The organism is Streptomyces sp. NPDC048566 (assembly GCF_043199735.1).
Classification (GTDB): Bacteria; Actinomycetota; Actinomycetes; order Streptomycetales; family Streptomycetaceae; genus Streptomyces.
In genome coordinates this window covers 307,510-349,631 of record NZ_JBICWL010000005.1, presented here as the reverse complement: position 1 = coordinate 349,631, position 42,122 = coordinate 307,510, and the positions used below count along the sequence as shown (strand labels likewise).

At 74.6% G+C, this 42,122-nt stretch carries 36 protein-coding genes and 2 tRNA genes; 16 read left to right on the top strand and 22 right to left on the bottom strand.

Annotated elements, in window-relative coordinates; translation table 11 throughout:
• Positions 1 to 168: 168 nt before the first annotated feature.
• On the top strand, positions 169 to 1,752 hold the full coding sequence (locus ACGFS9_RS12240) for an alpha-amylase family glycosyl hydrolase (protein WP_393252548.1): 1,584 nt from the start codon (positions 169 to 171) through the stop codon (positions 1,750 to 1,752).
• Positions 1,753 to 1,801: 49 nt separating this feature from the next.
• Positions 1,802 to 2,548 carry a cobalt-precorrin-6A reductase gene (locus ACGFS9_RS12235; protein WP_393252546.1) on the top strand — a complete coding sequence of 249 codons (747 nt, stop codon included), beginning with the start codon at positions 1,802 to 1,804 and terminating at the stop codon, positions 2,546 to 2,548.
• 92 nt (positions 2,549 to 2,640) lie between these two features.
• Here the strand turns inward: ACGFS9_RS12235 and cobF are convergent, their stop codons facing one another.
• Positions 2,641 to 3,411: a precorrin-6A synthase (deacetylating) gene (cobF, locus tag ACGFS9_RS12230; RefSeq protein WP_393252545.1), complete on the bottom strand. Its 771-nt coding sequence runs from the start codon at positions 3,409 to 3,411 to the stop codon at positions 2,641 to 2,643.
• Between the two features lie 113 nt (positions 3,412 to 3,524).
• Positions 3,525 to 4,043, bottom strand: a complete 519-nt coding sequence (locus ACGFS9_RS12225; RefSeq protein WP_393252544.1) for a DUF309 domain-containing protein — start codon at positions 4,041 to 4,043, stop codon at positions 3,525 to 3,527.
• Between the two features lie 100 nt (positions 4,044 to 4,143).
• Here ACGFS9_RS12225 and ACGFS9_RS12220 point away from each other — a divergent pair.
• A tRNA-Pro gene (locus ACGFS9_RS12220) sits at positions 4,144 to 4,220 on the top strand.
• A 98-nt stretch (positions 4,221 to 4,318) separates the two neighbouring features.
• Here ACGFS9_RS12220 and ACGFS9_RS12215 read toward each other — a convergent pair.
• Positions 4,319 to 4,855, bottom strand: a complete 537-nt coding sequence (locus ACGFS9_RS12215; protein ID WP_393252542.1) for an NUDIX hydrolase family protein — start codon at positions 4,853 to 4,855, stop codon at positions 4,319 to 4,321.
• A gap of 485 nt (positions 4,856 to 5,340) precedes the next feature.
• Between ACGFS9_RS12215 and ACGFS9_RS12210 the strand changes: the two genes are divergently transcribed.
• Complete coding sequence (locus ACGFS9_RS12210) at positions 5,341 to 6,108, top strand: NPP1 family protein (protein ID WP_393252541.1); 768 nt, start codon at positions 5,341 to 5,343, stop codon at positions 6,106 to 6,108.
• Positions 6,109 to 6,225: 117 nt separating this feature from the next.
• Positions 6,226 to 6,299, top strand: a tRNA-Pro gene (locus ACGFS9_RS12205).
• Positions 6,300 to 6,371: 72 nt separating this feature from the next.
• On the opposite strand, the gene ACGFS9_RS12200 is transcribed toward ACGFS9_RS12205, so the two are convergent.
• The 3 genes from ACGFS9_RS12200 to ACGFS9_RS12190 form a co-directional block, all read right to left on the bottom strand.
• Positions 6,372 to 7,244 carry an alpha/beta fold hydrolase gene (locus tag ACGFS9_RS12200; protein ID WP_393252540.1) on the bottom strand — a complete coding sequence of 291 codons (873 nt, stop codon included), beginning with the start codon at positions 7,242 to 7,244 and terminating at the stop codon, positions 6,372 to 6,374.
• 394 nt (positions 7,245 to 7,638) lie between these two features.
• Complete coding sequence (locus ACGFS9_RS12195) at positions 7,639 to 7,935, bottom strand: putative quinol monooxygenase (RefSeq protein ID WP_393252539.1); 297 nt, start codon at positions 7,933 to 7,935, stop codon at positions 7,639 to 7,641.
• 272 nt (positions 7,936 to 8,207) lie between these two features.
• Positions 8,208 to 10,013, bottom strand: a complete 1,806-nt coding sequence (locus ACGFS9_RS12190; protein WP_393252537.1) for an FAD-dependent oxidoreductase — start codon at positions 10,011 to 10,013, stop codon at positions 8,208 to 8,210.
• 236 nt (positions 10,014 to 10,249) lie between these two features.
• Here ACGFS9_RS12190 and ACGFS9_RS12185 point away from each other — a divergent pair, with 236 nt between their 5' ends.
• The 7 genes from ACGFS9_RS12185 to ACGFS9_RS12155 all read left to right on the top strand — a co-directional run bounded on the left by ACGFS9_RS12185 (position 10,250) and on the right by ACGFS9_RS12155 (position 15,551).
• Entirely contained in the window at positions 10,250 to 11,374 is a 1,125-nt protein-coding gene (locus ACGFS9_RS12185) for a SchA/CurD-like domain-containing protein (RefSeq protein ID WP_393252535.1), read from the top strand.
• A gap of 64 nt (positions 11,375 to 11,438) precedes the next feature.
• Positions 11,439 to 11,921 carry a cupin domain-containing protein gene (locus ACGFS9_RS12180; protein WP_393252534.1) on the top strand — a complete coding sequence of 161 codons (483 nt, stop codon included), beginning with the start codon at positions 11,439 to 11,441 and terminating at the stop codon, positions 11,919 to 11,921.
• The gene (locus ACGFS9_RS12175; RefSeq protein ID WP_393252533.1) at positions 11,918 to 13,186 is read left to right on the top strand and encodes a beta-ketoacyl-[acyl-carrier-protein] synthase family protein; all 1,269 of its coding nucleotides are present in this window, start codon (positions 11,918 to 11,920) and stop codon (positions 13,184 to 13,186) included. The genes ACGFS9_RS12180 and ACGFS9_RS12175 overlap by 4 nt, the downstream gene beginning before the upstream one ends.
• A complete protein-coding gene (locus tag ACGFS9_RS12170) occupies positions 13,183 to 14,427 on the top strand; it encodes a ketosynthase chain-length factor (RefSeq protein ID WP_393252531.1) in 1,245 nt (414 codons plus the stop codon). The genes ACGFS9_RS12175 and ACGFS9_RS12170 overlap by 4 nt, the downstream gene beginning before the upstream one ends.
• Positions 14,428 to 14,455: 28 nt before the next feature.
• Positions 14,456 to 14,716, top strand: a complete 261-nt coding sequence (locus tag ACGFS9_RS12165) for an acyl carrier protein (protein ID WP_393252530.1) — start codon at positions 14,456 to 14,458, stop codon at positions 14,714 to 14,716.
• A gap of 1 nt (position 14,717) precedes the next feature.
• Positions 14,718 to 15,191 (top strand): SRPBCC family protein, encoded by a 474-nt coding sequence (locus ACGFS9_RS12160; RefSeq protein WP_393252529.1) that lies wholly within the window; start codon positions 14,718 to 14,720, stop codon positions 15,189 to 15,191.
• A gap of 27 nt (positions 15,192 to 15,218) precedes the next feature.
• Positions 15,219 to 15,551, top strand: coding sequence for a TcmI family type II polyketide cyclase (locus ACGFS9_RS12155; RefSeq protein ID WP_393252528.1), 333 nt, complete (start codon positions 15,219 to 15,221; stop codon positions 15,549 to 15,551).
• Between the two features lie 88 nt (positions 15,552 to 15,639).
• On the opposite strand, the gene ACGFS9_RS12150 is transcribed toward ACGFS9_RS12155, so the two are convergent.
• On the bottom strand, positions 15,640 to 16,677 hold the full coding sequence (locus ACGFS9_RS12150) for a methyltransferase (protein ID WP_393252527.1): 1,038 nt from the start codon (positions 16,675 to 16,677) through the stop codon (positions 15,640 to 15,642).
• Positions 16,678 to 16,783: 106 nt separating this feature from the next.
• Positions 16,784 to 17,848, bottom strand: coding sequence for a nitrous oxide reductase family maturation protein NosD (locus ACGFS9_RS12145; protein WP_393252525.1), 1,065 nt, complete (start codon positions 17,846 to 17,848; stop codon positions 16,784 to 16,786).
• Positions 17,849 to 18,338: 490 nt separating this feature from the next.
• Between ACGFS9_RS12145 and ACGFS9_RS12140 the strand changes: the two genes are divergently transcribed.
• Positions 18,339 to 20,012: an FAD-dependent monooxygenase gene (locus ACGFS9_RS12140; RefSeq protein WP_393252523.1), complete on the top strand. Its 1,674-nt coding sequence runs from the start codon at positions 18,339 to 18,341 to the stop codon at positions 20,010 to 20,012.
• Positions 20,013 to 20,168: 156 nt separating this feature from the next.
• Here the strand turns inward: ACGFS9_RS12140 and ACGFS9_RS12135 are convergent, their stop codons facing one another.
• From ACGFS9_RS12135 to ACGFS9_RS12120, 4 genes are all read right to left on the bottom strand, one after another.
• On the bottom strand, positions 20,169 to 22,388 hold the full coding sequence (locus tag ACGFS9_RS12135) for an NADP-dependent isocitrate dehydrogenase (RefSeq protein ID WP_393252522.1): 2,220 nt from the start codon (positions 22,386 to 22,388) through the stop codon (positions 20,169 to 20,171).
• A 242-nt stretch (positions 22,389 to 22,630) separates the two neighbouring features.
• Positions 22,631 to 23,716 carry a mechanosensitive ion channel family protein gene (locus tag ACGFS9_RS12130; RefSeq protein ID WP_393252520.1) on the bottom strand — a complete coding sequence of 362 codons (1,086 nt, stop codon included), beginning with the start codon at positions 23,714 to 23,716 and terminating at the stop codon, positions 22,631 to 22,633.
• Between the two features lie 478 nt (positions 23,717 to 24,194).
• Complete coding sequence (locus tag ACGFS9_RS12125) at positions 24,195 to 24,959, bottom strand: crotonase/enoyl-CoA hydratase family protein (protein ID WP_393252518.1); 765 nt, start codon at positions 24,957 to 24,959, stop codon at positions 24,195 to 24,197.
• A gap of 179 nt (positions 24,960 to 25,138) precedes the next feature.
• Positions 25,139 to 26,122 (bottom strand): YbhN family protein, encoded by a 984-nt coding sequence (locus ACGFS9_RS12120; RefSeq protein ID WP_393252517.1) that lies wholly within the window; start codon positions 26,120 to 26,122, stop codon positions 25,139 to 25,141.
• A 195-nt stretch (positions 26,123 to 26,317) separates the two neighbouring features.
• Here ACGFS9_RS12120 and ACGFS9_RS12115 point away from each other — a divergent pair, with 195 nt between their 5' ends.
• Positions 26,318 to 28,210 carry an ABC transporter ATP-binding protein gene (locus tag ACGFS9_RS12115; protein WP_393252632.1) on the top strand — a complete coding sequence of 631 codons (1,893 nt, stop codon included), beginning with the start codon at positions 26,318 to 26,320 and terminating at the stop codon, positions 28,208 to 28,210.
• A 253-nt stretch (positions 28,211 to 28,463) separates the two neighbouring features.
• Here ACGFS9_RS12115 and ACGFS9_RS12110 read toward each other — a convergent pair whose 3' ends face one another.
• From ACGFS9_RS12110 to epsC, 10 genes are all read right to left on the bottom strand, one after another.
• Positions 28,464 to 28,991 (bottom strand): flavin reductase family protein, encoded by a 528-nt coding sequence (locus tag ACGFS9_RS12110; RefSeq protein WP_393252516.1) that lies wholly within the window; start codon positions 28,989 to 28,991, stop codon positions 28,464 to 28,466.
• Positions 28,988 to 30,391, bottom strand: a complete 1,404-nt coding sequence (locus ACGFS9_RS12105; RefSeq protein ID WP_393252515.1) for a dihydroorotase family protein — start codon at positions 30,389 to 30,391, stop codon at positions 28,988 to 28,990. The genes ACGFS9_RS12110 and ACGFS9_RS12105 overlap by 4 nt, the downstream gene beginning before the upstream one ends.
• A complete protein-coding gene (locus tag ACGFS9_RS12100) occupies positions 30,379 to 31,554 on the bottom strand; it encodes an acyl-CoA dehydrogenase family protein (RefSeq protein ID WP_393252514.1) in 1,176 nt (391 codons plus the stop codon). Before ACGFS9_RS12100 ends, ACGFS9_RS12105 begins: the two co-directional genes overlap by 13 nt.
• Positions 31,533 to 32,567: a PrpF domain-containing protein gene (locus tag ACGFS9_RS12095; RefSeq protein ID WP_393252512.1), complete on the bottom strand. Its 1,035-nt coding sequence runs from the start codon at positions 32,565 to 32,567 to the stop codon at positions 31,533 to 31,535. Before ACGFS9_RS12095 ends, ACGFS9_RS12100 begins: the two co-directional genes overlap by 22 nt.
• A complete protein-coding gene (gene asnB / locus ACGFS9_RS12090; RefSeq protein ID WP_393252510.1) occupies positions 32,564 to 34,441 on the bottom strand; it encodes an asparagine synthase (glutamine-hydrolyzing) in 1,878 nt (625 codons plus the stop codon). Before asnB ends, ACGFS9_RS12095 begins: the two co-directional genes overlap by 4 nt.
• 7 nt (positions 34,442 to 34,448) lie before the next feature.
• Complete coding sequence (locus ACGFS9_RS12085; RefSeq protein WP_393252508.1) at positions 34,449 to 35,279, bottom strand: cupin domain-containing protein; 831 nt, start codon at positions 35,277 to 35,279, stop codon at positions 34,449 to 34,451.
• A gap of 825 nt (positions 35,280 to 36,104) precedes the next feature.
• Positions 36,105 to 37,079: a DMT family transporter gene (locus ACGFS9_RS12080; protein ID WP_393252507.1), complete on the bottom strand. Its 975-nt coding sequence runs from the start codon at positions 37,077 to 37,079 to the stop codon at positions 36,105 to 36,107.
• Positions 37,080 to 37,314: 235 nt separating this feature from the next.
• On the bottom strand, positions 37,315 to 37,782 hold the full coding sequence (locus ACGFS9_RS12075; RefSeq protein ID WP_393252505.1) for a cupin domain-containing protein: 468 nt from the start codon (positions 37,780 to 37,782) through the stop codon (positions 37,315 to 37,317).
• Positions 37,779 to 38,756 (bottom strand): PLP-dependent cysteine synthase family protein, encoded by a 978-nt coding sequence (locus ACGFS9_RS12070; RefSeq protein ID WP_393252503.1) that lies wholly within the window; start codon positions 38,754 to 38,756, stop codon positions 37,779 to 37,781. Before ACGFS9_RS12070 ends, ACGFS9_RS12075 begins: the two co-directional genes overlap by 4 nt.
• Positions 38,757 to 38,862: 106 nt before the next feature.
• Positions 38,863 to 39,444, bottom strand: a complete 582-nt coding sequence (epsC, locus tag ACGFS9_RS12065; protein ID WP_393252631.1) for a serine O-acetyltransferase EpsC — start codon at positions 39,442 to 39,444, stop codon at positions 38,863 to 38,865.
• A 542-nt stretch (positions 39,445 to 39,986) separates the two neighbouring features.
• Between epsC and ACGFS9_RS12060 the strand changes: the two genes are divergently transcribed.
• Together ACGFS9_RS12060 and ACGFS9_RS12055 are read left to right on the top strand one after the other, a co-directional pair.
• Positions 39,987 to 41,174 (top strand): hypothetical protein, encoded by a 1,188-nt coding sequence (locus ACGFS9_RS12060; RefSeq protein ID WP_393252501.1) that lies wholly within the window; start codon positions 39,987 to 39,989, stop codon positions 41,172 to 41,174.
• A gap of 255 nt (positions 41,175 to 41,429) precedes the next feature.
• On the top strand, positions 41,430 to 42,002 hold the full coding sequence (locus tag ACGFS9_RS12055; protein ID WP_393252499.1) for a hypothetical protein: 573 nt from the start codon (positions 41,430 to 41,432) through the stop codon (positions 42,000 to 42,002).
• The last annotated feature ends 120 nt before the right edge of the window (positions 42,003 to 42,122 follow it).

Genomic DNA, 42,122 nt, shown 5'->3' with positions numbered 1-42,122 from the left:
GCGTGCCCGCTTCGCGTGCCCGCTTCGCGTGCCCGCTTCGCGTGCCCGCTTCGCGTGCCCGCTTCGCGTGCCCGCTTCGCGTGCCCGCTTCGCGTGCCCGCTTCGCGTGGCCGCCGCACCGCCCTCACGCACGCCGGACTCCCGCTGCCGAGAGAAGGGCCGCTCCCCATGGCGGAGATGGAACCGCCGCCCGCCTGGCTGGCGGACGCGGTGATGTACCAGATCTACTCGCAGAGCTACGCCGACTCCGACGGCGACGGCGTCGGGGACCTGCCCGGCCTCAGGAGCCGGCTGGAGTACCTGGAGTGGCTCGGCGTCGACACCGTCTGGCTCAGCCCGCTGTTCGCCTCGCCCTTCGCCGACGCCGGGTACGACGTCAGCGACTACCGCACCGTGGCGCCCCGCTACGGCACGAACCGCGATCTGGCCGCCCTGGTCGACGAAGCCCGCTCCCGCGGCATCCGGATCATGCTGGACCTGGTCGCCGGCCACACCTCCGACCAGCACCCCTGGTTCAGGGCCTCCGCCGACGACCCCGGCGACGACCGCTACATCTGGGCCGACGGCACCGCCTCGCCCGGCCCCGCCTGGGTGCCCTCCCCGGGCTCCCGCCCCGGCCACTACCTTCCGAACTTCTATCCCGCCCAGCCGGCTCTCAACTTCGGCTACGCGCGCCCGGACCCGGCCGAGCCGTGGCGGCTGCCGGTCGACGCTCCCGGCCCGCGCGCCAACCGCGCGGCGCTGCGCGACATCATGGCGTACTGGTTCGACCGCGGTGTCGCGGGCTTCCGCGTCGACATGGCGTTCTCCCTGGTCAAGGACGACCCCGACCGTTCCGCCACCGCCGCCCTGTGGCGCGAGACGCGGGCCTGGCTGGACGAGGCGTATCCCGGCCGGGTGCTGCTCTCGGAGTGGGGCGACCCCAAGACGTCCGTCCCCGCCGGGATGCACGCCGACTTCTTCCTGCACTTCGTGGGCCGCCCGCTGCGCTCGCTGTGGGGCAACGCCCAGGGCAGCCACAACCCCGCCTGGGGAGAGGACCCCTGCTTCTTCGGGCCCGACGGCGACGGCTCGATGCGGGAGTTCCTCGACGCCTGGCAGGAGGCCGACACGGCCATCGCGGGCGCGGGGTACGTCGCCCTGCCCACCGCCAACCACGACTTCTCCCGCCTGGTGTGCGGGACCCGCGAGCGGACGATGGTCGCGCCCGCCTTCGCGTTCCAGCTGACCTGGCCCTCCCTGCCCGTCGTCTACTACGGCGACGAGATCGGCATGCGCTACCTGCCCGGGCTGCCCGGCACGGAGGGCAGCCAGCTCGGCCACGAGGCACGCCAGGGCTCCCGTACGCCGATGCAGTGGGACGACGGTCCCAACGCGGGGTTCTCCTCGGCGCCCGCGGACGATCTCTACCTGCCCGTGGACCCGGCCGGGGACCGGCCCGACGTGGCGGCGCAGCGGGAGGACGCCGGCTCGCTGCTGCACCAGGTGCGCGCCCTCATCCGGCTCCGGCGCGAGCACCGCGAACTCGGCACGCACGGAACGGTCGAGGTGCTCCGCTCCGGATACCCCCTCGTCTACACGCGCGGCGACGCGTACCTCGTGGCCGTCAACCCCGGCGGACGTGCCCGGCGTTGCGACCTCGGCGAGGTGGGCGTCGGGCCGCCGCTGCTCACGCGCGGCGTCGAGGTGCGCCCCGACGGGACGCTCACCGCCGAGCCGTTCTCCTACGGCGTCTTCCGCCTCGCCCCCTGACACCGGCCCGGCCCGCCGGCCCGCCGGTACGCCCCCGTAGGCTCGGGCCATGTCCCGCCACGTCCTCGTCCTCGGCGGCACCACCGAGGCCCGCCGGCTCGCCGCCGCGCTGTCCGGCCGTCCCGGCCTGCGCGTGACGACGTCCCTGGCGGGGCGTGTGACCCGGCCGGAGGCAATCGAAGGGGACGTACGGACCGGCGGGTTCGGCGGGGCCGACGGGCTCGCCCGCTGGCTGCGCGAGCACGCGGTGCACGCCCTGGTGGACGCGACCCATCCGTTCGCGGCGGGCATCACCGCGAACGCGGCGCGGGCCGCGGCCGACACCGGCGTGCCCGCCGTGGTCCTGCGCCGCCCGGGGTGGCGGCCCGGCCCCGGCGACCGGTGGCAGCCGGCCGGCTCGCTCCCCGAGGCCGCCGCCCTGCTGCCCGGCCTCGGCCGCCGGGTCTTCCTCACCACCGGCCGGCTCGGGCTGGCCGCCTTCGCGGGTCTGCCCGGGCTGCGTCTGCTCGTCCGGTCGGTGGAGCCACCCGACCCGCCGCTGCCGCCCGGCACGGAGGTGCTGCTCGCACGCGGTCCGTTCACCGTCGACGGGGAGCGGGCCCTGCTCCTCCGGCACCGTATCGACGTCCTGGTGACCAAGGACAGCGGGGGAGCGGCCACCGCCGCCAAGCTGACCGCCGCCCGCGAACTGGGCCTGCCGGTGGTCGTCGTGCGCCGCCCGCCGCCACCCGACGGGGTGCGTGTGCTGCCCGACGTGCCGTCGGTCCTCGCGCTGCCTGAACTCGCCGGGGAATAGGGCGCGTCGCGGCCGTCCCGTCTGACGCGCGACGCCCTGCACACCCTCTCTGGCGCACGGACGGCGGCCCGGCTCGGCGGTTCGCGTGGGCGTCAGTCCCGCGGATTCCTGCGCAGCAGGTAGGTGTCCATGATCCAGCCCTTGCGCTCGCGGGCCTCGGCGCGCAGCTCCTCGATCCGGGGCGCGGTCTCGGCCAGCGGCCCCGACGCCAGGATCTCGTCCGGGGTGCCGATGTAGGCGCCCCAGTAGATGTCGATGTCCTGGTCCGTGTACTGCCGGAACGTGAGGTGCGCGTCCAGCATGACCACCACGTCGTCGACCCCGTCGGGGAAGCCCTCGGCCAGCCGGCGGCCGGTGGTGATCTGCACCGGCCGCGCGACCCGGTTCAGTCCCGTCCGGTGCCGGGCGACGAGCGCCGACACGCTGCTGACACCGGGCACCACGTCGTACGCGAAGGCGACCGAGCCCCGCTCCAGGATCTCCTCCAGGATGCCGAGCGTGCTGTCGTACAGCGCGGGATCGCCCCACACCAGGAACGCGCCGCTCTCGTCCTCGCCCAGCTCCTCGGCGATCAGCCGCTCGTAGATGGCGCCGCGCGCGCTGCGCCAGTCCCCGACGGCCGGCGAGTAGGCGGCGCCGCCCGCCGTCCTGTCCCGGTCCGGGTCGCGCGCCTCGACCAGGCGGTACGTCCCCTCCGGCACGTGCGTGGCGAGGATCTCCCGGCGCAGCCCGACCAGGTCGGACTTCGCCTCCCCCTTGTCCAGGATGAAGAACACGTCCGTGTTCCGCAGCGCCTTGACCGCCTGCAGCGTGAGCTGCTCGGGGTCGCCCGCTCCGATGCCGATCACATGAATCTTTCGCACACCGCGAGTGTGCCGCACGGCCCGCCGGCCGGTCGCACCGCCTCCGCCCCGGCGCCCCGCACCCGGGCCGCCCCGCGCTCGCCTGCCCGCGCCCGGGACCGTTTCGGCGCGGCCTACCCGCGCAGCCGCGGGGCCACCGCCGCGGCGTCCACCGGGCCCTGCGCCTGCTCCACCGTCCCCGCCAACTCCCGTGCCCAGGCGCGGACTCCGGGGAGATCGAGGTCGTGGGGCCGGGTCCGGCCGGTCCGCGCCGCCCACTCCTCGACGGCGTCCGCGCCGCGCCGCAGCAGGCGGGCGCCGCCGGTGGCGTTCCCGCGGGCCGCGTGGGTGAGCCCCACCGCGAGCTGCGCCAGACCGCGCCACAACTCCCGCTCCTCGTCCGGACCGGACTTCCAGGCGTCCTCGAACACCTCGTGCGCGTGGAAGGGCCGCCCGGCCGCGAGCAGCGCCTGGGCCTCGGAGACCGATCGGCCGGGCGTCCGCACCACGCCCTCCGGCTGCCGCTCCACTCCGGGCGAGCCGTACGGCAGCGGGCGCCCGAGGCCGTCCCGGGGCCGGGCGTTGCGCGCGCGGCCCCCGGCGTCCCGGTCGCGTCCGCCGTCGTCCCGGCCTGTCTGCGATGTCCCGTTCATGCTCCGATTGTCCCGCTCCTCGCGCCCCCTGCGGGCGCACCTCTGGCGTGGGGTAAAGTTCTGTTCGCACGAGCGCGCGGTCCGCCGCGCGGAACGGCACCGGGACGTGGCGCAGCTTGGTAGCGCACTTGACTGGGGGTCAAGGGGTCGCAGGTTCAAATCCTGTCGTCCCGACCAGCTCACGAGCAGGTCGCAGGCCGTCTTCTCCTCGCGGAGAGGACGGCCTTCCGCGTGTGAGCGTGCTCTCGTGGTGCTCGCCGCCCGGCGGACGTCCGTCAGGACAGGCATCCGACGTGGGCGAGCGCCTGGCGCAGCAGCACTCCGTGGCCGCCCGGCATCTCGTCCGCGACCATCGCCGAGGATGCCTCCTCGGGGCTGAACCAGACCAGGTCGAGCGCGTCCTGCCGGGGGCGGCAGTCGCCCGTCACGGGCACGATGTAGGCCAGCGACACGGCGTGCTGGCGGGGGTCGTGGAAAGGCGTGACACCGAGGGTGGGGAAGTACTCGGCGACGGTGAACGGCTGGAGCGAGGCGGGCACCCGGGGGAGTGCCACCGGGCCGAGGTCCTTCTCCAGGTGGCGCAGCAGCGCGTCGCGGACCCGCTCGTGGTGCAGCACCCGGCCGGAGACCAGGGTGCGGCTGACCGTCCCGTCCGGACCGATGCGCAGCAGGAGTCCGATGTGGGTGACTTCGCCGTTGTCGTCGACGCGCACCGGCACCGCCTCGACGTAGAGGATCGGCATGCGGGCGCGGGCCGATTCCAGATCGTCGCGGGACAGCCAGCCGGGCGTGGTCTCGGTCAAGTCAGACATTGCTTGATCATACTTTCCGTGCGTCCGGTGCGGGGGTGGTGCTCGGGTCAACCATGCCTTACGGAAGGGATGATCACGTATCGCCCGGTGCCCGCGCGAGGGTGTCGGCGCGGGCGGGGTGACGGAGGCCGCGGGGCGGGCGGGAGCGACCGCCCCCGGTGAGGGGCGGTGTCGCGGTGGGCGTGCGCCGGGGATCGCCGGTGCCGGCTCCCCGCTCGGGCCCGGCTGCCCCCGGGCCCGGGGGAGAGGCCCGACCGCCCCGGGGCGGAACCCGCCGTCGCGGCGGCCGTGCGGGCCGTGGAGCCGCTCGCCGCCGCGCCCGGACCCCAAGGTCCCGTCGCGGACGGTGCATTGGCCGATCCTTCATCGCTCGGACACCCGCGGGCCCTGGCGTTTTCGGGGGCCACCCGAGAGGGTGATCTGGGCATGCCAAACGGCCGCGTGGCGTGCCCCGCCCCCACGCCGCGGCCGATCTGGAGGACGCAGTGAAGACAGGCTCGCGTATCCGCAAGGCCTCGCTCATCCTCGGCAGCGCCGTCGCGCTGGTCGTCGCCTTTCCCGGCATGGCGCTCGCCGCCCCGCCCACGGCCCTGCCCGGCAACGCGGACGTGCTGGAGCGGACGTTCCAGCCGGCCTTCGACTACGACACCGACGGCTGCTACCCCACGCCCGCCATCGGCCCCGACGGCACGATCAACGGCGGGCTGAAGCCCTCCGGCGCCCTGAACGGCCAGTGCCGCGACTCCTGGGACCTCGACAACACCAACGGCTACTCCCGCGAGAAGTGCAACAACGGCTGGTGCGCCGTCATGTACGGCCTGTACTTCGAGAAGGACCAGGCCCTGCCCGGCACCGGTCTCGGCGGGCACCGCAACGACTGGGAGCACGTCGTGGTCTGGTTGCAGGACGGCGAGGCCAAGTACGTGTCGACGTCGGCGCACGGCGACTTCGACATCCACGCCCGCGACAGCGTCCGCTGGGACGGCACGCACCCCAAGGTCGTCTACCACAAGGACGGCATCGGGACGCACTGCTTCCGGCTCGCGAACGGCAACGACGAGCCGCCGGAGAACCACCGGCACACCTGGCAGTTCCCGACCCTGGTCGGCTGGAACGGCTACCCCGCCGGACTGCGGGACAAGCTGAGCGCCTACGACTTCGGCAGCGCCCACTTCGGTCTCAAGGACGGCAGCTTCGCCGCCCACCTGGCCAAGGCCCGGCCCGCCGGCGTCCCCTTCGACCCCAACGCCTGACCGGCGCCCGCGGGGACCCCCGCTGTGCTGGGGCGATGACGGTGCGTGCGGGGGCACCCACCGGGGTGCGGTAGGGTTTGGGTGCGCGATCACACGGGTCACCGGGTGACGGCGCACCGGGACGTGGCGCAGCTTGGTAGCGCACTTGACTGGGGGTCAAGGGGTCGCAGGTTCAAATCCTGTCGTCCCGACCGGAGACGGTCGCAGATCAGGGCCCGGCCTCGGAGATGTCCGAGGCCGGGCCCTGACGCGTGCCGCCGCGCTCACGCCCGGTCGGCCACCGCCGTTCCCCCGCCCAGCGCCGCCATCGCCGCGCCGATCGCGTCCACCGACGCACCGGGGATCGCGGTCGCCCCGTCCGGGAGGACGAGCAGCCGGGCCCCGGGGATCTCGCGGGCGAGGGCCTCGCCGTTGCCGACGGGGAAGAACCGGTCGTGCCGGCCGTGCACCACCAGGGTGGGGACGGCGATCTCGGGCAGCCGCTCGCGCCAGCGGGGTGCGCAGTCCAGCCGGGAGAACACGGCCCCCAGCTGGTTGGCCAGCTGCACCGCGGGCGCGGTGCCGGGGGTGCGGTCCCAGACGCGGGCGGCCCTGGCGCGGGCGGCGACGGGATCGTCGCCGAGTATCCGGGCGCCCTCGGCGGCGAAGTCCGCCACCGCCTCGCGCCGGGTCCAGTCGGGCAGCGGACGGGCGAACAGCCGGCTCGTCGTCGTCCGGTCGTGGTCGGGCAGGTCGGCGTCGGGCGGGCCGGGCGCCACCGGGCGGGTGCCCACCAGGGTGAGCGCCGAGAAGCTGCCCGGATGGTCGAGCGCGGCCACCTGGGCGACCATCCCGCCCACACCGATCCCCGCCAGGTGGGCCGGCCCCTCGCCGAGCGCCCCGGCGAGGGCCGCGGCGTCGGCGGCGAGGTCGCGCAGGGTGTAGGCGGGCGCCTGCGGGTCGGCGGTCGTCGAGCGGCCGCTGTCGCGCAGGTCGTAGCGCACCGCGCGGTGGCCGAGCGACGCGAGGCGCTCGCAGAGCCGGTCCGGCCACGACAGCATCGTCGTCCCGCCGGCGAGCAGGACCAGGGGCGCGTCGTCCGCGCCGAAGGACTCGACGCCCAGGGTGATCCCCCGGACGGTGACCGTCGTCGTCATCGCGGCACCGCGCGACCGCGCCGGCCGGACGGGGGGCGGCCGGCGCACGCGTCGGCGCGGTGCGGCGCCCCGGCGAGGCGTGCGGGACCGGTGGGCCGGCCGCCGGTGGCGGAGGGCGGGCGGGTGGTGGTTCGTGTCATGGGAGGGCGGACCGGAGCCGGGCCCGGAACTCATCGCTCGGGCGGGCTCCGGGGGCGTGCTCCGGGGTCGGCCGGGTCGGCCGGGCCGTCCGTTCGGAGGCCGTGGCGGCGTCCGGGTGGGTCCGGCGCCGTGCTCCGTTCGCGGGCGCGGCGGCGCCGGGAACCGCGGGGGCGGTGCGAGCCGGCCGTCCCGCGCGGGTGCGCGCGGGACGCTCCGTCGCCCGCCGGCCCCCGCGGGCCGCTACGGGGGACGCTCAGGGGAGTTTGGCGGCCAGGACGTCGACGGGAACGATGGACGGCGCCGAGCCGAGCATGGTTCCGGCCGCCTCCGCCAGAGCCGCCGCGATCCGGCCCTGGAGGTGCGCCGTGCGGCCCTCCTCGTCGTCGAAGGTGTCGAAGACGCCGAAGGTGGTGGCGTTCTCGCGGAAGGCGAACCAGGTGACGGTCCCGCTCTCCTCGTTGGCGAGCCCCACCGCTTCCCGCAGCATCGCCTCCACCCGGTCGGCGTACTCGGGCTTGGCTTCGATCCGGGCCAGCAGACCAAGGGTCATCGTGTTCGCTCCCGTTCTCCGTGCGGACGGTCCTGTGGGTCGGGACCCACAGGACCGTCCGCACGGACCTGTGGGTCGGGACCCACGTGAATCGCCATGTATGCCCGCATACGGCCGGATTTCATGCATCCGCGGACGTGCCCCCCTGCGACTGCGGCCGTCGCGGGCCCGGAACGACGGAGCCCGGGGGCGATGGCGCTCGACCGCCACCGCCCCCGGGCTCCTCCCGGCCTGGTCCGCACGCGTCCGGGCAGGGCCGGCGTCCGGACGGTTCAGCCGCAGTCCAGGACCGCCGTGAGGGCGTGCCGCAGGGCCGCGGCCGGGTCCTCGGACGCCCCCGTGGACCGCCAGGCGACGAACCCGTCGGGACGCACCAGCACCGCCCCGTCCGGGGTCACACCGTGGACCTCCGCCCAGTCCGCGTCGTCGGCGGGCGCGAGGTCGGCCTCGGGCCGGCCGCCCACCCGGTAGGAGTCCAGCGGGACGTCCAGCAGCCGCGCCACCTCGTGGGCGGCGTCGTGCCAGCCGCCGCGGCCGTCCGCCGAACTCAGCAGCACCATCGACCGCTCGTACAGGTCGAGCGTGGAGATCCGCTCGCCCGACCGGGTCAGCCACTGGTGCGGCGCCCGCGTCCCCGGCTCACCCGTCAGCCGTACGCCGTCGGGCACCACCGGTGCCGCGGTGTCGGCGCCCAGCACCGCGCCCCTCGGGTAGCGGTAGGCCAGCGCGACGTTGAGGATGCCGCCCTTCCTGCCGCCCGGCCCGCCTGACCCGCCGGGTCCCCCCGATCCGCCGGGTCCCCCCGATCCGCCGGGTCCGCCGGGTCCGCGGGGTCCGCCGGGTCCGCCGGGTCCGCCGGGTCCACCGGGTCCACCGGGTCCGCCCGGTCCGGCGGAGCCCGCGGCGCCGGCGGCTGCCTCGGGAGACGGCGTGTACCCCGGGTGGCTGTGCTCCACCGACCGCGAGGAGGCCCGCGCGCTCGTCGCCTCCGCGACCGGCCGGCGCTCCGCGTCGTACGACGCGAGCAGCCCCCGGCCGGCCCAGCCGCCGATCACCGCCGACAGCTTCCAGGCGAGGTTGTGGGCGTCCTGGATACCGGTGTTGGAACCGAACGCCCCCGTCGGCGACATCTCGTGCGCCGAGTCGCCGGCGAGGAACACCCGCCCCCGCGCGTACCGTTCGGCGACCCGCTCCGCCGCGTGCCAGGCGGCCCGGCCCGTGATCGTCACGTCCAGGTCGGGCACGCCCACCGCGCGCCGGATGTGCTCCACGCACCGCTCGTCGGTGAACTCCTCCAGGCTTTCGCCGTCTTCGGGGTGCCAGGGGGCGTGGAACACCCAGTGCTCGGCGTTGTCGACCGGCAGCAGCGCGCCGTCCGCCCCCGGCGCCGTGAGGTAGCAGACGATGAACCGCCGGTCGCCCACGACGTCCGCGAGGCCGGCCGAGGTGAAGGTGACGCTCACGTTGTGGAACAGGTCGCCCGGACCGGTCTGCCCGATGCCCAGCGCCTCGCGGACCGGGCTGCGCGGCCCGTCCGCGGCGACCAGGTAGTCGGCGCGGATCGTGGTGTGCTCGCCCGTCTCCCGGCTCTTGACCCGCGCGGTCACCCCGTCCTCGTCCTGCTCGAAGGACATCAGCTCCGTGGAGAACCGCAGGTCGCCGCCGAGTTCCCGGGCGCTCTCCAGCAGCACCGGCTCCAGGTCGTTCTGGCTGCACAGGCACCAGGACGCCGGGCTGAAGCGGGCCAGGCCGCCGCCCGGGTCGATCTCCTTGAACAGCCACTCGCCCGCGTCGCCGACCAGGGTCGGCGTCTGGAGGATGCCGTGGTTGCCGGCCAGCACCGACGCGGCCCGCTCGATGCGCTCCCGCACCCCGGCCCCCCGGAAGAGTTCCATCGTGCGCACGTTGTTGCCGCGCCCCCGGGGATGGATCGAGGTGCCCGCGTGCCGTTCCACCAGGATGTGCGGCACGCCGAGGCGGCCGAGGAACAACGAGGTGGAGAGCCCCACCAGCGAGCCGCCGACGATCAGGACGGGCGTGCGGTGACCGATCTCGCCGGTCCCCTCGAATCGGTTCATTGACTGCCTCCAGGCCTCGCCTGCGACGTGATGGGAGATGACGCTGCCGATTCCATGCCCGGTGGGGCGCGGTCCGCGCGCCGGGAGCACCCGGATGGCACGCGGTTCACTCGTCCGACGCGTGGGGGTCGCGCGGCCGGGAGGTCGCGTCAACGATCGGCACATGGCGGCCCCGGCCTTTTCGTACTCCGCGGTCGTTGCCCGCTTCCCGTGACGAAGAGGAGAGGTGCTCCGCAATGTCCACTCCCGGACGAATCTCGCAGTCGGCCTTCGACGGCGCCCGGCTGCGGGTGATCCTGCTGCTCGACCTGTACGAAGGAGCCCAGCAGCAGTTCCTCGACGCGTACGAGCTCATGCGCAACCAGGTCGCCTCGGTGCCCGGGCACATCAGCGACCAGCTGTGCCAGTCGATCGAGAATCCCTCGCAGTGGCTCATCACCAGCGAGTGGGAGAGCGCGCCGCCCTTCCTCGCCTGGGTCAACAGCGAGGAGCACGTCGAGACGGTCCGCCCGATGCACAACTGCGTCCGCGACACCCGGTCGATGCGCTACAGCATCCTGCGCGAGACGCACCCCGCGCAGTCCCTCACCGGGGAGCCCGCCTCGCCGGCCCCGCACGTCGAGGCCCGCGTCGGCGACGGCGTCGCCCGGCACGCCCTCACCTTCACCGTGAAGCCCGGCTCCGAGTCCAAGGTCGCGGAGATCCTGGCCGGCTACACCTCGCCGCAGGCCCAGGTCGACGACACCACCAGGCTGCGCCGCACCTCGCTGTTCATGCACGGCAAACGCGTCGTCCGCGCCGTGGAGGTGGAGGGCGACCTGCTCGCCGCGCTGCGGCACGTGGCCCGCCAGCCCGAGGTGCGCGCCGTCGAGGAGGCCATCAACCCCTACCTGGAGCAGGACCGCGACCTGAGCGACCCGGACTCCGCACGGGTGTTCTTCACCCGGGCCGCGCTGCCGGCCGTGCACCACGTGGTCGCCGGCCGCGAGGAGCCCGCGCACGTCAGCCGGCACGCCCTGTTCTACCCGGCGCGGCCGGGCCGCGGGACGGACCTGGCCAAGTTCCTCTCGCACCAGGACGAGGCGGCGGCCGACGACCAGGACAGCCCCGTGTACCGCTCCACCGTCTTCCAGCGCGACGACATCGTCGTCCGGCTGATCGACGTCGTGGGCGAACTCGACCTGGACCCCGTCGCCTCGCTCGGCCTCAAGGGCGCCGGCAAGGCCGCCGAGCTGGAGGCCCTGCTCGACGGCCCGGCGATCGGCGTCGAGGGCGCCCTGTCGACGGAACGCAACACCAACCGTCTGCTGTCGCACGCCGACATGCTGCCCGTCACCGATCGCACGGCGTCGGACTCCTGAGGCGTCCGCACCGCCAGCGTCCGCGGGCGCCCCGGCGCCCCGTACCACCCCGGAGGAACCAGGCATGATCAAGAACCATCCACGCATCGTGGACCTGAGCGAGACGGAGCCCAACCGCCGGCGCGGCGGGGACGTCCGGGCCATGCTCACGCCCGCCACCGCCGGCTCCACCAGCGGCTTCATGGGCCTCGCCGTCATGCAGCCCGGCGAGAGCATCAGCGAGCACTACCACCCGTACTCCGAGGAGTTCGTGTTCGTGGTGAGCGGCGACCTCGAAGTCGACCTGGACGGCGAGGCGTTCGCCCTCCGGCCCGACCAGGGGCTGCTCATCCCGATCGACATGCGGCACCGCTTCCGCAACGTGGGCGACACCGAGGCCCGCATGGTCTTCCACCTCGGCCCGCTCGCCCCCCGGCCGAGCCTCGGCCACGTCGACACCGAGGAGGCGGACGGCAGCCGCCCCGCCCCCCGGTTCGCCGCCACCGCACCGGACGCCGCCGCTCCCGACCACGGACGGCGGTCCGAGCGGAGCGGGGCCATACAGTGACCCGGCGAGTGGCCGTCACCGGCATCGGTGTGGTCGCTCCGGGAGGAACCGGGACGAAGGCCTTCTGGGACCTCCTCGCGGGCGGCCGCACCGCGACCCGTGGCATCACCCTGTTCGATCCGGCGGGACTCCGCTCCCGCATAGCCGCCGAGTGCGACTTCGACCCGCTCGACCACGGACTCGACCCGCACCTCGTGCGCGACGCCGACCGCTACATCCAGTTCGCGGTCGTCGCGGCCGGGGAAGCGGTGCAGGACGCGGGACTCGACACCGCCGAGCAGGACCCCTGGCGCGTCGCCGTCTCCCTCGGCAGCGCCGTCGGCGGCACCACCCGGCTGGAGCACGACTACGTCCGGGTCAGCGAGGGCGGCAGCCGGTGGGACGTCGACCACCGCGCGGCGGACCCGCGGCTGCACCTGGCGTTCTCGCCCAGCACGCTCGCCTCGGTCGTCGCCGAGCAGTTCGGCGCCCAGGGGCCGGTGCAGACCGTCTCCACCGGCTGCACCTCCGGACTCGACGCGGTCGGCTACGCCTTCCACACCATCGAGGAGGGCCGCGCCGACGTCTGCATCGCCGGCGCCTCCGACTCCCCGATCTCCCCGATCACCATGGCCTGCTTCGACGCCATCAAGGCCACCTCGCCCGACAACGACGACCCCGAGCACGCCTCCCGCCCCTTCGACGCCCACCGCAACGGCTTCGTCATGGGCGAGGGCGCCGCCGTCCTCGTCCTGGAGGAGTACGAGCACGCCAGGGCGCGCGGCGCGCACATCTACTGCGAGATCGGCGGCTACGCCACCTACGGCAACGCCTACCACATGACCGGTCTGACCAGTGAGGGCCTGGAGATGTCCCGGGCGATCGACACCACACTCGACCAGGCCCGGCTCGACCCGACGCTGATCGACTACGTCAACGCGCACGGCTCCGGCACCCGGCAGAACGACCGGCACGAGACGGCCGCCGTCAAGCGCTCCCTGGGCGACCACGCCTACGGCACCCCCATGAGCTCCATCAAGTCCATGGTGGGCCACTCGCTCGGCGCGATCGGCGCGATCGAGGTCGTCGCCTGCGTGCTGGCGCTCCGGCACCAGGTCGTGCCGCCCACGGCGAACTACGAGACGCCCGACCCCGAGTGCGACCTGGACTACGTGCCGCGCACCGCACGCCCCCGGAAGCTGCGCAACGTGCTCTCCGTCGGCAGCGGATTCGGCGGGTTCCAGTCCGCGGTGCTCCTGACCGGGCCGACTGGGAGGACACGATGAGCACGCAGCGACCCGGGCGCGCCGCCGTCACCGGCATCGGTGTCGTCGCCCCCAACGGACAGACGGCCGATGCCTACTGGAAGTCCGTCAGGGAGGGGCTCGGCGCTCTCGACCGGATCACCCGCGAGGGCTGCGGGCACCTGCCGCTGCGCGTCGCGGGCGAGGTGCGCTCCTTCGAGGCGGCCGACCTCATCGAGGAGCGCTTCCTCGTCCAGACCGACCGCTTCAGCCACTTCGCGATGGCCGCGACCGTCCTCGCCCTCGACGACGCCGGGCTCGGGGACGTCGAGGACGAGGACGCCTACGGCGTGGGCGTCGTCACCGCCGCGGGATCGGGCGGCGGCGAGTTCGGCCAGCGCGAACTGCAGAAGCTGTGGGGCCAGGGATCGCGCTACGTCGGCCCGTACCAGTCCATCGCCTGGTTCTACGCCGCCAGCACCGGCCAGATCTCGATCCGCGGCGGATTCAAGGGGCCCTGCGGGGTGGTCGCGAGCGACGAGGCGGGCGGCCTGGACGCCGTCGCGCACGCCGCCCGCGGTGTCCGGCGCGGCACCGGCGCGATGGTCGTCGGTGCGGCGGAGGCCCCCCTCGCCCCGTACTCGATGGTGTGCCAGCTCGCTTACCCCGAGCTGAGCACGGTCGAGGACCCCGACCGCGCCTACCGCCCCTTCACCGAGGGGGCCTGCGGATTCGTCCCCGCCGAGGGCGGCGCCATGCTCGTCGTCGAGGACGAGCGGCGGGCCCGCGAGCGCGGGGCGGCCGTCCGCGCCGTGGTGGCGGGGCACGCGGCGACCTTCACCGGCGCCTCCCGCTGGGAGCGTTCCCGGGAGGGACTCGCGCAGGCCGTCCGCGGCGCCCTCGCCGAGGCCGACTGCGCCCCGGAGGAGATCGACGTCGTCTTCGCGGACGCCCTCGGTGTCCCCGAGGCGGACCGGGCCGAAGCGCTCGCCCTCGTCGACGCCCTCGGCGCGCACGGGCGCCGCGTCCCCGTCACCGCTCCCAAGACCGGCATCGGGCGCGCCTACTGCGGCGCGCCGCTGCTGGACACGGCGGCGGCGGTGCTCGCGATGGAGCACGGCCAGGTGCCGCCCACCCCGAACGTGTTCGACGTCTGCCACGACCTCGACCTGGTGACGTCGGACGCCCGTCCCGCCGAGCTGCGGACCGCCCTGATCCTCAGCCGGGGACTCATGGGCTCCAACGCGGCGCTGGTCGTGCGCCGCGGCGACTCCGCCCGCTAGCGCGGGCACCACGTGAGGAGAACACCGCATGATCACCACCGAAGTGACCCTCGACGAACTGGCCGCGCTCATCAAGAAGGCGGCCGGGGTCAGCGTCGACCCGCAGGACCTCGCGCAGTCCGCGGACGCGCCCTTCGCCACCCTCGGCCTCGACTCGCTCGCGCTGCTCGGCATCGTCGGGGAGCTGGAGAACCACTACGGCCGGCCCCTCCCGCCGGACGCCGAGCGCTGCAAGACCCCCCGCGAGTTCCTCGACCTCGTCAACGACACCCTCAAGGCTGGAGCCTGACGTGCCCGGACACACCGACAACAGCATCACCATCGACGCGCCCCTCGACCTGGTGTGGGACATCACCAACGACATCGAGAACTGGCCGCGGCTGTTCAGCGAGTACGCCTCCCTCGACGTCCTCGCCCGGGAGGGCGACACGACGCGGTTCCGCCTCACCATGCACCCGGACGAGAACGGGAAGGTGTGGAGCTGGGTCTCGGAGCGGACCGTGGACCGCGCCGCGCGCACCGTCCGGGCCCGCCGGGTGGAGACCGGGCCCTTCGCGCACATGGACATCCGCTGGGAGTACGAGCAGACGCCGGCGGGCACCCACATGCGCTGGGTGCAGGACTTCGCGATGAAGCCCGACGCCCCGGTGGACGACGCGTGGATGACGGACAACATCAACCGCAACTCCGCCACGCAGATGGGCCTGATCCGGGACAAGATCGAGCAGGCCGCCCGGGAACGCCGCAGTGCCCCCGTCAGCTGAACCGCGCACCACGGGAAGGACACCCCGATGCACCACGCCCTGATCGTCGCCCGGATGGCGCCCGGCTCGGCGCCCGCGATCTCCGACGTGTTCGCCGCTTCCGACCGGGGTGAGCTGCCGCACCTCATCGGGGTGAACCGGCGCAGCCTCTTCCAGTTCGGCGACGTGTACCTGCACCTCATCGAGTCCGACCAGGACCCGGCGCCGGCCATCGCGAAGGTGGCGGGCCACCCGGAGTTCCGCAGCGTCAGCGACGAGCTGGCCGCCTACGTCAGCGCCTACGACCCGCAGACCTGGCGGAGTCCCAAGGACGCCATGGCGCGGTGCTTCTACACCTGGGAGCGCGGCGCCGCCTCCTGACCGGGCGCCCGCTCCACGACCCGAGGCCGCCGGCTCCGCGCGAAGCGGAACCGGCGGCCTCGGGTCGTCCGGGTGAGGGGCGGCCGGGTCAGGCGGGGACCGTGCACTCGAAGGCGTGCAGGTACGCGTTGACGGGGCGCACCTCGCCGATGACCAGGCCCGCTTCCGTGAGCCGGTCGACCATGCTCTGCCGGGTGTGCTTGGCGCCGCCGACGTTCAGGAGCAGCAGCAGGTCCATGGCCGTGGTGAACTTCATCGACGGGGTGTCGTCCACGAGGTTCTCGATGACGACGACCCGGGCGCCGGGCCGCGCCGCCCGGCGGACGCTCGCGAGGGCGCGGCGGGTGCTCTCGTCGTCCCACTCCAGGATGTTCTTGATGATGTAGACGTCCGCCTGGACGGGGATGTCCTCGCGGCAGTCCCCGGGGACGATCCGCACCCGCTCCGCCAGCGCCCCGCCCGGACGCAGCCGGGGGTCGGCGTTCTCCACCACGCCCGGCAGGTCGAGCAGGGTGCCGTGCAGCGAGGGGTGCTTCTCCAGCAGGCAGGCGACCACCTGCCCCTGGCCGCCGCCGATGTCGGCGACCGAGGTGACGCCCCGGAGGTCGAGCACGTCGGCGACGTCCCGGGCCGACTGGGCGCTGGACGTCGTCATGGCCCGGTTGAAGACGTGCGCGGACTCGGGAGCCTCCTCGTTGAGGTAGGGGAAGAACTCCCGGCCGTACGCCTCCTCGAAGACGTTGCCGCCGGTGCGGACCGCCTCGTCGAGCCGCGGCCACACCGTCCACGTCCACGGCTCGGTGCACCACAGGGCGATGTAGCGCAGGCTGTGCGGGTCGTCCTCGCGCAGCAGCCGGGACATCTCGGTGTGCCCGAAGGTGCCGTCCGGGTTCTCGGTGAACACGCCCTGGCAGGACAGGGCGCGCAGCAGCCGGCGCAGTGTGTGGGGCTGGGTCTTCACCGCCGCCGCCAGGTCCTCCGCGCTCATCGGGCGGTCCTCCAGCGCGTCGGCCACGCCGAGGCGGGCGGCGGCGCGCACGGCGGCGGCGCACGCCGCCCCGAACACCAGCTCCCGCAGCCGCATGGGCGGCGGGGGAGTCCGGTCGGCCTGTTCCACTGTCGTCATTCGGTGCCTCGCTTCTGAGGTCGTGCTGTACGGGGGGGGGAGGGAGTACGGAGTACGGGGAGGGGAGTACGGGGAGGGGAGTGCGGGGAGCGGAGTGCGCGCCGGGTCAGCACAACCCGGCGGGCTCGGAGATCCGGCAGGTGTTGCCGCGGAAGGTGTTGGCCTTGCCGGTGTCGCGGTCGGCGAGGTCGGCGGGCCCGTTGCGCAGCAGGACGTTGCCGCGGATCTCGTTGCGGTCGTTGGGGACGCCCACGAAGCTCTTGAACAGCACGATGCCGCCGGAGAACGGGGACGTGCCGACGTTGTCCTCGATCCGGTTGCGCGTCACGTGCACGTCCTCCACGCCGGTGAGGACGATGCCGGAGCCCTGGAGGAAGGGCAGGCGCGCGGTCTTGGGGCAGAACTTGTTGTTGGCGTGGATGTGGTTGCGGCGCACGGTCACGGCGCCGACCCGCGGCGTGTTCTCGTCCCCGACGACGTTCACGGCGGAGCAGTTGCCGGTGGCGTCGTTGCGCTCGACGGTCAGGTTGCGCAGCCGGCGCACGGTGATGCCGATGCGGTTGTCGCTGAGCCGGTTGCGGGCGACGACCGTGCCCCGGGTGTCGAGGGCTCCCTCCTCGGCGGAGACGGTGTTGGAGACGAAGACGCCGGCGTCGCCGTTGCCGCGGACGGTGTTGCCGACGATCCTCGTGCGCGTGGAGCGCTCGGTGGCGAGCCCCCACTGGCCGTTGCGCTCGCTGGTCACCGCGCGGACGGTGAGGCGGTCGGTGCGGGTCGCCCACAGGCCCTGCTTGGTGAAGCCCCGCAGCGTCAGGGCGGCCACGGTGACGTCGCGCACCGGACGGGCGTCCGTGCCGGCGACGCAGATGCCGTTGCCCGCGGTCGCGCACGCGTCGGAGGCGGTCGCGGTGCCCGGTGCGACGACGGTGCGGCCGGCGCCGGAGCCCCGCAGGGTGAGGCCCGGCACCGTGATGCGGACGCTCTCCTGATAGGTGCCCGGTGCGACGACGACCGTGTCGCCCGGCTTCGCCGCGTCCACGGCCTGCTGGATGGATTGGCCGGCGCGCACGACGTGCACCGACCGGTGGGCGGTCGCGGGTGCCGCGGCGCCGATGCCCGATGCCACGACCGCCGCCGCGCAGGCGAGATGGGTCAACTGTCGTTTGGTCATGGGCCGAAGCTATGAACGGGCGGTGCGCGCCGCCACCGGTGATCGCCCAGGTGGGCCCGCCCCTGTCACCGTGACGCGCCGAGCGGGGTGGGACACGGCGACCGCCGGGGACCGCGCGCCGCTCCGGCGAGCGGAATCCGGGGCGCGGGGCCGGTGCGGGGACGGCGTCCACCACGCCCCCCCCGTGAGACCGGGCGTCCACGACGCCTCCGTGCGACCGCTCGCCGCGGACGGGTCCGACCCGCCGTCGCGCCGCCGGACGCCCGGTCCGCCGCGGGCGGCGCGGACGGGCGGCGGCGCGACCGCCACCTCGCGCGAAAGGGCCGATCCGGTGGCGGCCGAACCGGTGAACCCGAACGCCCCGCACCCCGTCCCCGGCGGGGATTTCCTCGCTCGCGCCCTCGCCGCGAGCCTCGGCTCCCCAAGGCCCGGAGCGGTCCGGTGCAGCAGACTTTCCGGTACCCAATCCGGACGACGAGGGAGCCTGATCGTGGCTGATGTCGACGTACTCGTGGTGGGCGCGGGCCCGGTGGGGCTGATGGCGGCGGCCGAACTGCGCCGGCACGGCGTGGACTGCCGGATCGTGGATCGGCTGGCCGCCCCGGACCCCCATGCCAAGGCCATCGGTGTCGTGCCCCGCACGCTGGAGGTGTGGGAGACCATGGGCCTGGTCCCCGGCGTCCTCGACGCGGCCGTGCCGCACCTGGGCCAGCTGGTCTACATCGACGGCAAGCCACGGCCCCGGGTCGAGCTCACCCTGCCGCCCGAGATCTCCTACCCCTTCGCCACCCTGCCCCAGTACGAGACCGAGCGGCTGCTCGCCGAACACCTGGCGGGCTTCGGCACGCGGGTGGAGCGGGGAACCGAGCTGCGCTCGCTGGACCCGGGGCCCGACCACGTCGACGCCGTCCTCGCGCACCCCGACGGCCGCACCGAGCGGCTGCGCGCCCGGTACGTCGTGGGCTGCGACGGCGCGCACAGCATGGTCCGCAAGGCCGCCGGGCTGACCTTCGAGGGCGACGCCCTCCCCGAGCGGTACATGATCGGTGACGTCGAGGTCGACTGGGAACTGCCCGCCGGCTACAGCATCCGGTCCGTGAACCTGGACGAGAACGGCGAGGTGGACGACATGCTCGTCTGCATCCCGATGCCCGGCGTCCGGCGGTACTGGCTGTCGATGCTGCGCCGCCACGCCGGGGCCGAGGGCGACGACCCGGCCGGCACCCCGGACGAGAGCGACCTCGGCTCGGGGGACGGCCGGGGACTGGACCTCGACCAGATCCAGGCCGTGCTCGACCGGCTGTCCCCGGAGGTGACGACCGCCTCCACGCTGCGCTGGTCGTCCGCCTTCCGCACCAGCCACCGCCTGGTCGACCGCTACCGCGCCGGCCGCGTCCTCGTCGCCGGCGACGCCGCCCACATCCAGCCGCCGATCGGCGGGCAGGGGCTCAACACCGGCGTGCAGGACGCCCACAACCTGGCCTGGAAGCTGGCCTTGACGGTCCGCGGACTGGCCGCGGCCGACCTGCTCGACAGCTACCACGCGGAGCGCCACCCGGTCGCGCGGGAGGTGGTCGACCGCACCGTCCGCCACGCCCGCACCGTCCGCCGGGCCGGCGCCGGCCCCCTGAACAACGGCGCCGACACCGAGACGGCGATGCTGCGCCAGGCCCAGCTGCTGGTCGCCTACCCGGACAGCCCGCTGACCGGGCCGCGGCCGGCGGACCAGGAGCCCGGTCCCGGTCCCGCGCCCGGCGACCGGGCGCCGGACTGCCGGGGCCTGCTGAGCGATCTCGCGGCCTACCCGCGCCGGCTGTTCGAGCTGCTGCGGACCCCGCGGCACGTACTGCTGCTCTTCGCGGGCGAGGAGCAGGCGTCGGGCGAGGGCGCCGCGCGGCTCGAAGCCTGTGCCGCCGCGGCACACCGCGCGGCCCACGGCCTGCTCGACGCGTACCTGGTCACGGCCGCGGAGGTGCCGCCGGACGCGCGGCCGGTCGGCCTGCGTCCGCCGCGGCTGCGGGACGCGGAGGGCGGGTTCCGGGCCGCCTACGCCCCGCGCGACGGCGAGGCGGTCCTGATCCGACCGGACGGCTACGTCTCCGGGCGCTTCCACCACGCCGTCCCCGAGGACCTGACGGCACACCTGCGCCGTACCTTCGCCTGACCCCGCGCCGGCGGGTCCGGTCCCGGCCGGCGCCGCGGCGGGAGCGGTACGACGCGCCGCCGCCCCGGCCCGAGAGTCCGGCCGGGGCGGCGGGTGCGCGGGACGACGTCCGCGGCGGACGCGCGCCGCGGGGGCCGTGCCCGGGTGGGGCGTGGATCAGGCCAGGGTGACCAGGGCCTCGTTCCAGGTGGCCGAGGGGCGCATCACCTTCGCGGCCTTGGCCGGGTCGGGCTGGTAGTAGCCGCCGATCTCGGCCGGCTTGCCCTGGACCGCGTTCAGCTCGTCGACGATCGTCTGCTCCTGCTCGGTGAGCACCTCCGCGAGCCGCGCGAACGCCTTGGCGAGGTCGGCGTCCTCGGTCTGCCGCGCCAGCTCCTGCGCCCAGTACAGGGAGAGGAAGAAGTGGCTGCCGCGGTTGTCGATGCCGCCGATCCGGCGGGTCGGCGACTTGTCCTCGTCGAGGAAGGTCGCCGTGGCGCGGTCGAGGGTGTCGGCGAGCACCTGGGCGCGTGCGTTGCCCGTGGTGGTCGCGAGGTGCTCGAAGCTGGAGGCCAGGGCGAGGAACTCGCCCAGGCTGTCCCAGCGGAGGTAGTCCTCCTTGACGAGCTGCTGGACGTGCTTGGGCGCGGAGCCGCCCGCACCCGTCTCGAAGAGGCCGCCGCCCGCCATCAGCGGGACGATCGACAGCATCTTGGCGCTGGTGCCCAGCTCCAGGATCGGGAACAGGTCGGTCAGGTAGTCGCGCAGCACGTTGCCGGTGACCGAGATGGTGTTCTCGCCGCGCCGGATGCGCTCCACCGACAGCCGGGTCGCCTCGACGGGGGACAGGATGCGGATGTCCAGGCCCTCGGTGTCGTGCTCCGGCAGGTAGCGGCGGACCTTCTCGATGAGCACCGCGTCGTGCGCGCGGGTCTCGTCCAGCCAGAACACGGCCGGGTCACCGGTGGCGCGGGCGCGGGTGACGGCCAGCTTCACCCAGTCCCTGATCGGGGCGTCCTTGGTCTGGCAGGCGCGGAAGATGTCGCCGGCGGAGACCGTCTGCTCCAGGACGGCGTTCCCGGCCTGGTCGACGAGGCGGACGGTGCCGGTCACGGGCACCTCGAAGGTCTTGTCGTGGCTGCCGTACTCCTCGGCCTTCTGCGCCATGAGGCCGACGTTCGGGACGGTGCCCATGGTCGACGGGTCGAAGGCGCCGTTGGCCCGGCAGTCGTCGATGACGACCTGGTACACGCCGGAGTAGCTGCTGTCCGGCAGCACCGCGAGGGTGTCGGCCTCCTCGCCGTCCGGGCCCCACATGTGGCCGGAGGTGCGGATCATGGCCGGCATCGAGGCGTCGACGATGACGTCGGAGGGGACGTGCAGGTTGGTGATGCCCTTGTCGGAGTCGACCATCGCCAGCGCCGGGCCGTCGGCGAGCTCGGCGTCGAAGGACGCCTTGATCTCGGCGCCCTCGGGCAGCGACTCCAGGCCCTTGTGGATGCCGCCGAGACCGTCGTTCGGGGTCAGGCCGGCGGCGGCGAGGGTCTCGCCGTAGCGCGCGAACGTCTTCGGGAAGAAGGCGCGCACCACGTGACCGAAGACGATCGGGTCGGAGACCTTCATCATCGTGGCCTTGAGGTGGACCGAGAACAGCACGCCCTCGGCCTTGGCGCGGGCGATCTGAGCGGTGAGGAACTCGCGCAGCGGCGCGACGTGCATCACCGAGGCGTCGACGACCTCGCCGGCCTGGACGGGTACGGACTCGCGCAGCACGGTGGTGGAGCCGTCGTCGCCGACGAGCTCGATGCGCAGCGTGCCCGCCTCGGAGACCACCACGGACTTCTCGGTGGAGCGGAAGTCGTCGACGCCCATCGTGGCGACGTTCGTCTTCGAGTCGGCGGTCCACTTGCCCATGCGGTGCGGGTGGGTCTTCGCGTAGTTCTTCACCGAGGCGGGGGCGCGGCGGTCGGAGTTGCCCTCGCGCAGCACCGGGTTCACGGCGCTGCCCTTGACCTTGTCGTAGCGGGCGCGGATGTCGCGCTCCTCGTCCGACTTCGGGTCGTCCGGGTAGTCGGGGAGCGCGTAGCCCTGCGCCTGAAGCTCGGCGACGGCCGCCTTCAGCTGCGGGATCGACGCCGAGATGTTCGGCAGCTTGATGATGTTGGCCCCGGGCGTCTTGGCCAGCTCGCCCAGCTCGGACAGGGCGTCCGCGATCCGCTGGTCCTCCGAGAGGAACTCGGGGAAGAGGGCGATGATGCGCCCGGCCAGCGAGATGTCACGGGTCTCCACAGTGACACCCGCCTGGGCGGCGTACGCCTGGACCACCGGCAGGAACGAATACGTCGCCAGGGCCGGGGCCTCGTCAGTGTGCGTGTAGATGATGGTCGAGTCAGTCACCGGGTGCTCCGCTCCACGTCTGCAACATTGCTCGACATCAAGATATCTCGTGACCGCCCCGGCCTCGACAGCGGTCCGTGCCGGGGAGGCCGGGTCCGCGGGAAACCGCCGCGGGGCGCCGGGCGGGCGCCCCGCGGACCGCGGTCACCCACCGTGGCGCCCCGAGCGCGCCGCGCACGCGCAGGCGGCGGCCGGCCCTCCCGCGCCCCGCGAGGCGTCCCCCGGCCGGCCGTGCGGCCCGGTCACGGCAGGGTCGGCGCCTCGCGCTGCTGCGGGATCAGCGGCTCCGCGAGGGGGGCGCCGCCCGGTTGCAGGGCGACCGTGCGGGCCGGGGAGGGGATGCGGATGCCCTCGTCGCGGTAGCGCCGGTGCAGTCGCTTGATGAACTCGTGCTTGATCCGGTACTGGTCGCTGAACTCGCCCACGGCCAGGATCACGGTCAGCCCGATGCGGGAGTCGCCGAAGGTGTGGAACCGCACGGCGGGCTCGTGGTCCGCGACGGCGCCGGTGATGGTGGTCATCACCTCGGTGACGACGTCGTTCGTCACCCGCTCCACGTGGTCGAGGTCGCTGTCGTAGCCGACGCCCACCTGCACGGTCAGCGTCATCTGCTGCTCGGGCCGGGTGAAGTTGGTCATGTTCGTCCCCGACAACTGCGCGTTGGGGATGATGACCAGGTTGTTGGAGAGCTGGCGCACCGTGGTGTTGCGCCAGTTGATGTCGACGACGTAGCCCTCCTCGCCGCTGCTCAGCCGGATGTAGTCGCCCGGCTGGATGGTCTTCGACGCGAGGATGTGCACCCCCGCGAAGAGGTTCGCCAGCGTGTCCTGGAGGGCCAGGGCGACGGCGAGACCGCCCACGCCGAGGGCGGTGAGCAGGGGAGCGATGGAGATCCCGAGGGTCTGCAGGACGACCAGGAACCCGATGGCCAGCACCACGACCCGGGTGATGTTCACGAAGATGGAGGCCGACCCGGCCACGCCCGAGCGGGACTGCGTCACCGACCGCACCAGACCCGCGATCAGCCGGGCCGCGGTGAAGGTGGTGACCACGATGAGCAGCACGGTCAGCGAGCGGTTCACCGTCCGCCCGACGGACGCGGTGAGCGGCAGCACCGCGGCGGCCGAGGCCAGCCCGCCGGTGACCGCCGCCCAGGGGGCCAGGGTGCGCAGCGCGTCCACGATCACGTCGTCGCCGCTCCACCGGGTGCGCTCGGCGTGCCGGCCCAGCCAGCGCAGCAGCATCCGCAGCAGGACCGCCGCCACCAGCCCCGCCGCGACGGCCGTACCGGCGATCATCAGGTCGTCCAGGGTGAGCGCGCGCTTCATCGGCGGCCTCCCCGGGGACCGGGGCCGGGGAGCGGCCCCACGGGCCGTATGCGCTGTCTCGTCACTTGCCACCTGCTCGAATCCGGGAACGCGATCACGCCCCCGGCGAACGTGCGCCGTCCGGGGCGATCGCTCATCCTGCCGTATCCGCCTGCCGCCCCGTCACCAACCCGGCAGGGTAGGGCCCTTGGCCGCCCGCCGTCCCGTGACCGACCCGGCAGGGTAAGGCCCTTGGCCGCCCGCCGTCCCGTGACCGACCCGGCAGGGTAAGGCCCTTGGCCGCCCGCCGTCCCGTGACCGGCCCGGCACGGTTCGGCCCTTGGCCGCCGCCGGCGCCCCCTCCGTCCCCCCGTCCCCCCGGGTCGCGGGCATGGCATCCGTTCCGTTCCGGCCCGCGGTCCCGCGCCCGCCGGTCCGCGGCACCTCGTCCTGGCGGACCGGCGGGACCGGGAGCCCGGGCCGCCGGTGGACCGCGGTGTCAGGCCCCCTCGAACGCTCCGTGCCGTCCCGCGCCCGCGGAGAAGCGGGCCGCGCCCTCGCGGCTCTCGTCCAGCACCTCCATGCCGTACCGGAGTTCGGCGCGCATCGCCGCCTTCTCGACCAGGCCCTCCTGGTCGAGGACGGAGGCGCGGTCGCTGCGCAGGCATGCCTGCGGGAAGCCGGCGATCTCCCGGGCGAGCGCCTCGGCCTCGGCGCGGGCCCGGCCCACGGGCACCAGCCGGTTCGCGAGTCCCATCGCGAACGCCTCCGCCGCGGGGACCGGCCGGCCGGTGAGGATCATGTCCATCGCGCGGCTGGCGCCGATGAGCCGGGGGAGACGCACGGTGCCGCCGTCGATCAGTGGGACGCCCCAGCGCCGGCAGAAGACGCCGAAGACGGCGTCCTCCTCGGCGACCCGCAGATCGCACCACAGGGCCAGTTCCAGACCGCCCGCCACGGCGTGCCCGGAGACCGCGGCGATCACCGGCTTCGTCAGCCGGAGCCGCGTGGGCCCCATCGGCCCGTCGCCGTCCTCGGTGACCTCGTTGCCCCGCTCGGAGCCGATGGCCTTGAGGTCCGCCCCCGCGCAGAAGGTGCCTCCCTCGCCCCACAGCACCGCCACGCGCGCCGTCTCGTCGGCCTCGAACGTCCGGAACGCGTCGGCGAGTTCCGCCGCGGTCGGACCGTCCACCGCGTTGCGGGCCGCCGGCCGGGAGAGGACGACGGTGGTGACGTGACCCTGACGTTCGATCCGGACCGACATCGCGCTGTCCCCTTTTTCGGCTTTTTCGGCTTCCGGCTTTCCGGCTTTCCCGGTTTCCTGCTGCTCCGTTCCTCCGACCGCCGCGTCGCGGCGGTCGTGGTCACTCCTCGGTATCACAGCTCACACGCGAACGCAGCGTCGCGGGCGCCCCGGACGAACGGCGCTCGCGTGCCCCGCCCTCAGATGACCTTCCAGCGGACCAGAGCCCCCAGCGTCAGCGCCCCCGGCAGCAGGGGCAGCCACACCGTGATGATCCGGTACGCCAGGACCACCGCCGTCGCCGCCGCCACCGGGCCGCCCGCCGTCACCAGCGCCACGGTCAGCGCCGCCTCCACCGATCCGAGGCCCCCGGGCGCCGGCACCAGCGCGACCGCGACCGTCGCCGCGAGATAGGCGACCGCCATGTGCGCCGGGGACACCGGCAGCCCGAGCGAGCGCCCCACCGCCGCGAGGCCGGCCGCCTGGAGGAGCGGGAACGCCAGCGCACCGCCCCACAGGGCGGCGGCGCGGGCCGGCCGGGTGTGCACCGCCCGGGCCTCGCCGAGCGCGGTGCGCAGGAAGCCGAGCACGGCCGCGCGCAGCCGGTCCACCAGCACCCAGGCCGCCGCGGCGGCCGTCACGAGCAGTCCGGCGCCCACCAGCAGCGGCCCCGCCGCCTGCTGGGGGAGCAGGCCGCCGAGGCGCAGCGCGCCGGGGAACGCGATCAGCAGACCGAGGAGCAGGCCGACCCGGGCGGTCGCCTCGGCGAGCAGGTACAGGGCGAGCGCCGCCGACGAGCGGGCCAGCGGAACCCCGCACGCCGTCAGGAAGCGGATGTTGACCGCCGTGGCCCCGAGGCCGGTCGGCAGCAGGTGGTTGGCGGCGCCCGCGGCGAACTGGGTCGCGAGCAGCCGGCGCGCCGGAAGCCGGTCCACCACCGCGCCCTGCCGGGTGACCGCCGCCGCCACCCAGGTCAGCGCCGTCGCGCAGACCGCGGCCAGCAGCCAGGGCCACTGGGCGGACCGCAGCTGACCGATGCCCTCCACGAGCACGGACCGCCCGCGCACCGCCACCACCAGGACCAGGGCGAGCGGCAGGACGCAGAGCACCGGCCGGACGGCGGGGCGCAGGGAGAGGCGCCGCGGCAGGGCGGGCCGGGCGCGGGGAATGCGTGCGGTCGTCACACCGGGACAGGTTGTCCGGGCCGCACCAACGCGGGGTGGCCGGCGCGGGGACGGCGCCTGACATGCCGGGCACGGCGCGGGAGGGGAACCGGGCGTGCGTCGCCGCCGGACCACCGGGGCGCGCTCGTGCGGGTGCCGCGGACCGGAACGGTTGACCTGAACAAAGCTTGAGGTTCTACCGTCTCCCCCATGAGCATGGAGAGCACGGCCTGGACCCAGCTGTACAGCGTCATGAACGCCCAGCGGGAGCGCAGGCCCTTCGACCCCGCGACCCTGCGTCGCATCGCCGTCTTCGCCCGGCCGCACCGCCGCCGGATCGCCCGATTCCTCGTCGTCAGCGTGGCCACCGCCCTGCTGGCCGTCGCCACGCCGCTGCTCGCCGGCCGCGTCGTGGACGCCATCGTGTCCCACGGCGACGAGCGGACCGTCGTCCGCCTGGCCCTGCTCATCGCGGTCATCGCGGTCGCCGAGGCGGCGCTCGGCGTCCTGGGCCGCTGGCTCTCCTCGACCCTGGGCGAGGGACTCATCCTCGATCTTCGTACGACTGTGTTCGATCATGTGCAGCGCATGCCGGTCGCGTTCTTCACACGTACCCGTACGGGCGCGCTCGTCAGTCGTCTCAACAACGACGTGATCGGCGCCCAACGCGCCTTCAGCAACACGCTGTCCGGGGTCGTCGGCAACATCGTGACGCTGCTGCTCACCCTGGCCGTGATGCTCACCCTCTCCTGGTCGATCACCCTGCTCGCGCTCGTCCTGCTCCCCGTGTTCGTGCTCCCGGCCCGGCGGATGGGCGGGCGGATGGCCCGGCTCCAGCGCGAGGCCGCCGACCTCAACGCGTCGATGGGCAACCGGATGACGGAGCGCTTCTCCGCACCCGGCGCGACCCTCGTCAAACTGTTCGGCCGGCCCGACCAGGAGTCCGAGGAGTTCGCCGCGCGCGCCCGGCGGGTGCGGGACATCGGGGTGCGCACGGCCATGGCCCAGTCCGCGTTCATCACCGCCCTGACCCTGGTGTCCGCGCTGGCACTGGCCCTCGTCTACGGTCTCGGCGGCTGGTACGCGCTGCGCGGCACCCTGGAACCGGGCGCGGTGGTCTCCCTGGCGCTCCTGCTCACCCGCCTGTACGCGCCGCTGACCGCCCTCGCCGGCGCCCGCGTCGAGGTGATGAGCGCCCTCGTCAGCTTCGAGCGGGTCTTCGAGGTGCTCGACCTCAAGCCGCTCGTCGCGCAGAAGCCGGACGCCCGCGAGGTCCCCGAGGGCCCGGTGTCGGTCGAGTTCGACGACGTCCGCTTCGCCTACCCTTCCGCCGACAAGGTCTCCCTCGCCTCGCTGGAGGAGGTCGCCGCCCTCGACACCCGGGGCGGCGCCGAGGTCCTGCACGGCGTCTCCTTCCGCGCCGAACCCGGTACGACCGTCGCGCTCGTCGGCTCCTCCGGCGCGGGCAAGTCGACCATCGCGCACCTGCTGCCCCGCCTCTACGACGTCGACGGGGGCGCCGTCCGCGTCGGCGGGGTCGACGTCCGCGACCTCGGCGCCGGGTCGCTGCGCGCGACCCTCGGCATGGTCACCCAGGACGGGCACCTCTTCCACGACTCCGTCCGCGAGAACCTCCTCCTCGCCCGGCCGGGCGCCACCGAGGACGACCTGTGGGACGTGCTGCGCCGCGCCCGGCTCGCCGAACTCGTCGCCGCGCTGCCCGACGGCATCGACACGGTCGTCGGCGAACGCGGCTACCGGCTCTCCGGCGGCGAGCGCCAGCGCATGACCATCGCCCGCCTGCTGCTGGCCCGCCAGCGCGTCGTCATCCTCGACGAGGCCACCGCGCACCTCGACAACACCTCGGAGGCCGCCGTCCAGGAGGCGCTCGCGGAGGCCCTGGAGGGACGGACCGCCGTGGTGATCGCGCACCGGCTGTCGACCGTGCGGGCCGCCGACCTGATCCTCGTGGTCGAGGCCGGCCGGATCGTCGAACGGGGGACCCACGAGGACCTGCTCGCCGCGCGGGGGCGGTACGCGGAGCTGTACCGGACCCAGTTCGCGGGCGGACGGGAGGCCGTCGCGGAGCCGGCGGCGGTGGAGGGGTAGCGACGCCCGGGCGCACCCCCGGCACGAGGAGCCGGGTGAGCGGCGAGGCCGGGGCGGCGGCGGAGCGGGGCGGTCCTCCCTCGGGGACGGGGCCCCGGTCACCGGCTCGGGAATCGCTCGGACGCCGTGCCGCTCGGCGGGGCCGTGCGCGGGGCGGGGAGCCCCCTCCGCCGGTGCGCGGTCGGTCGCCGGCCGGACGCGGCCGGGCGGGGGCTGTCGGCGCGCCGTGGCCGACAGCCCCCGCCCCGGCGGTTCACGGGCGGCGCGCGTGCGCGAAGCCGCGGCGGTGCCAGAGCAGGCCGCCCGAGCGTGCGGGCTCACCGCCGACGCCGGTCACCCGCCCCACCAGGATCGTGTGGTCGCCTCCTTCCAGGACGTCGTGGCGGGCGCAGGTGAGCGTGAGGGACGCGTCCCGCAGGACGGGGGCCCGCAGGGAGTCCGCCGCCAGCGGCAGATCGTCGAAGCGCCGTTCGGCCGGGCGCAGGAACCGGTCGACGAGATGCTCCTCGCCCGGGCCCAGCAGGTGCACGGCGAAGTCCTCGGCGCGCGTCAGGGCGTCGTGCGTGCGGGAGGCGCGGTCCAGGCAGACCAGGAACAGCGGCGGGCTGAGCGAGAGGGAGCTGACGGCGCTGGCCGTCAGGCCACGCGGCCTGCCCCGGTCGTCGTAGCAGGTGACGATCGTGACGGGAGCGGCGAGTGCGGACATCGCGGCGCGGAAGGCCGGGGCGAGGTCCTCGTCCGCACCGGTCACCGGCTGGGACGTCAGCAGCGCCGGGCTCACCGCGCCACCTCCAGTGCCCGCACGGCTCCCTGGAGCCAGCGGCCCTCGGGGCGTCCGGAGAAGCCCGTGCGCAGGTCCCAGGAGACGTGTCCGGCCTTCACGGTCGCGGTGAATCGACCGGTGAACATCCAGCCCTCGTAGGCGGACCACCCGCACAGCGCCTGCACGTCGTGCGCCGAGAACTGCCAGCGTGCGTCCGGGTCGAGCAGCGTCAGGTCGGCGTCCGCCCCGGGTTCGAGCCGGCCCTTGCCGGGCAGGTCGAAGAGGCGGGCGGGCCCCGATCCCATGAGCCGGGCCAGATGGGCGGCCGCCTCGTCCGGACCGACCTCCCGGGTCCGCAGCCCCGTCCAGACCGCGGTGGCCAGTTCCTGCACACCGGGCAGACCGGGCGGCGCGTCGGCCGGCGGACGGTTCTTCTCCTCCACGGTGTGCGGGGCGTGGTCGCTGCCGAGCGTGGCGGCCTCGCCGTGCAGCACCGCCTGCCACAGGCGTTTCTGGTCCCGGCACTCGCGGATGGCGGGGGACAGCCGGGTCCGCGGGCCGCGCCGCGCGGTGTCGTCGTGGGTGAACGACAGGTGATGGCCGGTCACCTCGAAGGTGAGGGGCAGCCCCTCCGCCGCCGCGGCCGACAGCAGGTCGGCCTCCTCCGCGGACGACACGTGCAGGACGTGCGCCCTCGTGCCGAACTCGCGTACCAGGTGCACCACCCGGGCGACGGCGACGATGCCCCCCGAGCGCGGCCGGTGCGGCTCGTAGGCGCCGTAGGAGTCCGGGGCGCTCGAACTCGCGTCGAGCAGGTCGAAGACGTGCTGGTCCTCCGCGTGCAGGACGAGGCGGATGCCGCCCCGGGCCGCCGCGGCGAAGGCCCGCCGCAACTGCTCGCCGTCCCGGAAGACGACCGGCGCCGTGTGGTGGCCCGCCATGAACACCTTCGCCGAGGTCGCCGTCCGCGGGTCGATGTCGGCCAGCAGTTCGGGGTGGTCGGGGTCGGCACCCAGGTGGAAGCGGTAGTCGGCCCACGACGTGCCCCGGATCACCGCGTCCTTGGCGATCAGACCGGCCTCGTCCAGGGACGGCGGGCGGGTGTTGGGCATGTCGATCACGGTCGTCACACCCCCGGCGAGCGCCGCCCTGCTGCCGTGCTCCCAGTCCTCCTTGTACTCCAGGCCCGGCGTGCGGAAGTGCACGTGGGAGTCGATCAGACCCGGCAGCACGTACCGGCCGCGGGCGTCCAGGCGGCGGCCCGCGGGCAGCGGGGCGCCCGGGGCGAGGAGGGCCGCGACACGGCCGTCCCGGACGACGACCGTGCCGTCGCGGACACCGTCGGGGGTGACGAGCCGGCCGCCCTCGACGACCAGGTCGGCGGGCAGATCCTCGGATGCGGGCTTCAACGGTTCCACGTCAGACTCACCAGTTCCTTGCAGAGGTCGTTGGTCGGTCCCATCAGGGCGACGGCGCGCGCGTCGCGGCCGTAGCGGTTGATCTCGTTCGAGGCGACATAGCCGGCCGAACCCAGCAGCCGTTCCACCGCGTTGACGACGCGCTCGGCGGCCGACGACGCGAAGAGCTTGGAGTGCAGGGTCGCGATCCCGGGGTCCGGGGCCGTCCGGCGGCCGGTGCGCTCCACGACCGCCCGCGCCGCCTCGACCTCGCCCGCGATGTCCACCAGGCGGTGGCGCACGGCCTGCTGGGCCGTCAGACCGCGTCGCTCGGCGTGCTCGTGGGCCAGGTCGAGCGCCGCCTGCGCCAGGCCGACGGACACCGCGCCGAGCGTGGCGCCGCTGTCCCGGACACCGGCGATGATCGACGCCGCCGCGCCCACCGGACCCAGCCGCGCGGTGTCCGGCACGTGGCAGTCGTGGACGGAGACGAAGCCGGTCGCCGAACCGCGCATACCGGTCAGCCGCATCGAGGTGTCCGGTTCCAGCCCCGGCGTGTCCGCCGGTATCAGGAAGAACGTCTGGCCCGCCGAGCCGTAGCCGGTGTCGGGCGCGGCGTCCGGGAGCGGCTCCTCGGTCTGGGCCAGCACCAGGTAGATGTCCGCCAGGCCCGCGCTGGTGGTGAAGGACTTGGCGCCGTCGAGGACCCAGCCGCCGTCGGGCGTGCGGCGGGCGGTGGTGGACAGGTGCTTCTTGTTCGCGCCGGCGCCCGTCTCGCTCCAGGCGGAGGCGGCCAGCCACTCGCCGCGGGCGAGCCGGGGCAGCAGCCGGCGGCGCAGGGCGGGGCTGCCGTGTTCGAGGATGCGTGTGCTGACCGCGTAGTGCTGGAAGAGCATGATCGACGCGGACGCGTTGACCCGCGCCACCTGCTCGACGGCCGTGTTCAGGCCGAGCGCGTCGGCCCCCGTGCCGCCGTACTCGTACGGGAGGGCCAGGCCGAGCAGGCCGGACTCGCGCAGCAGGGCCAGGGCCCGGCGGTCCGGTTCACCGCTCACGTCGGCGTCCCGCGCGCAGGCGGCGAGCCGCTCGCGGACCGCCGCGGTCGGCCCGGTGGCCGGCCGGGGGAGCGGTACGTCGGCGAGGTCCGGCGCTTCGGGAACGATCAGGCTGTCTGCGGAAGCCATGACAACTCCTGGGAGGTGGGGGCGGGCAGGAAGTGGCCGCGGTAGTCGACCTGCTTCTCCGCGACGGAGATCCAGGCGAGCCGGCGGTCGTGCGGGCCGCCGGTCGTGCGGGCCGAGGCGCGGACGGTGGCGCCCGGTGTGCGTAGCGCGAGCAGTCCGTCGTCCGGCTGCCCGGCCGCACCGGACAGCAGGTGCGGGAGGGTGCCCGGCACGGCGGCGCCCGCCGCGAGGCAGGTCGCGCCGGTGAGCGCCACGGTGGGGTGCCAGGACGGGACGGAGATGGCGCGCACCGCGAGGGCGCCGGGACCGTCCGGCAGCAGCGCGGCCACCTTCGGGAAGGCCCCGGTGTCGTCCCAGCCCTGTGCGGCGCAGACGGCGCGGCGCAGCCGGGACATCCGGTCGAACAGCGCCGGGTCGTCGGCGAAGAGGGCCGCGACCGTGTGCACGCCCAGCTCGGCGGCGTTCACGAACAGGTACGGATTGCCCATCGAGACCAGGGACACCGGCACGGTGCGGCCCTCGAAGCGGATGCCGGTGACCGGCTCGCCCGTGATGAGGAGTTCGCCGACCGGACGCGGCGGCGAGCAGAGGAAGTGCGCCGTGAAGCGGGTACCGCCCTCGGACGTCTCCTCCGCCTCGCACACCACGTTGTCCCCGTTGTTGAGCACGTTGACCCGGACCCGGCAGCCGGCCACCAGGGGCTGGATCATTCCGGTGCGCGCCGCCGCCTCGACGGCGGCCAGGATGGAGTGCCCGCAGGAGCCCCGCAGGTCGAAGCTGTCGAGGCGGTCGGGCATCGACTGGACGAAGCGGTAGTCCAGGTCGAACAGGGGGTGCCGGGACGGCTGGACAAGCGCGTTCTTCAGGACGTCGGCGGCGCCCCGGTCGGCCAGAACCGACCGCAACTCGGTGAGGCGCGCCAGCAGTTCGGGCTCCGAGGCGGGCAGCATCCGGGCGTCCAGCACGGCGGTGGGGCACGGGGTGCCGTGCGCTCGGGCGAGGCTGACGGTCATGCCGCCGCCTCCTGGAGGACGCGCGCCGGCGCGGGCAGCGCGACCGGGGCGCCGGCCGTCGACCGGGCCGAGGCGAAGAACTCCTGCCGCCACAGCTGGTGGGACATCAGCGACCACAGCGCCAGCGAGACGCCGTCGCTGGGCCGGGTGGCCTGTTCGTCGAACAGGGCGTCGACCCGCTCGGGGCGGATGCGCCCGTCGGCGCGCAGCGTGCGCGCGGACAGCACGTCCCGGGCGAGGGTCCACAGCCGCTGGCCGGGGGCGAGCATCGCCGTCACGGGCAGGGTGAAGGGCTGCTTGGGGCGCTCCAGCACGCTGCGCGGGATCAGCCCCCGGGCGGACCGGTACAGGGCCCGCTTCACGCCCTGGCCGGGCACCAGCCGCTGCGCGTCGGTCAGGGTGGCGGCGAAGCGGACGACGGAGGGCTGGCAGAACGGCAGCCGCACCTCCACCGAGCTGGCCATCGACAGGTGGTCGACGCGGCGCAGGTGGTACGCGGGCAGCCGGTAGCGCTGCTCCACCGCGGCGATGCGCTGCATCCGGGTGCCGGGGCTGGAGTGCAGGGTCCGCCGGATGGCGGTGGGCAGCGAGGAGCCGACCGCGTTCACCTCGAAGGCGTACGCGTCGGTGTACAGGCTCTCGCGCAGCGACCGGGGGACGGCGGCGAGGTGGTCGAGGTAGTCGTCGATCCAGTTCGTGCCGTGGTGGGCGGCGACCGCCTGGGTCATGCGGGCGTATCCGCCGAAGAGCTCGTCGGCGGCGTCACCGGTGAGGGCGACCTTGAAGCCGGCGTCGCGGACCGCGCGGAACAGGGAGAACGTGGACAGGGTGATCGGATCGGCGTTGGGCTGGCCGAGGTGGCGCACCACGTCGGTCATCAGCTCCGGGAAGGTGGCGGGATCGATCTCGACCTGGTGGTGCCGGGTGCCGGCGGCGCGGGCCACCTCGGCGGCGTAGGCGCGTTCGTCGCCGGGCCAGGTGCCGGTGTAGGCGATGTTGAAGGTGTGCAGGCTTCCGCTGCCCCCGCTGTCGCGCAGCGCCCGGGCGGCGAGCGCCGTGACGAGGCTGGAGTCGAGCCCGCCCGAGGTGACGGCCGCGACGGGGGCGTCGGCCACCAGCAGACGTGACACCTCGTCGGAGAGCAGGGTCCGCAGCTGCTCGCCCGCCTCGTCCAGGGTGCGGCCCTGGTCGGGGCGCAGGCCGCGCTCGTGGGCCATCGGCCGCTGCCTGATCCGCAGTCCGTCGCGGTGGCGCAGGACGGCCGTGGAGGCCGGGGGCATGACCTGCACCCCGCGGAACATGGTGCGGTCGCCGAACGGCGTCTTCGACGTCAGGTAGGCGTCGAGCCCGGCCTCGTCCTCCTCGGCCCGCACCCCGGCGAAGCCGAGGAGCGCGGGCAGTTCGGAGGCGAAGTGGAAGCGGCCGGTGGTCTGTTCCCAGTGGTAGTAGAGCGGCTTCATGCCCGAGTCGTCGGTGGCCAGGACCATCCGCGGGGTGCTCCGCAGGTCCATGATCGCGACGGAGTACATGCCGTCCAGGTGCTCGGCGAACCGGTCCCCGTAGGTCAGGTAGAGCGCGGGCAGGATGGAGCCGTCGCACTGGTCGTCGAAGTGGAAGCCCAGCCCGCTCAGGCGCTCCCGCAGGTCGCGGTGGTTGTAGATCTCACCGTTGAACACGACGGTGACCCGGCCGAGGTGGTAGGGCTGCGCGCCCCCCTCGGGGTCCATGATGGACAGCCGGTTGTTGCCGAGCGCCCAGTCGGAGCGGGACGCGACGCCCTGGGCGTCGGGGCCGCCGTGGTGCATCAGGTCGGCGACCCGGCGCAGTTCGGCCTCGTCGGAGTGGACGTTGAAGGTTCCGTATATGCGGCACACGCTGCTTTCACCTGACCTGGGAGGAGTAGCCGGCGGCGGAGTAGAGCGCCGGGTCGTAGGGGCTGGGACCGCCGCAGGTGACGAAGCGGCGGGCGGTGGGACCGGTGTGCGGGTTGCGGGCGCCGTGCAGCACCCCGGGCGCCGCGTACAGCACGTCGCCGGCGGCGACGTCGATCCAGCGGTCGCGCAGGTACATCTGGCCGACGCCCTCGAAGGCGATGAACGCCTCGTCGCTGTCGGGGTGGAGATGGACGTTGAAGGTCTCGCCGGGCTGCTGGATGCCGCAGTGCAGGCAGAGCCGGCTGCTGCCGTTGCCGGGCCAGAAGACGAAGTTCATGGTCGCCCGGCGCTCGGCGGCCTCGATCTGGCCCGTGCCGCCGAAGCCGCGCAGCTGGGTGGTGTCGTCCCAGAGGGAGGAGTGCAGGACGGGTGCGCCGCCGGCGGGGGCGCCGGCGAGCGGGGTGCGCCACACGTACGCGGTCATCCCGGCGCCGTCGGCGCGGAGGGTGAGCGTCCGCCCCGTCGGGGCGTAGGCGGCCGAACCCCGTTCGACCGGGCGGGAGTCGTCGCCCACGGCGGCGGTGCCGGTCCCGGAGAAGACCACGACGGTGTTCTCCTCGGCCGCGCTGTGTTCGGGGCGGTAGGACTCCCCGGCGGCGACGCGGACGACGTGGAGGGTGACGTGGGTGGCGCCCGCGGCCGGGCTGACCGGGGTCGCCACGGTGGTGCGGGCGCCGGGATCGGCTCCGGCGACGGGGAGGAACGCGAACTCGGCCGCGGTGATGATGCGGGCGTCGCCGAGGGCGGTGGAGGCGGGGGCTTCGGTGGATGGGGGCATGCCGGTGGCTGCTTCCTGTGTTCGAAGGCCGGCGCGGTGGCGCGGGCCTGCCGGTGCTGTGGGGGAGCGCGGGCGGCGGGCGACGGTGCCCCGACGGGCGCCGCCGGCGGGTACCGGCCGTGCGGTCCGCTCGACGGGGACCGCGGCCTGCCGGTGGCCCGGGGTGGCGCCGCCGTGCTCGCCGGCGGGGACCGCCCGCTCGGTGGATCGGAGGATCGGAGGAGAGGGGACGGCGGCCGGTGGGACCGCCGGGGGTCTTTCGTCCTTCTCCTTGTGGAAGGTTCGCGCGCGGGGTTCCCGGTCGTGTCCCGCGTCGCTCCCGGCCCCGGGGGCGCGCGCGGGAAGGGCGGGACCGGGACGCCCACGCCGGCCGAGCCGACGCGGAGCGGATGCGCACCCGCTCCGGCCGACGGTGAACAGCAGCTGCCGGCAGGGGCGTTCACTGCGGGACTGCGGGACTGCAGGGGTGCAGGGGTGCGGGGCTGCCGAGGTGTCGGACAGCTGGACCGCCGGACGGGCTGCCGGCCTGTCGGAAAGCCGGGCTGCCTGGCTGCTGGGGTGCGGGCTGCCGAGGCGTCGGACTGCCGGACCGCCGGACCGCCGAGGTGCCGGAGTGCGGGGCTATGGGGCTGCCGACATGGCGACGTGCCGGGGTGTCGGACTGCTGGACCGACAGGCTGCCGGGGTGTCGGGGTGCCGCGCGGCACGGCCGGGTCCAGGGCGTGCGCCCGGGCGCCGGGACCACGCACGAAACGCCGCACGGCGCGCCCCGGTCGGGGACGCGCCGTGCGGCGTCTGGGTGGTGCGGTCCGGTGGTGCGGCCGGTCAGCAGGCCTCCTGGGCGACGGCCGACTGGTTCCGGTCGCCGGCGGCCGGAGCGGCGGGAGCCGGCGCGGGAGCCGCCGCGGCGGCGCGGCGCGAGGGCAGCGGCAGCCGCCCCTCCGCGAGGGCGAGCGCCGCGATCACCACGACACCCCCGACCGGCACGTTCCAGGTCACGGACTCGCCGAGGGCCGATGCCCCGACGATCACGGAGAACACCGGGACCAGGTAGTTGACACCGGAGGCCGTGGTGGGGCCGGCGTCCGCGATGAGCCGGTTCATCAGCACGAAGGCGATACCGGTGGAGGCTCCGCCGAGGACCAGGAGGGAGAGCAGCGGTCCGGCCGTCAGCTCGCCCGGCAGGTCCCAGCCGATGGTGAACGTGGTGATCAGACCGGTGATCACCATGGCGGAGGTGAGCTGCGCCGCGGTCACGGCGAGCGCCGGGATCTTGTGCGGGGCGATGAAGCGGCGCAGGTAGACGAAGCTGACGGCGTAGCTGACCGCCGCCCCCACGCAGGCCAGCTGGCCGCCGATGGAGCCGAGGCCGTGGGTCCGCCAGGGGCCGACGACCACGACCAGACCGACGAAGCCGACCAGGAGCCCGGTCACCTTGCGGGCCGTGGGCTTCTCCGCGCGGATGGCGAGGGCCGCGAGGCCGAGGGTGACCAGCGGCGTGGCGCCCTGGACGACGCCGGCGACGGTGGCGGTCGTGTGCTGCTCGCCGACGGCGAACAGCGTGAACGGCACGACGTTGCCGAACACCGAGGCGACGACGATGTGCCCCCAGACCTTCCGGTCGGGGAAGGCGCCCTTGGTGACGGCGAGGATGACGGACACCACGAGGGCTCCGACGAGCAGCCGCCCGAAGGCGAGCTGGAGGGGTGCGAAGGCGTCCAGGGACACCTTGATGAAGGCGAAGCTGCACCCCCAGAGGGCGGCGAGCAGGCCGAAGCGGGCCCAGTTGACGGGACTCATGCGATGACTCCTGGAGATAGTCGAACGGGTCGGGGGTCGGGGGTCGGGGACGAGCGGAAGGGAAGGGGACGGGGGAGGGGCGGCCGGGTCGAGACGGCTCGACCGGGGGCGACGGGGCGGGCCGTCGGCGTGTTCGGCCCGCCGGGCGCCGGAAGGGGAGGACTCCGTCGCCTCCGCGGCCCGGCTGGCCGGTCGCCTCGGCGGGACGGCTGCGCCCCGCGGAACTGCCGGGCGGTCAGGGGGCGTCGACCTCGAACTGGTCGTACTTCTCCATGAGCGCCACCATCTCGGCCCGCGTCGGGACGTTCCCGTCGGCCAGGAGTTCCGCCAGGCCGGTGAAGTAGCCCTCGCGGTTCTCCGCGGGCGTGAAGATGATCAGCATCTCGGCCGGGGCGTCGCTGTCGTTGCGGAAGCCGTGGACGGCGTTCTCGGGCACGTGCAGCAGATCGCCCGCGTGGGCCTTCTGCCAGCCGGTGCCGTCGTGGACGGTGACCTCGCCGGCGAGGACGTAGAACGTCTCGGAGATCCGCGTGTGGTAGTGGGGCGCCGCGCCGGCCGCACCGGGGAGCATGTGATGGTGGAAGATGCCGAGGCGCCCGTCGGTGGTCTCGGCGAGCGCGATGTACCGGGTGGTCGTCGTCTCCCCGATCCGGACCCGGACGGCGTCGCCGAACCTCTTCAGCGTCGAGACCAGCAGCGTCACGACACCTCCTCCCACATGCTCAGGTAGCGCTCGCCGGTGTCCGGCAGGACCGTGACGACGGTCCGCTCGCGGTACTCGGGGCGGGCGGCCACCAGCCGTGCCGCGTGCACCGCCGCCCCCGACGAGACGCCGACGAACAGGCCCTGTCCGGCGGCGAGTTCACGCGCGGTGCGCAGTGCCTCGGAGTCACCGACCGCGATCACCTCGTCGATCAGCGACACGTCGGTGGTCGGGGCCACGAAGCCGCCGTTGAGGCCGGGGATGCGGTGCCGTCCCGGCTGTCCGCCCGATAGCAGCGGCGACCCCTGCGGTTCGACCGCCACGACCCGCACGTCCGCGTCGTGCTCGCGCAGGTGGCGGGCGATGCCGGTGAGCGTGCCGCCGGTGCCGACCGCGCAGACGAGCGTGTCGACGCGGCGCCCGGTCGCGGTGAGGGCGGCGGTGATCTCCGGTCCGGTGGTGGCGTAGTGCGCCGCGACGTTGTCCGCGTTCTCGTGCTGGCAGGGGAACCAGGAGCCCGGGGTGAGCGCGTGGATCTCCTCGGCCTTCTCGATGGCTCCGGGGTAGCCGCGCTCGGCCGGCGTCGGCACCACCTCGGCGCCGAGCGCCGCGAGCAGGCGGACCCGCTCGGTCGTGGCGTTGTCCGGCAGCACGATGACGCAGCGGTACCCGCGCGCGGCGGCGAGGGCCGCCAGCGAGATGCCGGTGTTGCCGGAGGTGGCCTCGACGATGGTGCCGCCCGGTGCGAGGTCGCCGCGGGCCTCGGCCGCCTTGAGCATGTGCAGCGCAGCCCGGTCCTTGCTGCTGGACATCGGGTTGGCCGCCTCCAGTTTGGCGAGTATCTCGGCGCCCGCCGCCAGTCCGTCGAACCGGAGCCGGATCAGGGGGGTGGCGCCGACCAGGTCGTCGATGCCGTCGGCGACGGCGGGGCGTTCCAGGGCGGGTCGGGAGGTGTGCGGTGCAAGGGTGCGCATGATGTGATACCTCGTCAGTTGTGGCGCGCGTGCCGTGAGATCGGCCGGCGGGGCGGAAGGGGTGCCGGTGGTCCGCGGGGGGCGGCGGATCCGGTGCGGGACCGGGCTACCAGGAGCCGGCCGAGGCGATGGACGCGATGACGTCCTCGGCCGGACGGGACGGCCTGCCCTGCCGCGCGGTGGCGGCCAGCATCCGCGTCCCCTCCGGTACGTCCTTGTTCACCAGCGCCTGCGCGCCGATGACCGCGTCGTCGCCGACCGTTACCGGGCCCAAAACCGTGGCGTTGGTGCCGAGGACGACGTTGCGGCCGACCACCGGGTGCCGGCGGTCGCCCTCCGGCCGGTTGTTGTCGCTCCACCAGCCGACCGCGCCGAGCGTCACCTGGTGGTAGATCGTCACGTCGTCGCCGACCGTGCACGTCTCCCCGATGACCACGGCCGCTCCGTGGTCGATGAACACGCGGCGCCCCAGCACCGCCCCCGGATGGATCTCCACCGCCGTCAGCCGCCGCGCCCAGCGGGCGAGCAGCCGGGCCGCCATCCGGTGCCCCCGGACGTGCAGCCGGTGGGCCACCCGGTGGGTCCACAGGGCGGTCAGCGCGGGATGCAGCGCGGCCTCGACGCGACCGCGGACGGACGGGTCGCGCTCCACGACCACCCGCAGGTCCTCGCGCATCAGGCGCAGCAGGCGGTGGCCGGTGAGGTCGGGAGCGGTGGCGGTCGGCACGGTGCGGCCGGTGTCCGTTCCGGCCCGCCGGAAGGGCAGTACGGAGGCGGGCTCCTGGGGGGTGGCGGTCACGGGGTGCTCCAGTCGGGGGGAAGGGGGCGGCCGCGGACGGGTCCGGGACGGTGGCTGGGAGGCGCGATCCGCTCCCGGCGGGAGGAACCCGACGGCCGCCGTGCAGGTCGAGGTCCCGGACAGAGCCTGCCGCGTCCCGTTCCCGATCCCTTCCCGCGCGGTTCCCCGGCCGGCGGCCGAGGACCGGCGCGATCCGGCCGCGGCCGGGAACGCACGGGGAGGGAACCGGGAACGGCCACCGGGACACTCCCGTCGAGCGCCGCTCCGCGCCGGCACGCGCGGAGCACGACAGGGACGTCCGGTCCGGCGCCTTCACGCCCGAGAAAGCAACCTCCCATGTACGAACCATCAGTTGTCCGGGGCACGTGGGACATCGGCGGGCCCCGCGCCCGCCGCGTCCCGCCCGCCGTCGACGAGACGAGGAGCCAGCCATGAGCGCGACGGCCGACCGCCGCCGAGAGCCCGACCCCCCGGACCGTTCGCCGCAGCGGCTGCTGCTGGTCCGCCCCGCACCCCGCCTGGTGCACGCGGCCGTGGCGGCCGGCTTCGCGGTCCGGGTGCTTACGGACACGCCACCCCCGGAGGGCGCCCTGCCTCCCGGCGTGGCCGTGCGCCACGTCGACCTCGCGGACGGCGCCGCCGTCGCCGCGGCGGTCGAGGAGGCGGTCCGCCTGCACGGGACCGAGCGGCTGCTCGCCTGCGCGGGCACGGCCGAGCTCCCCGCGGTCGCCGGCACCGCGGCCCGTCTCGGCGTGACCCCCAACCCGGCCGACGCGGCCCGGCTGCTGGGCGAACCCGCGGCCATGCGGGCCCTGCTCAACGGCAGCCGCCACTCCTACGTCCCCGCAGCCCGCGCCCGTACGGCGGAGGAACTGCCGGCCGCCGTGGAGGAGATCGGAGCCCAGGTCACCGTCCGCACCCTGCCCGCCTGCTCCCGGATCGCCGGGCCCGCCGGCGGCGAGGGCGAGCGCTCCTACCTGGTGGAGCAGTACCTGGAGGGACCGGAGTACGGCGTCGTGACCCTCACCGTCGACGGGATGCACCGGGTGGTGGGTGTCGTGGCCCTGCACGGCGCCTGGCATCCGAGCAGCCACCTCTTCCCCGCCCCGCTGGGGGAACGCGACGAGGCCGCGGCCCGCGCGGTCGTGACCGAGCTCCTCGACCTCGCCGGCTACGAGTTCGGCTACGCCTACACCGTGGTCGTCCTGACGGCCGACGGGCCCCGTGTGGTGCGCTCCCGGGCCACCTGGCCGGACGAACCGGTGGCCTCGCTGATCGAGCTGGCGACGGGCTTCGACGCCGACGAGGAACTCGTGCAGGCCCTGGCGGGCAAGCCGGTGACCCTGCCGGCCGCCGACCGGTACGCGGCCGTCGCCTCCTACCGGCTGCCGGCGGGGCGGCTGCTGTCGGTGTCCGGGCTGGAGGCGGTCTCCGAGCTGCCCGGCGTCCACCGCGTGCACTTCCCGTACTCCTCCGGCGACGACATCCCCGGCCACGGCCCGGGTGCGGACGGACAGGTGATGCTGAGCGCGGAGTCGACGCAGGAGGCGGCCGAGACGGTCACCGCCGTGGGACGCCTGCTGCGCGCGGAGGTGAGCCGGCACCCCGGCCACCGCTGAGACGGGCCGCCGGCACCGCCCCGGCGACCGGTGTCCGACGACCGCCCGCACGGCCCGGAGAGGGCCGTGCGGGCGGTCGTCCGCGCTGTCCGGAGGAGGGCGCGGGGGACGGTGTTCCGACCCCCGCCGACGCGGTTCCCGGGTGCTTCCCCGTGCCGCCCGCGGGGCCGGTAACGGAGGCGGAACGGGCCGGGAGCGCCGGCCGCGACCTTTCTTTCCGTCAGCACCGCACCGCGACGACAGAAGGCGGACACCATGATCAGCAAGGGCTTCGGCACCTCGGCGGGCTACTTCGCCTACGCGGCGATCACTCTGGCCCTCGGCGCCGGGATCGCCGCCGGACCCACCGCCGGCGGCTCGTTCTCGGACGAGGGCCCGAACGCCGTGCCCGGCCTGTCGGCGCCCTGGGCCACCGCCTCCCCTCACACGTCCCCGACACCCGCCTCGGACGAGGGTCCGAACGTCGTGACGGCCGGCGCCACGGGTGACGAGGGTCCGAACGTGGTCGCGGTGGGTGCGACGGGTGATGAGGGTCCGAATGTCGTCGCGGTGGGTGCGACGGGTGATGAGGGTCCGAATGTCGTCGCGGTGGGTGCGACGGGCGACGAGGGTCCGAATGTCGTCGCGGTGGGTGCGACGGGCGACGAGGGCCCGAACGTCGTAGCCGCGGGTGCGACGGGTGATGAGGGTCCGAACGTGGTCGCGGCGGGTGCCACGGGTGATGAGGGTCCGAACGTGGTCGCGGCGGGTGCCACGGGTGATGAGGGTCCGAACCTGGCCCGTCCCGGTACCGACGGCGACGAGGGCCCCAACGTCGTCGCCGTGTGAGCGGACCGTACGCCGGGCCGGCCCCCTCCCGCCGGAGCGGACCCGCGTCCCTCGCCGTGGGGGGGGGGGGGGGGGGCGGCCGGGCGGCCGGGGGCGGCCGGGGGCGGCGGCCCGGCCGGG

Coding starts and splice junctions, on each gene's coding strand:
- ACGFS9_RS12155 (WP_393252528.1), top strand. CDS start 15,219: ATGCACCACGCCCTGATCGTCGCCCGGATGGCGCCCGGCTCGGCGCCC.
- ACGFS9_RS12185 (WP_393252535.1), top strand. CDS start 10,250: ATGTCCACTCCCGGACGAATCTCGCAGTCGGCCTTCGACGGCGCCCGG.
- ACGFS9_RS12145 (WP_393252525.1), bottom strand. CDS start 17,848: ATGACCAAACGACAGTTGACCCATCTCGCCTGCGCGGCGGCGGTCGTG.
- ACGFS9_RS12150 (WP_393252527.1), bottom strand. CDS start 16,677: ATGACGACAGTGGAACAGGCCGACCGGACTCCCCCGCCGCCCATGCGG.
- ACGFS9_RS12125 (WP_393252518.1), bottom strand. CDS start 24,959: ATGTCGGTCCGGATCGAACGTCAGGGTCACGTCACCACCGTCGTCCTC.
- ACGFS9_RS12115 (WP_393252632.1), top strand. CDS start 26,318: ATGGAGAGCACGGCCTGGACCCAGCTGTACAGCGTCATGAACGCCCAG.
- ACGFS9_RS12100 (WP_393252514.1), bottom strand. CDS start 31,554: ATGGCTTCCGCAGACAGCCTGATCGTTCCCGAAGCGCCGGACCTCGCC.
- ACGFS9_RS12180 (WP_393252534.1), top strand. CDS start 11,439: ATGATCAAGAACCATCCACGCATCGTGGACCTGAGCGAGACGGAGCCC.
- ACGFS9_RS12240 (WP_393252548.1), top strand. CDS start 169: ATGGCGGAGATGGAACCGCCGCCCGCCTGGCTGGCGGACGCGGTGATG.
- ACGFS9_RS12200 (WP_393252540.1), bottom strand. CDS start 7,244: ATGACGACGACGGTCACCGTCCGGGGGATCACCCTGGGCGTCGAGTCC.
- ACGFS9_RS12190 (WP_393252537.1), bottom strand. CDS start 10,013: ATGAACCGATTCGAGGGGACCGGCGAGATCGGTCACCGCACGCCCGTC.
- ACGFS9_RS12060 (WP_393252501.1), top strand. CDS start 39,987: ATGAGCGCGACGGCCGACCGCCGCCGAGAGCCCGACCCCCCGGACCGT.
- ACGFS9_RS12085 (WP_393252508.1), bottom strand. CDS start 35,279: ATGCCCCCATCCACCGAAGCCCCCGCCTCCACCGCCCTCGGCGACGCC.
- ACGFS9_RS12130 (WP_393252520.1), bottom strand. CDS start 23,716: ATGAAGCGCGCGCTCACCCTGGACGACCTGATGATCGCCGGTACGGCC.
- ACGFS9_RS12070 (WP_393252503.1), bottom strand. CDS start 38,756: ATGCGCACCCTTGCACCGCACACCTCCCGACCCGCCCTGGAACGCCCC.
- ACGFS9_RS12225 (WP_393252544.1), bottom strand. CDS start 4,043: ATGAACGGGACATCGCAGACAGGCCGGGACGACGGCGGACGCGACCGG.
- ACGFS9_RS12215 (WP_393252542.1), bottom strand. CDS start 4,855: ATGTCTGACTTGACCGAGACCACGCCCGGCTGGCTGTCCCGCGACGAT.
- ACGFS9_RS12195 (WP_393252539.1), bottom strand. CDS start 7,935: ATGACCCTTGGTCTGCTGGCCCGGATCGAAGCCAAGCCCGAGTACGCC.
- ACGFS9_RS12165 (WP_393252530.1), top strand. CDS start 14,456: ATGATCACCACCGAAGTGACCCTCGACGAACTGGCCGCGCTCATCAAG.
- ACGFS9_RS12095 (WP_393252512.1), bottom strand. CDS start 32,567: ATGACCGTCAGCCTCGCCCGAGCGCACGGCACCCCGTGCCCCACCGCC.
- ACGFS9_RS12170 (WP_393252531.1), top strand. CDS start 13,183: ATGAGCACGCAGCGACCCGGGCGCGCCGCCGTCACCGGCATCGGTGTC.
- ACGFS9_RS12080 (WP_393252507.1), bottom strand. CDS start 37,079: ATGAGTCCCGTCAACTGGGCCCGCTTCGGCCTGCTCGCCGCCCTCTGG.
- ACGFS9_RS12235 (WP_393252546.1), top strand. CDS start 1,802: ATGTCCCGCCACGTCCTCGTCCTCGGCGGCACCACCGAGGCCCGCCGG.
- ACGFS9_RS12055 (WP_393252499.1), top strand. CDS start 41,430: ATGATCAGCAAGGGCTTCGGCACCTCGGCGGGCTACTTCGCCTACGCG.